This is a genomic window from Paraclostridium dentum (genome assembly GCF_012922555.1).
Classification (GTDB): domain Bacteria; phylum Bacillota; class Clostridia; order Peptostreptococcales; family Peptostreptococcaceae; genus Paraclostridium; species Paraclostridium dentum.
The window spans coordinates 1-57,671 of the sequence record NZ_WIPK01000014.1 but is presented as its reverse complement, the minus strand read 5'-3'; the positions used below and the strand labels follow the sequence as shown (position 1 = coordinate 57,671).

Genomic DNA, 57,671 nt, shown 5'->3' with positions numbered 1-57,671 from the left:
GGCAGCTAATGAAGCTGCTAGAAATTCAATTTTAGTTATATTTTTTTCTCAATTATCTAAAATTATTTCAATTGCAGCAACTACAGGGTTTTCAAGTTACAATTTGGACATGTTACCATATATGCTTGTAGGAGGAGTATTTGGAGGCATTATTGGATATAAAATAAATAAAGCTGTTTCTGAAAAATCTATAATTAAAATTTTTAATAGTGTAACTTTATCTATAATTTTATTAAATTTCTATAATATCTTTAAATAGATTTGTATATTTAGAAATATAATGAATTTATGAGTTAAATAACCGAATATATCGTTTTTTAAGGTCAAATTGGATGAAAATTTGTAAATATGATAAGACTATGATATTATATATACCTATGAATGATTAGGAATAAAATTGTGAACGGAGGAATAAATATGGAAAATTTACCAAATTGCCCAAAATGTAATTCAGAATATACTTATCAAGATGGAAGTCTTTTAGTTTGTCCAGAATGTGCGCATGAATGGAATCCAGAAGATTCTGCTGAAAAAGAAGTTGTTATAAAAGATGTAAACGGAAATGTATTAAACGATGGAGATGCTGTAACAGTAGTTAAAGATCTTAAAGTAAAAGGAAGTTCATCTTCTATAAAAATAGGAACAAAGGTAAAGAGTATACGTTTAGTTCCAGATGCAGCAGATGGACATGATATAGAATGTAAAATAGATGGTTTCGGAGCTATGAAATTAAAATCTAGCGTTGTTAAAAAAGCATAGTTAAAATTAAAAAGCACTAATCTTTTAAGATTAGTGCTTTTTAATGTATAAATATAATAATAAAAATATCACGCTAAGAATTAACTTATAACGCTATTTATATCATTAATATTATATTTTTAGTATAATATAAGAATAAATAAGAATCAATAAAAAATAATAATAAATAATATAAAATAATAACAAGTAAAATAAAGAGGTGAAAACATTTGTTTCTAGAGGAAAGATATGAAAATATTGTAAATATAATAAAAAAGAATGGAAGGGTAAAGGTTAAAGAGTTATCGAAATTATTCGAGGTTACAGAAGATTGTATAAGAAAAGATTTAAAAGAATTAGAATCTAGAGGTTATTTAATAAGAGTATATGGAGGGGCAATTGCTCAAAAAAACCATATAGATATCAAGAATATTGATGAAAGAAAAAATATAAATACTCAAGAGAAAAAATTAATTGCATTAAAGGCAATTGATTTAATAGAAAATAAAGATATAGTTTTTTTGGATGTTTCAACAATTAACTTAGAAATTGCAAAAGAGTTAAACAATACTAATAAAACAATTACTGTTGTAACAAACATGATAGAAATTGTGCTAGAACTAAGAATGAATAATAATATAAAAGTTATTTGTATTGGAGGAGAATTTAATAAAGAAATAGGAGCTATAGTAGGGGCGGCAGCGGATAGATATATTAGAAAATTTGCATACGATAAAGCTTTTATAGGATTAGGTGGAATTAATAAAGAAACTGGGTATGTAAGTACAATATATTTAGAAGATGGAGATACAAAGAAAACAATAATAGAATGTTCAACGAAGATATATTTAGTTATGGAAAAAGAAAAATTTAACTATGATGAGTTTTATAAATTTGCAACTTTAGAAGAAATAACAGCTATAATTACAGAAGATAGAGTTATAGATTAATTAAAGGGGTGTTAAATTTGGTAAGTATAAAAATTGACGATATATTAAAAAATAAGTGTGAGTCAGTATCTATTGGGAGCATAGAAGCAATTATTGAGGTTGGAGATGGAAATGAAGAACTATGGAAAGAGATTAATTTAAAATGCAATGAAATAAGAAATATATATAAGCAAGGAGATATTGTTAGTATAAAAAACATAGCAGATTCTAGACAAGCATATAAAAAATTAGGTAAAGATCCAAGCAGGTATAGGTTGTCATCAGAAGCTTTGTTAAAAAGAATAGTAAAAGGAAATGATTTGTATAAGGTAAACAATATTGTAGATATTAATAATTTAGTTTCGTTATATAGTTGCTACTCAGTAGGGTCATATGATGTGAACAATATAGATGAATGTATAAACTTTACATTTGGAGCACCAGGGGAAAAATATAATGGAATAGGAAAAGGGGACGTTAATTTAGAAAATCTACCTGTATTTGAAGATAGTAGAGGTAAGTTTGGGAGTACAACATCAGACTCTACAAGAGCTATGATAACTAAAGATACAAAGCATATTATAATGAATATAATCTCTTTTAATGGAGATGAAGATTTAGATATGTATATAAATTATGCTTCTAGTTTATTAAAAAATTATGCGAATGCAGATATATTAAGTACTAATGTATTTAAATAATATATTAGTAGATTAGGCCTAAGGAGGATTAAGTTATGGAAATTTTTGCGATTGGGCATTCAAACTATCCTTATGTAAAATTTATTGAGATGATTAAAAAGTATAATATTAACTGTATTGTTGATATAAGAGAAACACCATATTCTAAATATAATGTACAGTACAACAAAGAATATTTTAGAGAAACCTTAAAAAAAGATGGATATACATATATTTATATGGGGGAAGAATTTGGAGCCAAAAGGGGAAGAAAAGAATCATATAATAATGAAGGATATGCAGATTTTGATAAGGTTGTAAAAGAGGATATATTTTTGAGCGGAGTAAAACGAATCAAAAACGGAATAGATATGGGATATAGAATAGTATTGTTAGGAGCAATGCAAGAACCTATAAGATGTCATAGAAGTATTATGATAGGTAGATTTTTAAAAAATGAGGGCTTAGATGTTAAGTACATATTACATGAAGGCACTTTAGCTACTCAAGATGATATAGAGGAAGATTTACTTAATAAGTATTTTGAAGATAGAAATCAAATTAGCATAGATAGTTTAATAGGAAAAGGACAAAGCAAACAAGATATGATAGAACAAGGGTACAAGTTAGCTAATAAGGATATTGGATATAGAACGGAAAATATTAAGTAAATAAAATATAAGCTGCCTCATCATATGTAATATTGATTATAAAAATTTAAAGGCAGCTTATTTAATTATATTCTAAACGTTATGAACCCTTTCTTTACCGATACCTTTTTCACTTAATTTTTCTAGCATATCTATAGTCATTTTTCTTAAATCATATTCAAATTTGAAGCCCCATTCATTAACTGCACAAGATGGGTCTATAGAATTAGGCCAAGATTCAGCTATAGATTGGCGAACTGGATCAACATTATAGCTAAATTCAAACTCAGGCATATTCTTTTTAATCTCAGCTGCTATCTCTTCAGGAGAGAAGTTCATAGCTGTTATATTGAATGCATTTCTATGAATCAATTTGGAACTATCAGCTTCAAGAAGGTCAACAACAGCTTGAAGAGCATCTGGCATATACATCATATCCATTTTAGTACCCTCAGCTATAAATGATTCATATTTCTTATTTTTTAAAGCCTCGTAGTATATATCAACAGCGTAATCAGTTGTTCCACCACCAGGAGGAGTTACATATGATATAAGTCCAGGGAATCTTACACTTCTTGTGTCTACTCCAAATTTATGGAAGTAATAATCAGATAATAATTCTCCTGAAACCTTAGTTACTCCATACATAGTATTTGGTCTTTGTATAGTATCTTGAGGAGTAAAATTTTTTGGAGAATTAGGGCCAAATGCAGCTATAGAGCTAGGTGCGAATAGTGTAGCACTAGTTTCTTTAGAAACTTCTAAAGCATTTACTAAACCACCCATATTTAATTTCCATGCAAATTGAGGTTTTTGTTCTCCTACTGCAGATAATAAAGATGCAAGATGTATTATAGTATCTGCATTGTGTTTTTTAGCTAGTTTTCCCATAGCTTCAACATCCATAACATCTAAAGTTTCAAATAAACCATTATTCACAACTTCACTTTCTTCTATTGAACGTACATCAGTAGCTAAAACATTGCTTACTCCATATTCCTTTCGAAGTTTTGATGTTAACTCAGAACCTATTTGACCAAGAGCTCCAGTAATAAGAATTTTTTTCATATAATTACCCCCTACAAAATTAAAAAATTTATTTAATAACTCCTAATTCTTTTCCTACTTTTTCATAAATACTTAAAGCACTATCTAACATTTCTTTTGTATGAGCAGCTGTTGGCATATTTCTAACCCTTCCTGTGCCTTTAGGAACAGTAGGGAATACTATTGATTTAGCATAAACACCTTCTTCTAGGAGCCTTTTACTAAATAATTGAGTTTTGGCTTCATCCCCGATAATACATGGAGTTATAGGTGTTTGACTATTTCCTATATTAAATCCTAAAGATTTTAATCCATCTTTAAGGTAATTTCCATTTTCCCAAACTTTTTGAACTAAAGTATCATCGTTCATAAGTATATTTATAGATTCGGTACAAGCGGCAGCAGCACCAGGAGTAAGAGATGTTGAGAATAAGAAAGGTCTACCTCTCACCTTTAACCAATCTATTAAATCTTTAGAACCTGCAACATATCCACCGACAACACCTATAGCTTTAGATAGTGTTCCTATTTGGAAGTCAACTTTATCTGATAGACCAAAGTGTTTGCAAGTTCCAGCTCCTTTTCCTGTAACTCCAGAACCGTGAGCATCATCAACATAAGTAATTAAGTCAAATTCTTCAGCTATTTCAACTATTTCAGGAAGTTTAGCTATATCTCCATCCATAGAAAAAACTCCATCAGTTATAACCATTATCTTTTTATATAATCCACTTTCCTGAGCTTGTTTAGCTTTTTCTCTCAAATCATTCATATCTGAGTGTTTAAATCTTATTATTTTAGATCCAGAAAGTTTGCATCCATCTATTATTGATGCATGGTTAAGTTCATCTGATAAAATTGCATCGTTTTTGTCCATGACAGCTTGAATAGCTCCCATATTGCAGTTAAATCCAGATTGGAATGCTATAGCTGATTCTGTACCCTTGAATTTAGCTATAGTATTTTCCAAAACATCATGGATTTCTAAAGTACCATTTATTGTTCTTACTGCTCCGGCACCAGCTCCATATTTTTCTGTAGCTTCAACGGTAGCATTTATCAATTTTTTATTTGTAGCTAGTCCAAGATAATTGTTAGATGAAAGGTTAATTAGATGTTTTCCATTTATTTGAATGATAGGACCATTAGAACTTTGAAGAGAGTCGATTTTGTTATATAGACCCTTAGATTTTAAATCGTTAAGATTTTCATTAAGAAAAGTGGATAGTGCCTTACTTTTTGAACTTATATCTAAACTCATAATTTATCCCCCTAATATAAATTTGTACTAATATAATTTTAAGTTTCAATATTAAAGATTGTAAATGATAATCGAAAATCAAATTTTCTAAAAAAATAACAAAAATAAACAGCATGCATTATAAATGGGAGTTTTTTTATAAAATATAAAAAAATATACAAAAATGCTAAGACTTTTACTACCAAAAACATTAAAAATTTGATATTCTAATAATTGCGTTTAAAAACATTGACAACGAAGGAAGGTCTTAAACATGAAAAAATCAGATTTTATTAAAGGATTACAAGAATATATTGTTGTAACGATAGGAGTAATCTTAGTTGCTATTGGGATACAGTACTTTTTTGCACCTAATGATATAGCTGGAGGAGGACTTAGTGGTTTAGCTCTTATAATAAATCATTACGTACCTAGTGTATCTATGGGGATTATAATATTTATAGGTAACTTAATACTGTTTGCAATATCATTTATTTTAATAGGTGGAGATTTTGGATTAAAAACAATATATGCAAGTTTTATGTTGTCTGTAGTAATAGATTTTATGGATAAAATTTTAAACTCAACAGCTTTAACTACAAATTTACTAGCGGCTGTAATAGTAGGGACAATAGTAACAGCTATAGGTCTAGCCATGGTTTTTGCAACGAACGCATCTACTGGAGGTACAGACATTTTAGCTAAGATATTAAATAAATATACTACATTTAATATAGGAATATCACTTTTAATAGTAGATTTATTTGTTGCTATAATGGGAGGATTCACTTTTGGACTTCAAAAAGGAATATATTCTATGTTAGTTATAGTTTTAAATGGATTATTGATAGATAGAGTAATAGAAAAAATAGAGAAAAAGAAAAATATTAAAGAACAAGAGAATGAAGAAAAATTAGAAGAAGTAGCATAATTAATGCTACTTCTTTTTTATTTAGATAAATAGTTTTTATTTGCTTGTTCCCAATTAACTACATTCCACCAATTTTCTATATACTTATTACGCTCATTTTTATATTTAAGATAATATGAATGCTCCCAAAGATCTATAGCTATTATAGGTTTTATTCCTGATGTAATTGGAGAATCTTGGTTTGAAGTAGACATTATAGCTAACTCACCCTCATCATTAGAAACTAACCAAGTCCATCCAGACCCAAATGTACTTAATGCTGATTTATTAAATTTTTCTTTGAAAGATTGAAAAGAACCAAAATCTTTCTCTATAGCTTTTAATAGTTCATCTTTAGCTTGCCCACCTTTATTCGGACTCATTATACTCCAAAAAAAGTTGTGATTATAAACTCCACCAGCGTTATTAAGTATACTTTGTCTTACATCGCGTGGAAGTATAGTTGGATTAGATAAAAGCTGTTCTAAGTTTTTATATTCAATTTCTGGATGAGTGGAAAGTATTTTGTTTAAGTTATCAACATATGCTTGATGATGTTTGTCATGGTGCAAAATCATAGTATCCTTGTCTATATAAGGTTCAAGTGAATCATAGGCATAAGGTAGTGGCTCTAATTTAAATTCTTTATTATCGGGCATATTAGCATATGAGTTAATGTATAAAAACATAAAAAAAACTAAAAAGCTAAAAAGAATTTTTTTAATTTTAATGAAAATCACCTCCTAATTGATATTATGCTCATTAGAAAAAAATAAATTTAAATTTTCCTGGGAAATATGAATTTATATATGAATGTGTAATCATAAAGTTGAATTTAATGGAAATAATATTTAATAAAGGAAGGAGGGAAAATATGAAGGAAATTATAGTAATTGGAGCAGGAATAGGTGGGATAACAACAGGAATAAGATTATTACAAAATGGGTATAGAGTTACTATTTTAGAAAAACAAAGTACAGTAGGAGGAAAAATAAATCAAATTAAAAATAAAGGAGATAAATTTGATTTAACAGCTAGCATACTCATGACGCCTCAAAATTATACTGAGATATTTAATTATGTAAATAAAGATTATTCAAAGTATATAGATTTAGTAAAATTAGATACTATGTACAAAGTTTTCTATCAAGACAATACTAATTATGAATTTTATAGTGATATTTCTAAAACTATAAAATTTTTAGAATCTATAGATTGTAACTTAGGAGTAGATTATTTAAAGTACATATCAAATTCATATAGTAAATATGTTTTATCAAATGAAAATTTTTTAAATAAACCTATGGAAAATTTAAAAGAGATTTTAACCTTTGAATCTGTAAAAACTGCAATTAAATTAAATCCAATTCCAAGTTCATATAAGTATACGTCTAGATATATAAAAGATAATAAAATAAGAGATTTTTTATTGTTTCAATGTATGTATATAGGAATAGACCCATATGAAAATTCTAATTTATATACTTTAATCCCAGCTATATCACAACTATATGGACTTTGGTATATTAAGGGGGGAATGTATTCGTATATAAAATCTTTAGAGAAATTATTTTGTGAAATGGGTGGGAAAATATATATAAATAAAGAGGTAAATGAAATTTTAATAGATAAAGGAATAGTAAAAGGTGTAAGTACTAGTGATAGAAAGTATTCATCAGATATCGTAGTATGTAATGCAGATTTTCCATATGCAATAAAAAAATTAATAAAGGAAGATTTTAATAAAGATAAATATAAAGATAAAAAAATTGAAAAACTTAGACTTTCATGTTCCACGTTAATCATATATTTAGGATTAAATAAAAAATATAAAAATTTAAAAGTTAATAATATATATATTGGAGAAAACTTTAAAGAAAATATACAAGCTCCCTTTAAAGGCAATTTGCCTAATAAACCTTCTTTTTATATGTATTGCCCTAGTAAAATAGATCATAGTGTATGTGGAGATTCTAAGGAGATTTTAAACATAATGATTAGAGTTCCTAACTTAGAGCATGAGAATATTGAATGGAATGAAAGACTAGTAAAAAGTTTTAGAGATAAGGTTATACAATCGATAACTAAAATTAAGGGTATGGAGGATATAGAAGAAAATATTATTTATGAAAAATATTTAACGCCTAAGGATATAGAAACTAATTTTAATGCCTATAAAGGATGTGCATTTGGTATAGCCCATAACATTAGTCAAATAGGATATTTAAGACCACATATAAAATCAAAGAGTGTTAAAAATTTATATTTTATAGGGTCTTCAACACATCCAGGTAATGGAGCCTCTGTAATAATAAAAGGAACTAAATTAATTGCAGATGAGATAATAAAAAATAGTTAGTTATATTAATATGACTAACTATTTTTTATTAAATTTTTAAAATTAGAATATAATATGTTCTAATTTTATAACTTCGTATGAGATAATCGCTGAATTCAATTAAGATAAATTTTTTCTTAAGATACTCATTTATTATCTCACTTTTTAACGATAGTATGTTTGCTAAAAGTAAGATTAAAAATCTACACAAAAAAAGTAATTTCAATTTAAGGGTAATGCTAATTTGAATAAATTAGCATATAAGCGGCACTGCTATTTAAGAACGTTAAATAATATACCTTAGAAATTAGAATTACTTTACATGAATGCTAACATAAAAGTATATACAAAAGTAAAAAGTGGACTAACATTACGGTTTAGTGGAGTGAAATAACAAAAATATACATTTTACTCCATTAAAACCATGTTTTAGTCCATTTTTGATTTTTATAAAAATGTATATGGTAGTATGAAATTTAAAGATTTATGTAGATTTAAAAAATGGGGATTTAAATTGTAAAGTTAATAGTAGGAGGGAAAAATGAAAAAAAAGTACATAGCTATAGGATTAGCACTAGTAGTTATTTGGGGAGGAGCCATAGGTTTCTTAGCTTATAAAAGCAAAGATAAAAAAGTTAAGGAAGATCAAGCCATTAAAAGGTATATAATTCCTGAAAATAAAAAAACTTTTTTCAGTGGAGTTGTAGAACCGTCAAAATCTAAAATTTTCTATAAAGACATAAGTAAGGGATCAGATTATGAAATAAATAAGAAAAATGGTGAAATTGTAAGTAAAGGAAGTTTACTTATAACATATAAAAATGAAGAAATAGCAAATCAAATATCAGATTTAGAAGATCAAATATCAGACTTAAAAAAAGAAAAAAATAAAAGTAGTGAACCTAAAAATAATGAAATTCAAAACAATACAGATGCTATGAATCCGAATGTAGGAGTATCAATAGAAGATCAAATAAAAAGCAATAAAAAACAAATAGAGAAACTTAAGAAAAAAGAATATACACATGAATATGCTCCATTTGCAGGAAAAGTTAGTGTTCCAAGTAAAGCAGCAGAGGGTGAAAACCAAGTTTTATTAAAGTTAAAAAGTAATGATTTATATGTAAAAGCACAAGTATCAGAGAGAGATTTAGAAAAAACAAAATTAAATCAAGATGTAGATATACTAGTATTAGCAAATGACAAAAATGTAAAAGGTGAAATACTTGATATTTCCTACGATCCTGAAGAGCAAGTTATTCCAACAGAGGGAGCAGTATCAACATCTCAAGTTGCTAATTATCCAGTGACAATAAGTTTAGATTCAAAAGAAAATGTAGTAAATGGATATCATGTTCAAGTTAAATTAAAAGATACTGAAAAATTGATAGAGATACCTACTTCAGCTGTTAAGACAGAAGGAAGTAAAAAATATGTTTATTTAATAAAAGATAATAAACTTGTTAAGCAAGATATAAAAACAAAAGGAGAGAAAGGGAAATCAACAATAGTATCATCAGGCTTAAAAGAAAAAGATGAAATTGTAGAAGTTATAAATAGTGAGATGAAAGAAGGTCAGGAAATTGAATAGCTTTATCGAACTTAACAATATACAAAAATACTATGGACTAGGAAAAAATAGATTGCATGTTTTAAAGTCGTTAAGCCTGGAAATTAAGCATGGAGATTTTGTAATGATAATGGGTAAGTCAGGGAGTGGAAAGACAACTCTGTTAAATATTTTAGGGTTTTTAGATAAGTTTGATGAAGGAGAATATATTTTCGATGGAAAAGATGTTACAAATTTAACGGAAGTTGAAAGATCTCATTTTCGTAACAAAAATATAGGGTTTATATTTCAACAATTTCACTTGATAAATAATTTGAATATCTGTCAGAATATAGAACTTCCTCTTCTTTATGATAATAAATTGGGAAAGAAAGAAAGATTAAAAAGAGTTGAAAATAATTTAAAAATGGTTGGATTATTAGATAAAATAAAGCAATTTCCAAATGAGTTATCTGGAGGTCAGCAACAACGTATTTCTATTGCACGAGCGCTTATTAATGATCCTCAATTAATATTTGCTGATGAGCCTACAGGTGCATTGGATACTAATACAAGTAATGAAATCATGAACATATTAAGTTCACTAAATAAACAAGGAAAAACTATTGTTATGGTTACTCATGATCCAGACCTAAAAAAATATGCAACAAAAGTGGTATACCTTAAAGACGGTGTTTTTATTGAGGAGGGATAGATATGAGTATAGAAAATTTAATCAAAAGTTCTCTGCTAAGCTTAAAAGCTAATAAATTAAGGGTTTTCTTAACTATGATAGGAATTATTATAGGTATAAGTTCTGTTGTAGTTGTATTATCTATTGGGGATGGACTTAAAGAGCAAGTTTCTAAAACAACAGGAAAAGTAAATGCAAATAAAGTTACTGTAAGTTTTTACTCTGAAAACCCTGAAGCAGATTTATCGTCTGTTGAACCGTTTATAGAAAATGATATTTATGATTTAAAACATATAGATGGGGTTGAAAAGGTTGAAAAACCAAAGGAACAGGAAAGCTTTGGGTTTGGAAATGGATTATATGGAGAGGTTAATTTTTTAGATCGACATACAACTATAGGAGCTACTCCATATGATGACGACAGTGATAGTATGAGCTTAATTCCGACTCAAAAATCAGATAAAGTTGAATATGGAAGATACTTTGAGAAAAGTGACATTAAAAATGATGTAATAGTATTAACATATCAAAATGCAAAAAAACTATTTGATGATCCTAAGTTAGCCGTAGGAAAGGCTATAAACTTAAATGGAACTATGTTTGAAGTTATTGGAGTCCAAGAAAAAGGGGAGAGTTTATTTTCAGCTAATGAAGATTTAATACAAAAAGCGTCTATTGATAGAATAAATGAATTACAAAATAAGAATAAGGGAAATGAAATAACTTCTTTAGATGTTTTCATATCACCTGGATATGATTTTGATGCTGTTTCAGAGCAAGTTAAGGAAATGTTACAAGAAAATCATCCAGAAATACATGGAACATATGATGTTTTCAATCCAGGAAGTATAACGGAGGCATTTACTAAAATAATTTCAAGTATAACTATGTTTATTACTCTTATAACAGCTATTTCACTATTTGTTGGAGGTATAGGTGTTATGAATATAATGTATGTTTCAGTTACAGAAAGAAAAAGAGAAATAGGAATAAGAAGAGCAATAGGAGCTACTCCTAATTCTATAATGTTGCAATTTTTATTTGAAGCTATGTTTGTAACTTTAATAGGGGGGTTATTAGGAATTTTAATAGGATTTGTTTTATCACAAATTGCAGGTATGTTCATGCCATTTAAGCCTGTGGTTACTATAAAAACATTTATAGGTGCATCAGCTACATCTGTAATAGTTGGTATTATATTTGGAATAATACCTGCATATAAAGCATCTAGACTGGATCCTATAAAGGCTATATATAATTAAAAATTAAAAAGGAGAGTATATATGAGGGATTTAAAAACATTAATAATACAACCAAAAGAATATTTCAAAGATTTTACAAAGGAAGAATATGAAAGTAAAGAACCTATAAAATTAAGATACTGGTTTATAGCTCTTGTAGTAGTAAGTATTTTAAGTGGGGTAGTAATAAATTTAATGATGCCTGACTTAGTAGGGGAGTTAGGACTTGAAGGCATGGGTAAAACTGGATTTATGGCATTTCAATGGGCGTCATATATTGCAGGGCCATTAATATCTGCTTTGATATGTGTTAATATATTATATTTTGTAAGTAAAATATTTATGGGATTTGTTGAAAATGAAGAAATAAAAGATAAAAAATACTTTAAAAGTTTGTTATATCTTAGATTTATAGTATTCTCTATAGTTTTAGCCATTGTATCTTTAATAACAACAGTAGTTGTGAGTGATATACAAGCACAAACAATAGCTAGTCAGTTAAATAATATATTTATAAAATTATGGGCTACATATTTCTTATATGGAATATTTAAATATTACTTACAAACTAAAAAGTTACATAAAATACTTCCAACGATTTTATATATTTTAACATTGATATTTGCAATAGTGTCTATCGTAAATGTTATAATAGCTACTTCTATATAAAATATTAAAAATAAAAGCTACTCATTTTGAGTAGCTTTTTTGATTTCTATATATTCTTTATTTTATCTTTATCCCATATAAACAACTGATCGGAGTTATTTAGAGAGTTAAATAAATTTCTTTTAACATTAGGAATATCTAAGTTAAGTTTTTGTATTAGTTCTTTAATATTTTGTCTATTTGTGTGACCATCAGCTGGACATGGATTTTTAATTACAGGATAATTGAAATCCTTAGTGGCTTTTTTAGTCATATATTCTTCAATATAGACCATAGGTCTTATTATAGTTAAATCTTGTCTATCTAAATAAGTTTTCGGAGAAAAGCAACTAATTCTTCCTTCAAAGAACATAGACATTACAAAAGTTTCAACAGCATCATCTTTATGATGGCCTAAAGCAACTTTATTACATCCAAGTTTTTTTGCTGTATCATTTAAGGCACCACGTCTTAAATTTGCGCATAAAGAACATGGATTTTTTTCTTTTCTTATGTCAAATATAATTTCTTTTATATTTGTTTGAACTTCATGAAATTCAATACCTAAATTTGAACATAAATCATATAAAGGTGAATTATCAACACCACCTGGGTTTAATGTTATAGCTATAAGTTCGAATTTTTGAGGTGAAAAATTTTTATAATTATTTAAAATATGAAGAAGAGTTAAACTATCTTTACCTCCAGATAATCCAACTGCAATTTTATCTCCATCTTGTATCATATCAAAATCATTTATAGCTTGTCTTGCTTTACTTAATAACTTTTTCATAATATGGATGCCTCCTAAAAGCATAATAGTACTTAAGAATTTATTATATCAAACTAGAATTTTTATAACAATTGTAATAATTTGCATTAAATAAAAAGTATTTTTTTAGTAACAAAACTAGATAATAAAATATATAAGAGAACTGATAAAATTGAAAAAATAAATAAACTAAGAAAACGATATTAATATATTTTATTTGAAAAAATTTTTAGAAAATATTGCAAAAGGTCAAAATATGTGCTTTTTTGTCTAGAAAAGGCATATATTTTTATGTTAAAATATGAAAGTGATTCTTATGGGAGGTCGAAGATAAAAATGGCAAATAATAAACAACCATACGCTTTAGTTTTTGGAGTATCAATATTTGATATAATCGGATTTACAAATGATAATTATAGATGTAACGACTCAAATCCAGGAAAAGTTAAAACTTCTTTTGGTGGAGTATGTAGAAACATAGCAGAGAATATGGCTAGAGTAGGAATAAATACAAGGTTCATATCAATATTAGGTGATGATGAAACAGGAAGAAGAATGATGGAACATTCTAAAGTTATGAACTACGATATGGAAGACTCTTTAATAATTAAAGGTGGAAGTACACCTACATACATGGCTGTTTTAAATCATGAAGGAGAACTTGAATCAGCAGTAGTTGATATGAAAGTAACTGACATGTTTACAACAGAGTTTATAGATTCAAAAGCAGAAATAATAAAAAATGCTGAATATATGTTTTTAGACTCAGATAAACCTGAAATTGTTGAATATATATTAAAAACTTTTGAAGGGCAAACTAAATTTATTTTAGACCCTGTGTCTGCTTGTAAAGCTAAGCATATAAAACATTTAATAAAATATTTCCATACAATAAAACCTAATAGATATGAAGCAGAAATAATGTGCGGTTTTGAAATAAAATCAGAAGATGATTTAAGAAAAGCTGGTAAACACTTTATAGACTTAGGAATAGAAAATGTATTTATAAGTTTAGATGAAGATGGCATATATTATAATAATGGAACTGAAGAAGGAACTATAAAGGCAAACAATGTTCCTGTTGTAAATGTTACAGGAGCTGGAGATTCATTTGTAGCTGGGTTAGGATATGGTTACATGAGAAACGTAAGTTTAAAAGATACAGTTAAATATGCAGTAGCTATGTCTGTTTTAACTATAGCTCATGAAGATACTATACACCCAGAAATGAGCGATGATGTTGTTTTAGAACATATAGAGAAGCTTAATTGGACGGAAAAAACATATTAGAATTATAAAAGGACTATCTAAAATAGATAGCCCTTTTTTTGTGCATTAACTAGAATGCCCAGTTTCCATCTTGGAATATTTGAACTTTTTCACCATTAGATTTTTCACCAACTATATTCATATCAGCAGAACCTATCATGAAGTCAACATGAGTTATACTGAAGTTTATACCATGTTTATCTAAATCTTCTTGTGGTATGTTAACTCCGTTTTCAACACAACTCTTATAAGCTGTACCTATAGCGAAGTGACAAGAAGCATTTTCATCATATAAAGTATTATAGAATACTATGTTTGTATCTGATATAGGAGATTTAAATGGAACTAACGCAACTTCTCCAAGGTAGTGAGAACCTTCATCTGTATCTATTAATTTAGCTAAAGTGTCATAACCTTCTTCAGCAGTAAAGTCTACTATTTTTCCATCTTTAAATGTTAATGTAAAGTTGTTTATAACATTTCCACCGTAAACAAGAGGTTTAGTACTTGCAACTATACCATTAACACCAAATTTATGAGGTAAAGTAAATACTTCTTCTGTTGGTATATTTGGGTTGAAGTTTACTCCGTTTGGATCTTTTGAAGCTCCACTTGCCCATATATGACCTTCAGGTAATTCCATAGTTATATCTGTTTTACCAGATTTGAAGTATAAAGTTTTGAATTTGCTATCATTTAAGAAGCTCATTCTAACTTTTAAGTTTTTATTGTGTTGATTCCAAGCTTCTATTGGATCTTCTTGGTCAACTCTTGTACAATGGAATATTGCTTCCCACATTTTATCTATTGCTTCTTCTGCAGAGACTCCTGGGAATACTTTTTTAGACCAGTTTGCTGTAGGAACAGAAACTATACTCCATTTTGATTTATCAGATAAAGTATAAGATCTCCACTCTTGTAAAGCTTCAGCAGATGCCTTTTGGAAGTTTGCAACTTTTTGAGGATCTACATCTTTTAATAAATCTGGATCTTGAGCATAAACAGTTAAGAACGCTCCACCTTCTTTAGCTATTTTTACATATTGATCAGAAACCCAAGTTGGGAACTCGTTAAAAGTTTCATCTGGAGCATTTAAATATTTTATAAGAGTACACTCTTCATCTGACCATTCTATATGTACATCCTTTGCTCCTAGGTCATAAGCTTGTTTTACAACTTTTCTTACAAATGGAGCACACTCAATAGGAGATCTAACTAATAACGTTTGTCCAGGTTGTATATTAACTCCTACCTTAACAGATAGCTCAGCATATTTTTCTAAGTTTTTTTCTAAATTCATAAAGGCACATCCTTTCAAAATAATTGTATTTAAAATAAGAATAAGTCTTTCTTAGCCTAAGTATAACATCATTTTGGCAATAGATTTATAGTTTTTTTTTCGATTTAAAAAAGTTGTACTATTCTAAAATAAAAGACTATTCAAACTTATCATTTTAACAATATTATTTTTAAATACCCATAAATTTAAATTTTAAAAACGGGTTGATTTTAAAAAATAAAGTAAATAATGTAACTATTTTGAGAACAATGAAAGATAGTATAAAACTATATATTTTGATATAATAATATTTATTATATTTGTAGACAGGAGGAATTAGATTGCAGTTATATGATGCTATTTTTTATAGAAAATCTATAAAAAAATACTCTACAAAAAGATTAAGCATAAATATGTTTGAAGAAGTTCGAAATTTATGTGAAGATATGGATAGTTTAAATAAAGAAATAAAGATTAAGGCCCATCCTATTTTAAAAGGGGACAGCTTGAAATTTATAATAAAAAAGAGACATAGGCTAGTTGCTCCTCACTATATAGTTTTAACAGTTCAATTTCCTGAAGTAGAAGAAACAGAAGATGGTGAAGGTGAAAAACCAGCTCCAATAAAATATTTAGATAGTGTGGGATTTGCTGGAGAAGAGTTAATCTTAAAATTAACAGAAATGGGATTGGCAACGAGTTGGTTAGATGATAATTTTAATAAAGAGTCTATATTAGACTTTGTACACTTAGAAGAAAATGAAAAGCCAGTAATGTTAATAGCTATAGGATTTCCAGATGGAAATGAATTGTTTAGAAAAGAAAATGAAAATATAGATAGAAAACCAATGAAAAAGATTGCTAAGAATGTAGATGAAAAATGGACTAATATAATTGAATGTGTAAGAATAGCGCCATCATACAAAAATTCGCAACCATGGAGATTTTATCAAAATAATGGATCTCTTGATATATATATGAAAAAAGATTCTGATGAGAACATGAATCAAGTTAATATGGGGATAGCTTTAAAGCATTTTGAAATTGGATGTAAATATCATAATATAGATTTTGAATATGTAAAATTAGACGTTAAAGACAAATTAAGAAAAGAATATTATATAAGTGTCGTATAATTAATGAGTAACTCTATTTTTATATAGGGTTACTCTTTAATTTTGTAAAATTTAATAGAAAGGTATATGGGGATATGTTTCATTTTTATATGCTTTTGACAAGTATAGGGGTCTATTTAAGTTTCACAAATCTTTACGATTTCAAGAGAAATAAAATAAAATTAACTGCTTATTTTATTGTTTTATATATAGGATTGTCTGTAACCGCTAGGTATTTAAAAATCTCACCATTATATGGATTAAATATTATAAATGCTATTGTAGTTTATAAAATAACGAAAAAAACATTGTTAACTATAGCAATACCTCTTATGTCGACGGTTCTATACATAACTGTTAATATATTTTGTTATAATATGATTGCCTTTTTAACTGGGGTAAATATATATAAATTAGGAAACTACATTTATTTAATTTGTTATTATATTATTACATATATAATAATTGTAATGGTTTCTAGATTTTTAAATAATACATTTATAAATAATATAGAAGAATTTAGTATATTAGATAGATTTAAACTTCAAGTATTAATTATATTAACGAGTATATTATCTATTTGCATATACTTTGAAGCAAATAGACAAACAAATGTAGTTTGTACTTTGGGATTGGAAATGGATAGAAACGGTGTACTACCATTTCTATATTTTATAACTTTTTTATGTACTATATTTCTAATTATGTTAATAAATAATCAAAAAAGAATTAAAGAAATTGATGAATATAATAAAAAGTTAGAATATGCAACTAACGAAATGAAAAAATTTAGACATGATTATAAAAATATAATGTTATCTATGTGTGGACATATAGAATCTAATGATTTAGATGGATTGAAAAAGTTTTTTTATTCACATATTGAATGCTTAAGTAAGGAATTAGATTTATTTAATTTAACATGGTCATCAATAGGTAATATAGAGTGTATAGAAGTTAAAGGGGTAGTAGCTTCTAAGTTAATACAAGCTGAAAAAAACAAAATAAAAACAAACTTACATATTCCACAGGTCATATCAGAAGTCAATTTTAATATATTGGATTTATGTAGGATATTAGGAATCCTTTTAGATAATAGTATAGAGGCTTGCTTGGAGTCTCAAGACCCATCTCTAAATATTTTAATTTTAGAAAAAACAAATCTTACATCTATAATTATTTCAAATACATATAAGCAAAAGGTTGAAAATATATCGTTATTATTTGAAAAAGGATTTTCATCAAAGGGAGAAGAAAGAGGAATGGGTTTAAGCAATCTAAAAGATATATTAAAAAATTATGAGAATGCATTTTTTAATATAAAAATTGAAGATGAGTTTATTCAACAGTTAGATATATATAAATAAGGAGGAGTTAGGATGAGGATATTTATATGTGAGGATGATAAAGAGCAAAGGCGTAAGCTAGAAGAATCTATATTATCTATTTTAGAAATTGAAGATATAGGTGGAGAAATAACATTATCTACTGATTCGTCACAAGAAATTTTAAATCATATATCAGAGTTTAAGGATAGAGGAATCTATTTCTTAGATATTAATATTGGTGGAGATGTGAATGGAATTCAACTAGCTAAACAAATAAATGAAATAGATACAAAAGCGATTATAGTTATAATTACATCACATAAAGATATGAGTCATCTTACTTTTAAATATCATATAGGGGCTATAGACTATATAGTTAAAGAAAATTTTGAAGAAGTAAGTAAAAGAGTCAAGGAATGTATATTAGTTGCAAATGAAAAGATAAAGAATGAATTAGAAGAAGATTGTTTTTTTATTGATAAAGTAGATAAAATAGAAAAAGTTAAATATGATGATATTTTATATTTTGAAACGTGTAAAAAAAGATTTATAGCTCTTAGAACAGAGAATAGTTATATAGAGTTTAGTGGCACTTTAAAAGAGCTAGAATCTCAGTTAGATAATAGATTTATCAGATGTCATAAATCTTATATAATAAACAAATTAAAAGTTAAAAGTATAGATAAGAAACAGAGAATTATCACTATGGAAGGTGGTAATAAATGCTACGTATCTTTATTACTGTTGAAAAAAACTATAGATAGTATCTTAGTTTAGTTTATTATGTAAAGGTTTAAAAATAGTTGACATGACTATAAATAAATGTAATAATTATAAAAAAGAGAAAGCTTTAAATTATCCCGAGAGGATATTAAGCGAGTTTGATAAAAAATGAAAATAAAACTTCCTTGAAAGTAGTCCAGAGAGGCTAGTAAGGTTATATATGAAGATATGTTTAATTTGCGTACATATAACCTCTAACTGGATTAGTTAGAGGTTTTTTTAATATAAAAATCAAATAATAAAGTCTTTTAAACTAGTCCAGAGAGGCTGGGAAAGATATCGTCATAACAAAAAATCGTTATGAAATATTGAATCCTTACACCTCTATAGGTGTAAGGATTTTTCTGATATTAGGGGCTTTATGTAAAAAGGAGAGAGTAAAATGATAAATGGAAAAGATAAGCTGATTGTAGCTATAGATACTAACGACTTTGATAAAGCTAAGGAATTAATAGATAAGCTAGAGGATAGTGTTGATATATTTAAGGTTGGGTTAGAACAATATGTAGCAACAAGAGGGAAAACTGTAGATTATTTAAAAGAAAAAGGGAAAAAAATATTTTTAGATTTAAAGTTTCATGATATTCCAAACACAATGCAAAGTGCAGTAAGAGCAGCAGTAAGAGATAACGTATGGTTAATGACAATCCATGTTTCAGACATTGAAGGAATGAGACAGTGTGCATTAGCTGCAAAAGAAGAAGCTGAAAAGTTAGGAATAGAAAAACCAATAATAGTAGGAGTTACAGTATTAACTTCTTTAAGCGATAAAGATTTACAAGACATAGGATGTAATATGACAACTCAAGAGTTAGCAATAAAAAGAGCTAAGCTAGCTAAAGAAGCTGGCATAGATGGAATAGTTTGTTCTGCTAAAGAGGTTGATAGAATAGTAGAGGCTTGTGGAAGTGAGTTTGTTACAGTATGTCCAGGAATAAGACCTAATACAGCTGATGCTGGAGATCAAAAAAGAGTTGTTACACCAGAAGATGCTATAAATAAAGGAGCTCACTATTTAGTTGTTGGAAGACCTATAACTAAGGCAGAAAATCCAAGTGAAGCTGCTGAAAAAATAATAAATGAAATAGAAAATGCTTAAAGGGAGGTAAGTTATGAAAGCTAGATTAATATTAGAAGATGGAACTATATTTGAAGGTAAAGCTTTTGGATATTTAAAGGATAGTGTAGGAGAGGTAGTTTTTAACACTTCAATGACAGGATATGGAGAAGTTTTAACAGACCCATCATACTATGGTCAAATAGTAACAATGACTTACCCGCTAATAGGAAACTATGGAATAAATTTAGAGGATGTAGAATCATCAGGAGTTCATGTGAAGGGGTTCATAGTAAGAGAGAAATCAGATAATCCAAATAACTTTAGATGTGAAATGGATATAGACACTTATTTGAAACAAAATAAAATTATAGGACTTGAAGGAATAGATACAAGAGCATTAACTAAGATTTTAAGAAATAATGGAACTATGAGAGGAATAATAACTTTAGAAAACTTTACATTAGAAGATGTTGTTTCTAAAATAGGAAAATTCTCAAATACAGAAGCTGTTAAAACAGTTACTAGAAAAGAGAAAGAATATATAAAAGGAAATGGACCTAAAGTAGCAGTTATGGACTTTGGGGTTAAACAAAATATATTAAGATCATTTAAAGCAAGAGGATGCGATTTAGTTGTATTCCCAGCAACAACAAGTGCTGATGAAATACTTAAGGAAAATCCCGATTTAATATTCTTATCTAATGGACCTGGAGATCCAGAAGATTTAGAAGATGTTATAAAAAATATAAAAGAATTAATAGGTAAAAAACCTATAGCAGGTATATGCTTAGGACATCAATTACTAGCTTTAACACTTGGAGGTCAAACAGGAAAACTTAAGTTTGGACATAGAGGTGGAAATCATCCAGTTAAAGATTTAGAAGACCAGAAAGTATATATAACATCTCAAAATCATGGATATTATGTATCTAGAATGCCAGAAAACATGGAAGTAACACATATAAATTTAAATGATAATACTGTTGAAGGTATGAGACACAAAGAACTACCAATATATAGTGTTCAGTACCACCCAGAGGCTTGTCCAGGGCCAAAAGACAATGATTATATATTTGATAAGTTTTTAGCACTAATATAAGCGATTGTTTAAATTAACTTAGATAAGGAGAAATAAATTATGCCTAAAATAGATAATATAAAAAAGACATTAGTACTAGGTTCAGGACCGATAATAATAGGACAAGCAGCTGAGTTTGACTATTCAGGAACACAAGCTTGCCAAGCGTTAAAAGAAGAGGGAATAGAAGTTGTTTTAATAAATAGTAACCCAGCTACAATAATGACTGATGGAGAAGTAGCAGATAAGATATATATAGAACCATTAACAATAGAATTTATAGAAAAAATAATAGAAAAAGAAAGACCAGATAGTATATTAGCTGGAATGGGAGGTCAAACAGGACTTAATTTAGCTGTCGAACTTCATGATGCAGGAATACTTGATAAATATAATGTAAGAGTTTTAGGAACTTCTATAGATTCTATAAAAAAAGGTGAAGATAGAGATTTATTTAGAGAAGTAATGAAAGAAATAAACCAACCAGTAGTTATTAGTGATATAGTAACTAACTTAGATGATGGATTAGCATTTGCGGAGAAAATAGGATATCCGGTAGTAGTAAGACCTGCATATACTCTAGGAGGAACTGGAGGAGGTATAGCTGATAATGAGGAAGAGCTAACAGAAATACTTTCTCAAGGATTACAGTTAAGTCCAGTAAGCCAAGTACTACTTGAAAAAAGTATAAAAGGTTGGAAAGAAATAGAGTATGAAGTAATGAGAGACTCTAATGGTAACTGTATAACAGTATGTAATATGGAAAATATAGATCCAGTTGGAGTTCATACAGGAGACAGTATAGTAGTAGCACCGAGCCAAACTTTAAGTGATAAAGAATATCAAATGCTTAGAAAAGCATCAATAGATATAATAAATGCTATAGAAGTTCAAGGTGGATGTAATGTTCAAATAGCTTTAAATCCTCACAGTTTAGAATATGCAATAATAGAAATAAACCCAAGAGTAAGTAGATCTTCTGCACTTGCATCAAAAGCTACAGGATATCCAATAGCTAAGGTTGCAGCTAAAATTGCATTAGGATATACATTGGATGAAATACAAAATGCTGTTACTAAAAAGACTTATGCATGTTTTGAACCTACACTAGATTATGTAGTTGTAAAAATACCTAAATGGCCATTCGATAAATTTAAGCAAGCTAACAGAAAGTTAGGAACAAAGATGATGGCTACAGGAGAAATAATGAGTATAGGAAGCAATTTTGAAGCAGCTATACTTAAAGGAATAAGATCTCTTGAAATAGGAAAATACTCATTAGTTCATAAGGCATCTGAAGATAGAAGTATAGAAGAACTAAAAGCAAGAGTAGTAGTTCCTGATGATGAAAGACTATTCGATTTAGCTGAAATGATAAGAAGAGGCTATAAGATAGAAATGATAGAACAAATCACCGGGGTTGATAAGTGGTTTATAAATAAATTTAAGTGGATAGTAGAACAAGAAGAAAAGTTAAGAGGAATGCATATTGAAGATTTAAATAAAGAATATTTACTAGAGTTAAAGAAAAAAGGATTCTCAGATAAAGGAATAGCTGATTTAATGAAAATAAGTCCAGCTAAAGTTTATGAGTTAAGAAGCTTATACAATATAAACCCATCGTATAAAATGGTTGATACTTGTGGAGGAGAATTCGATGCTTTATCTCCATATTACTACTCAACTTACGAACAATACGATGAGGTAGTAGTAAGTGATAAGAAAAAAGTAATAGTTTTAGGGTCTGGACCAATAAGAATAGGTCAAGGTATAGAATTTGATTATTGCTCAGTTCATTGTGTAAAATCTTTAAGAGCACAAGGAATAGAAACTATAATAGTAAATAACAATCCAGAAACAGTAAGTACAGACTTCGATACTTCTGATAAATTATACTTTGAACCACTAACAGAAGAAGAAGTTTTAAATATAATAGAAAAAGAAAATCCAGATGGAGTTATACTTCAATTTGGAGGACAGACAGCTATAAAATTAGCTAAATTCCTAGATGAAAAGAAAATAAAGATATTAGGAACTAGTTGCAAGGATATAGATGCAGCTGAAGATAGAGAGAAGTTTGATGAGTTATTAGAAAAACTAGATATAAATAGACCAAAAGGAAAAGCTATATGGTCAGTGAATGAAGGTATCGAAGAAGCTAAAAAGTTAGGATATCCAGTACTTGTTAGACCTTCATATGTTCTAGGTGGTCAAGGAATGGAAATAACTTATGATGAAAACAAGTTAGCTCAATATTTAAAAGATGCATTTTTAAGAGATACTAAAAATCCTGTGCTTATAGATAAATACTTAACTGGTAGAGAAATAGAAGTAGATGCTATATGTGATGGAGAAGAAATATTAATACCAGGTATAATGGAACATTTAGAGAGAGCTGGAGTTCACTCTGGAGATAGTATAACAATGTATCCAAGCCAAAACATAAGTGACGAAATAAAAGCAAAAATATTAGATTATACGAAAAAAATTGCTTTAGAGTTAAATGTATTAGGAATGGTTAATATCCAGTTTATAGAGTTCCATGGAGAACTGTATATAATAGAAGTTAACCCAAGAGCTAGTAGAACAGTTCCATATATAAGTAAGGTTAGTAAGGTGCCTATAGTGGATTTAGCTACGAAATGTATGTTAGGGTCTAAGTTAAAAGATTTAGGATATGGAACAGGAGTTTATAAAGAGCCTAAGTTAATATCTGTAAAAGTTCCAGTATTCTCAATGTCAAAGCTTGCTAAGGTAGATGTAAGCTTAGGGCCTGAAATGAAATCTACAGGAGAAGTTTTAGGAGTAGGAGAAACTTTAGAAGAAGCTTTATACAAAGGATTCTTAGGTGCTGGTAAAAAGATGTCTAATAAAAGAGGTGTTGTTTTAGCAACTATAAATAATTATGATAAAGATGAGTTTATAGAAATAGCTAAAGACATGAATGAGTTAGGATATACATTTGTAGCAACAGAAGGAACGGCTGAATCTTTAAGAGAAAATGGAATAGAAGCTACAATAGTAAATAGAGTAGAAGAAGCTAGACCTAACATATTAGATGTTATAAGAAATAAGCAAGTAGATATAGTAATAAATACACCTACTAAAGGAAATGACTCAACTAGAGATGGGTTCAAGATAAGAAGAACAGCTACGGAGTTTTCAACAGAAGTAATGACTTCGTTAGATACATTAAAAGCTTTAGTAGAAGTTAAGAAAAAAGAAATAAATAGAGATGGATTAGCAGTTTACAATATAGCAGATTAAGAGATTATGGAGTTGTTTTTAGATAATTAAAACAACTCCATATTTTTTTAAAATTCTAATTTTACTCCCTTATATCGATGTTTTAGTCCAAAAACATTGTTAAAAAAATAAAAAATGATAATATTTGACATGAAAGAAATGTAATACAAGAGGATATTAGGGAGGTCAATACATGAAAGCTTTAAAAAAAGTATCGAATATACTGTGCATATTAGGGTTATGTACTCTTATGGGTGGGACTTCTTATGCATGGGATGGTAAAAAAGATGGAACAGGTACACATTCATTAATAGCAGAACATGGGTTAAGTATGCTAAACAATGATTTAAGTGGAAATGAATCTCAGAAAATTAAGGATAATATTAAAATTTTAAATGAACACTTAGGTGATTTAAAGTTAGGGTCTACATATCCAGATTACGATCCTAATGCATATGATCTATATCAAGATCATTTCTATGATCCTGACACTGGAAACAACTTTACTATCGATAATAGTTGGTATGCATCATATCCTATATATGATACTGCAGAAACTCAAGTTAGAAAGTTTACTACATTAGCTAAAAATGAATGGGAAAAGGGGAACTTCAAAGAAGCTACATTCCTTTTAGGACAAGGATTACATTATTTAGGGGATTTAAATACTCCATATCATGCTTCAAATGTAACTGCAGTAGATAGTCCTGGGCATGTTAAATATGAAACATTTGTAGAAGAAAGAAAAGATAACTATGCTTTAAATACTTCAGGAAATGATACTACATCAGGGGTATATAAAGAAGCTATGGAAAATCCAAGTTTTAATAAATGGATGACACAAAACTCTATCAAATATGCTAAGATAGCTAAAGATTTATATTATAGTCATTCAACTATGAGTCATAGTTGGGATGATTGGGATTATTCTGGAAGAGAAGCTATAAAAAATTCTCAAGTATGTACTGCTGGATTTTTATATAGATTCATGAATGAAGTTTCTAATGAAAATACAGGAGATAATGATTCATTAACTAATGAATTTAATATAGTATTAAAGACTGCAGATAATAAATATGCAGGAACTGATGATAATGTATATTTCGGATTTGAAACAAATGAAGGTAAGAAATTTGAATGGAAATTAGATAATGCAGGGAATGACTTTGAAAGAAATCAAGTAGATAATTATATATTAAAAACAAAAGATGGAGAAGAAGTAGATATAAATAATATATCTAACTATTGGATAAGAAAAGAAAAATTGACATCTATAAGTGATGATTGGGAGTTAAGCAACTTCAAATTAATAGCAAATGGAAAAGTAATACAACAACAAGATGTGAATAAAGTGTTTACAGGTAACGAAACTTACTATATAAATAAATAATAAAAAAGCTGTTTAATAAATTTATTAAACAGCTTTTTTTATTGTTTAATAATAGGAATTTATACAAATTAAACTTAAGTAGTATAAGGTGTAGTATACCAATGGAGAAAAGAGAGAGGTAGAAACAAAGATAAGTATATATGTAGAAAAGTAGAGTCAAAAATGGGAATAGAGGTCAATATATTTTACTTGCAATTGAATATAAAATAAATTATGTAATAATTAAAATTCTTTATAGGGGGAAATTTTCGGATGAAAAAAAATAAAACAGTAGCATATGCTTTAGCAGCTACATTATTAGTTGGGGGAACTTTTTTAGGAACAAAGGCTTTATTTACAGATAAGGTTGATACAGTTGGAGAGTTATCAATAAGTACAGGGGATGTAGACATAGAAGCTACAACTGCACAAGATTGGAAATTAGCTCGTAATGGAGAAGATGATAGTAAAGGAACAACTGGGCCAGCACAATTCGATAACTTAAAATTTGGAGATGTTCTTACAAAAAAAGTAACTATAACAAATGAAGGAACATTAAAAGCAATATTAACATTAGATGAAAATAAAGATAAAACTAGCAAATTACCTGATGGAATAGAATTTAATGCTACATTTAAAGATGGAGATAATGATTTAAGTGGTAAAGTATTTGAACCAGGACAAACTGCAACTGTTGAATTAAAGTTAGAAGTTACAAAAGGTTCAGAACATAGCAAAACTGAAAAGCTTATAAATAGTGATGCTCAAGAAGAGCAAATTATAGATCTAGAAGATGGATTTATTATAAATGCTCAACAAATAACAAAAGATACTGCTGTAAATTAATAAAAAGATAAAGGCACTCTAGAAATAGAGTGCTTTTTTAGAAGTAGGTGATTATTATGAAACTAAACAAAAGAATTATACAAATATTAACTATGACATTTATGATATCATTATTTCCTATAAAAAGTTATGCTGATAGTGATATAACGATAGATCAAATATTTACAGAAGAACAAGGTCTTTGGTATCCAGGAAGGTTAGAATCAAAAGATTTCTATATAAATAATAATAAAGAAAATGACATACAAATAGATAGATTATATATGAGTTTAAAATCATCTAAAGTCTGGAAGACAGGTGAAGAATTAGATATAAATAGTAAACAGTTTAAAGAATTAGCTAAGAATAGTACGGTTACTTTAATTCATAATGGAGAGATATTATTTAAAGATAGACTTAACGATTTATTGTCAGAGGACGGTATACTCTTATCAAATGAAATAGATATAAAAGCGAACGATAGAGAGTTATTAAATATGTCAATAGATATGGATTTAGAAATGGATAATGATGCACAAGCTCTTGATAATGTATTTAATATAGGTGTTGCATATAAAATGGATGAAAATATAGTTCCACCTATTAATCCAGACGAACCATCAAACCCAGATGCAGATAATCCAACTAAGCCAGATAAACCAGTTAATCCAGGAACTGATGTTGATGGAAGTCAATCAGGTAAATTACCACAAACAGGTGGAATTATAAATGGAGCTAGTTTAGTAGTTCTCGGGAGTGTTGCAATAGGTACAGGATTTATATTGAATAAAAAATCATCAAAAGAAAAAGGAGGTAAACACCATGAGTAGATTAAAAGATAAAATAAGAAAAAGTACGATAAAAACTACTATGGCTAGTTTAGCTCTTGCCTTAGCTATAGTATGTACTCAAACTGTGGGAATTTATGCTTTATTTAAAGATACTGAAGATGTTACTGATAATTTAACTATAAGTACTGGAGATGTAGATGTAGAAGTTAGTGAAGGTTTAGATTTTACAGATGTTCAACCAGGTGATGTGATAAAAATACCTGTTAAAATAACCAATAAGGGTACCCTAAATCAAAATATAAGCTTAGATTTATCTATACCTGATGAAATCAAATCATATTTAAGACCTAAATTTGGATTTGGCGATATTACTATTAAAGATGGAGTTATGTACAATGATACAAAATTATTTGTATTAGATCCAGGAAGTAGTATAACTGGGAGTATAGATATAACTGTAGCTGAGATGGACAAAGGAGTACAAAATAGCTTAGCTGGTAAAGTGCAAAATGTAAATTTATCTGTAAAATCTACACAAACAAATAAAGCTAATGATTTGTCTAATAATGGATTCTATGATGTAGCTATACAGAAAAATACTATAAGAGTAGCTCAAAGGGAAATAATAACCATAAATACAGGGGAAAAAGCATATTTTACAGGTGGTAAAGGTAATTCATTTGAAAAACTATATGTTCCAGTTAATGTAAAGGGGACAAATAATGAATTTGAATTATCAGCTACAGTATCTAGTGTAACTGGGACGGTAAAGTATGAAGCAAAATATTATAAATATGGGGATAAAGATTATATTTTAATACAACCAACAGGTAATAACTCAATGGAATTTAAAGGAGTTGTGAATATAACTATTAAAGTTGATGTGAAAAAGGACGGGAATTTAATAGAAAGTTATGAGCTAAAATGTAATGCAACTTTAAAAAATGCAGGTAACGATTGTGATGATGCAAATCATCCGGATCATGGTGTAAATGGTAAGTGTCATGGTGAAGTGGTGTATGATGGACATAAAACTATATTGTATCTATTAGAAGAAACTAAACCAGAGTCTATGGAGATATTAGATCAACGAAATGAAGAAATAGAAATGAAAACTGAAACAGATACGATAAAACCATCGAGTGAAGAAACAGAAAAAACAAGTGAACTAGAGATTATTGAATGTCCAAAAGTTGAGCCTATTCAACCAGATATGATAGAACCATCAAAAGAAGAAATAGAAACACAAGAATAATTTAAGAAGTGGTATCTCTATAGATACCACTTTTATTTTACAAGGAGAATGAAAATGGGAGAAGAAAAAGTAGAAGTTAAGAAATTCGATAAATCTAAAATATTAAACATATTAGTTGTATGTTTAATTACAATATTAACATTAAATTTAATTACTACCAAATCAGATAAAATGTTTAAATTAATTGGGTTTAGAAGTTATACAGTATTATCTGGAAGTATGGAGCCTAAGTTTTATCCAGGAGATATGGTTATAACTCAGCATAAAGACAAATCTGATATAAAAGTAAATGATATCGTAACGTACAAAGACAGCGAAGGAGTAATAATAACTCATAGAATAATAGAAGAAACAAATGAAGGATATATAACAAAAGGTGATAACAATAATATAAATGATGCAGATATTTTAAAAGAAGAAAATATAATAGGAGAAGTTAAATTTAGCATTCCTAAAGTAGGATATGTAATGAACTTACTATCTAATCCAAAAGCAATAGCTATTGAAATGATTCTTTTAGCAGTATTTATATTCTTTTATTATAAAGATTAAAAAGAGGATGTGATAATATGAAGCGTATTTTTGGAAAGTTACTCATAGCTTTTGGGGCATGTGTAATATGTGGAGTTTTATATTTAAATTACACAACATCTAAAATAAATAATAAGATGGTAGAAGATTATAAAGAAACCATAATCACTAGTGATATTCAAAATGATGAATATAATTTAGGAGATGTAATAGGAGTTTTAAATATACCTAAGATAGATTTAGAAGTAGCAATTAAAAGAGGTATAGACAACGAGATATTAAAAGATGCAGTAGGACATTTTGAAAATACATCTATGCCAGGAGAATATGGAAATTTTGCAGTTGCAGGTCATAGGGCATATAAAAGTAACAAGTTTTTTTCAAACTTAGATGAACTACAAGTAGGAGATGAGATAAATGTTTTATCTGGAAACGAAAAATTTAAGTATAAAGTGAATAATATAGAAGTTGTTACACCAGATAAAGTAGATGTAGTAGATTCAACTGATAAAAATAAAAAAGAAATAACTCTAGTCACATGTACGCCTAAATATATAGGAAGTCATAGACTAATAGTTAAAGGAGAGTATATAAAGTAGTATGAAAAAAGTGTAATATACTTAACTATTAATAATAATAAAAAGTATATTACAAGTTCTAGGGGGCAAATATGAATATACTAATTTTATCGAATTCTGCAATTATAAGAGAGATAATAAAGAACTTAATAATAAAAATATATGGAGATATAAATATAGATATATTTGATATCGATGGTTATAAAAAAATAAATGAACATAAAAAATATGATTTATCTATATGTCATATTTATAATGAGAAACTTAATAACATAAAAAATATATTTAAATTAAAAGATTATAGTAGATACTTAATGGTTTTAGATCAGTTAAAAAGCGAGAGTGTTCTTAAATTATGTATGAATAATAATGTAGATGGTTATGTAGTTGACTTTGAAGATGAATATGAATTTAAGTACATAATAAATAAAGTATTAAATGGAAGTAAATTTTATGACTCTCAAGTAGTACATAAACTTATAGGAAAAATGAAAAGTAAAGATTTTAAATACATTATTACTGATAGAGAAAAAGAGGTAATGATAGAGGCTAGCAAGGGGTTATCTAATAGAGAGATATCTAAAAAATTAAATATAACAGAATTCACGGTAAAAAAACATTTAAGTCACGTTATGAGTAAATTGAATTACAAAAGTAGAAAAGAAATTATATTAAATAATGATTTGTATTAATTAAAATATTTAGGATGTTGCAATTTGTTTTATTTTGTAGAAAAAAAAGTTATGATGCAAAAATATATAGAATTTTCAGAAAAAATGTAGGGCGAAATCTATTAATTTACACTAAAGTATATGATATTATATACTCTGAAGGTGTAACAATTTTATTACATTATGAAAGAAACGTAGAAGTATATTCTGTATCTGGGCACTTGGAATATATGGAGTTAGTAGTGCAACCGGCTTCCAATTTTGTATCTTTATAAAATTTATATAGGGGTGATATATGGAAGTGTTAATAATATCAAAATCTTTTATAATTAGAGAAGCATTAGCTATATTTTTTAGTAACAGATTTAAAGATTATAAAGTCAGGTGTGCAAAAGATTTAAATGAAGTTCAACATTATGACTTAATAAATATGAATTTTGTATTTGTGGACATAGAACAAAGCAAAGATTCTATAAGTGACATAAAAGAGGTTTTCGGTAATTCAAAAATAATGGTTTTTAATAAGGATAAAAATAAAGAAATTTTTATAGAATGTTTTAAAAATGGAATTAATAGTTATATAGTAGATATACCAGAAAAAGATGAATTAACTCATATATTAAATACTGTTATCAAGGGTAAAAAATATTATGATGTAGATTTATTAGAAGAAATGATAAATGACAGAACAGTCAATAATGTTGAAGATAGCAACATGTTAACTGATAGAGAAAATCAAGTTTTAGATAAGGTATCTATTGGTTTAACAAACAAAGAGATCGCAAAGGAATTATACGTAAGTGAACATACTATAAAAAAACATGTAACTAATATTCTTTCTAAATTAGATATGCGAAATAGAAGGGACTTAATAATATATAAAAGGTACAACTCTAAAAAAGAAACTTTAAGCATTACATAAATAATAAAAAAGCTGTTTAATAAATTTATTAAACAGCTTTTTTTATTTTAAGCATTTGGAGCAATTGGTACATAAGTTCTTTGAGCTAATTCTTGGTCAATCATTAAAAGACCAGCAGGATCATTTTTTAGTAATCTTAACTTTCTAACTATTTTTTCCATGCTTTCTTCTTCTTCAGATTGCTCATCTATAAACCATCTTAAGAAAGAAGATGTTGTATGATCTTTTTCAGATATTGCTAAATCAGTTAACTCATGAATTGAATTAGTTATAAGTTTTTCGTGGTTTAAAGCTAATTCAAAAACTTCTAAAGGACTTTCAAAGTCACTCTTAGGTTGTTCAATAGCTTGTAAAACTATTTTTCCACCAGCTCTGCTTATGTAATTAAATAACTTATAAGCATGGTCTCTTTCTTCTTTAGCCTGTACATTAAAGAAATTTGCAAAACCATCTAAATTGTTATCCATGAAGTATGCCTCCATAGACATATAAAAATATTCAGAGAAGAACTCCATTTGAAGCTGATTGTTTAATGCATCTAATATTTTTTGACTTGCCATAAAAAACCCCTCCTAAGTAAACATTTAAAATTTTAATACAATACTATTATACAATAGTATTACCAAATTTTAAGAATAAGTATATAAACTCTTTAAAATACTCAAAATATCAAGTAATAATATGATATAATACATAAATTGAGATTAATTTTTTAGGAGGAAATCAATGTTATTATTAGCTGATAAATGGAAAGATTATGAACTTATAGATATGGGTAACGGAGAAAAATTAGAGCGTTGGGGAAATGTTGTTTTGAGAAGACCTGATCCTCAAGTTATGTGGCCAATTGCTGAAGAAAAAGGACTATGGAAAAATCCACATGGACATTACCACAGAAGTAGTAGAGGTGGAGGTCAATGGGAACATAAAAAGAAATATCCAGAAAAGTGGACAATAAGTTATAAAAACCTTAAATTCAATATAAGTCCAACTGGGTTTAAGCATACAGGATTATTCCCAGAGCAAGCTGCTAACTGGGATTGGTCAATGGATATGATAAAAAATGCTGGTAGACCTATAAAAGTTTTAAACTTATTTGCATATACAGGTGGAGCAACTGTTGCTTGTGCAGCTGCTGGAGCGGAAGTATGTCATGTAGATGCATCTAAAGGTATGGTAACTTGGGCAAAGGAAAATTTACAAACTTCTGGATTAGGAGATAGAAAAGTAAGATTTATAGTAGATGATGTTGTTAAGTTTGTAGAAAGAGAAATTAGAAGAGGAAATAAATACGATGCTATAATAATGGATCCACCTTCATATGGAAGAGGTCCTAAAGGTGAAGTATGGCAAATAGAAGAAAAATTATATGGATTAGTTGAACTATGCACAAAAGTTTTATCAGATAAGCCTTTATTCTTCTTAATAAACTCATACACAACAGGATTATCTCCAATTATACTTGAGCATATATTAGATGCAACAGTTGCTAAGCATGCTAAAGGTGGAAATATATATGGTGGAGAAATAGGATTACCTACATCAAAAGATGGTAAAGTTCTTCCTTGTGGTATATTTGGAAGATGGGAGTCTAAATAATGGTAAAAGTATTATATGAAGATAATCATTTATTAGTTGTAGAAAAGCCTGTAAATATATTATCGCAAGGTGATGATACTAATGATAAAGATATGGTTAATCTTTTGAAGAAATATGTAAAAGTTAAATATAATAAACCTGGAAATGTGTTTATAGGACTTGTACATAGACTAGATAGACCTGTAGGTGGAGCAATGGTATTTGCAAAGACATCTAAAGCTGCATCTAGACTATCTGAACAAGTCAGAAATAAAACATTTAAAAAGACATATAGGGCTGTATTAAATGGTAGTATGAAAAAAGATGCAGATACTTTAAAAGATTTTCTTTATAAAAATAAAAAGACTAATATGGTCAGTGTAGTTAATAAAGATCATAAAGATGCTAAAAATGCAGAATTAAGTTATACTACTTTAGGCAAAGAAGATAAATTTAGCATGGTTGAAGTAGATTTAAAAACTGGGAGATCTCATCAAATAAGAGTTCAATTCTCAAGCAGAAAACATCCTCTATTTGGAGACCAGAGATATGGTCAAAATATAAATAAAGTTGGAGATCAAATAGCATTATGGTCTTATAAAATTGAAATAGATCATCCAACTACTAAGGAAAAAATGGAATTTATCTGTGAACCTCCTAATGAATACCCTTGGAATTTATTTGAGGCTTAAATATGGAAAAGTACAATGGATTTTATATAGAGGAGCCTGTTGGAAATAATATATTTTCTTATGATGAAAGAAAAAATAAAAAAATATTTGTTCCTAAGTTAATAGAAGGAGATTTGGATTCTGTAAAGGTTGGAGAAAAAATAGTATTTAGTGAAATTGATTTTGATAAAGAAATGAATGCTATCGGATTAGAGAATATGGTTAAGTTTAACTATAAAAATAAAGATATCTATATTTTTGATAACCACAATCACTCTTTTTACTTTTGGATTAAAAGTTTAAAAAAAGGAATATTTAACAAAGGATGCAAATTAGTTCACATAGACCAGCATAAAGACATGAGAGAGCCGCAAGATTATAACGTTGATATAAATGATATAGATGATGTATTTAGGTACACAAACTATGTTTTAAATGTAGGGAACTTTATAAAACCTGCATTACATCATGATATATTTTCAGAAGCTGTAATAATAGATAGCACTTATGGATTTGACATAGACGTTGAGGGTGAAATAGTATTAGATATAGATTTAGATATATTTTCTAAAGATATGGAATATATATCCTATGGTTTAAGGGTAAATAAGATAAAAGAATATATAGATAGAGCTAAGGTTATAACTATTGCAAGTAGCCCGTTTTTTATAGAACAGGACTATGCTATAAAAGTATTAAAAGAATTATTTAATTATGATATAATATAAGAGTTAGATATTTATAATCAAGCATGATTTATTCATGAACTAGGAGGAAATTAAAATGAGTTTATATACTACATGGAGATCATTAAGTGAAAACCACAATAGCCAAGAAGAAGAAATAAAGTTCTGGGAAGAGTACTTAAAGAAAGAAACAGAAATATACAATGAAATATTAAATAATAAAAAAGATGTTATAGAAGGAAAAGTTAGCGATTTAGCAGCTGCTCACAATACATCTGTTGAATACATGATGGGATTCATAGATGGAATAAGTGAAAGTTTAAAAGAAGAATTTTCAGAAGAAAAATTAGAAACTATAGAAGCTGATACAGAAATAAAATTAGAAATAGACTGGGAAAAGTTATACTACAATATGGTAGCAGTAGAAGCTCACTGGTTATATAACTTAGAAGGATGGAATGGAATATTATCAGAAGATAAGAAAAAAGAATTACAAAAAGCTTTCAAAGCTACAAAAACAGTAGTTAAAGATGACAAGATAGGAAGAAATGAACCTTGTCCATGTGGAAGCGGTAAAAAATTCAAGAAATGTTGTGGAAAATAAGGAGATAAAATGTTTTTACTAAAATTCATTGATGAAGATGATAATCTATCTACAAAAGAATTTACATCATTAAATTCTTTAAAGGATTACGTTAAGGATAACGACATCGATAAGACGTGGCATCAAGTGGAAGAAGTAAAAAAAGTAATTCCTAATTTAAAAGAAGAATAAAAAAAGGAGCTAACGCTCCTTTTTTTATTTTAACTCTGATAAGTCTTTAGCTATTTGAGCTGCAACTTTAGCGTTATTATAAACTAGTTCTATATTGGCATCTAAGCTCTTTCCATCTGTGATAGTCTTTACTCTATCTAATAAGAATGGTGTTACCTTCTTACCAGCTATATTTTTTTCCTCAGATTCTTTTAAAGCTGATTCAATAGCGTTATTTATAGTATCATAATCCATTTCAAATTCTTTAGGTATTGGATTACCTATTACCATACCACCTTTTAAATTTAAATCCCATTTAGCTTTTAATGCTGAAGCTACTTCTAAAGAAGATTCAACTTTATAATCAACTCCAAATCCACTTTTTCTAGTATAGAATGCAGGGAATTCTTCAGTTTGGAAACCTACAACTGGAACGCCGTTAGTTTCTAAATATTCTAAAGTAAGACCTATATCTAGTATAGATTTAGCACCTGCACAAATTACGGCAACATTTGTATTTGCTAATTCTTGTAAATCAGCAGATATATCAAATGTTTCTTGAGCTCCTCTATGTACACCACCTATACCGCCTGTAGCAAATACTTTAACTCCAGCTAAGTTAGCTAATATCATTGTAGTAGCAACTGTAGTAGCTCCATTTAACTTCTTAGATATAATAAAAGGTAAATCTCTTCTACTAGCTTTAACAATATCTTTGCTAGTTCCTAAGAACTCAATTTCTTCGGTCGTAAGACCTACTTTTAACACTCCATCTATTATAGCTATAGTAGCCGGGATAGCTCCATTTTCTCTAATTATTTTACTAACTGTTTTAGCCATCTCTATATTTTTAGGATAAGGCATACCATGAGAAATTATAGTTGATTCTAATGCTACTACTGGAAGACCTTCTGCTAAAGCTTTTTTAACCTCTGGATGTACATTTAAGTATTTTTCTAACATTTTAGATCATCTCCTTTAAAATTTTTTCAACACTATCAACAGACATACTTGGATTAATAGTGTTTTTATGCATTAATGTAAGTATAGAAGCAGCTGTTGCGAATTCAGCTGTGTCTCTTAAATTGAAATTATGAAGGTATCCATATACAAGTGCAGATAAAAATGCATCTCCAGCACCTGTAGCACTAATTGTGTCAACCTTAACTCCTGAAAGTAATAAGTGATTTTCTTTATTAGCACAGAATACTCCATCTTTACCTAATGTTATAAAAACATTTTTAACACCTTTTCCTAGGAAGTATTTGGCACATTCATATAAATCTTCTTCGCTATTTATTTCTATTCCTGATAGTATCTCAGCTTCTAGCTTATTAGGTTTTATAGTATTAAATCTTCCTATAATATCTTTTATCTTCATACTTTTTTGAGTAGAAACTGTGTCTATAAAAATAGGTATATCAGTGTAAGTCTTACTTATATAATCAATAACATCAAAAGATAAATTTGTATCTAAAACAATAGCTAATGAATCTTTTATAGCTGAGTGTTTTGAAATAATATAGTCAACATCAATTTTATTGATTATATCCATATGAGATATAGCTAGCTGCATATCTTGGTCATTGTTTAAAATTGATAAATACATAGATGTTGGAAATGAATCAGATATATAACAATCTGATGCATCTATATTTAGTTTTTTACATTCTGTTAGTATACGACTTCCATAAATATCATTTCCTATAGCAGATATAAGTTTTGTATTTACTCCGAGTTTAGAAATGTTTTCGCAAATATTTCGTGCAACACCTCCTAAAGAAATATCAATCTTTCCAGGGTTTGAATCAAACATTGTAAGAGTATTACTAGGAGAACCCTGTATATCGACGTTAGCGCCGCCTATAACTGTTACAAACTTACTTGCGCTTATGATATAACCTTTTCCTTTTATATAGCCTTTCTTCATCAAATTTGTTATGTGCACAGCAACAGAAGATCTTGTTATATTGAGCATGTCAGCTAATGTTTGCTGTGAAACCATAGGATCATTCTTTAAAATATCTAAAATTTCTTTTTCTCTATCAGTCATTAGTATCACCATATCTAAATATTTGCTTACATAAATAAGCATTTGTTAAGAATATAATATCATTTAAACAAGTTGATTTCAATGATAAATATCACATATTGTAAATTATTTAAATGAGACTTAGTAATATAAAACAAATTAAAGGTACATAGTAACAATATTTGTCGATGGTCATATTATAAAGTAAGAACACAAATTTTATAGGAGGACAACTATATTATGAAGATAGGAGACATCGTTGTAAGAAAGTCTTATGAGAAAGATATTATATTTAGAATAATAGGGTTTGAAATAGATGAAAACAATCAAAAGATAGCTATTTTAAAAGGGGTTGCCTTTAGAATAATTGCAGATTCAGGAATAGATGACTTAGAGAAAGTAAACTTTTACGATATGAAAGATACATTAATAGACAAAGATGTTGAAAATATTTTGCATAAAAGTATAAAAAAAACTAGAGAGAGAAATAGAAGACTAAATAGAGCTATGCAAAAGTCCTCAAATAATAATAAGCAAGCTCAAGGTCAAGGTCAAAATCAAGTTCAAAATTCATATGGAATGCCAGGGAAAGTACTTCATATAGACGGAGATCCTGAATATTTAAAAATTTGCCTAGATGTTTATACTAAATTAGGAATTCCGGCAGTGGGTAAAGCTATACCTGAGAGCCTTCAATATAAAGAAGTTAGAAATTTGTTAGAACAACATAATCCATCCATATTAGTTATAACAGGACACGATGCTATAGTTAATAGTAAAGGAAACCTTAAAGATATTAAAAATTATAGAAATACAGCTAATTTTATAAAAACGGTTAAAGAAGCTAGAAAATATGATCCATCACTAGATAGTTTAGTTATATTTGCAGGAGCATGCCAATCTAATTACGAAGAAATAATAAAATCGGGAGCTAATTTTGCAAGTTCTCCAAGTCGTGTAATGATACATGCGCTAGATCCTTTGTTGGTTGTAGAAAAAATTGCTTGTTCTAGAATAGATAAAGTTGTTCCTTTAGATGAAATATTAAATCATACAGTTACAGGGATTAAAGGTGTCGGAGGTATAGAAACCAGAGGAAAATTTAGATTAACAATGCCTTTATCTATATATAATACTTATTGATTTTGTGTATAAAAAAATATATAAATTATAATCCAAATTTAGAAAAAAAAACAGTATTGACTTTTTATCAAAAAATATATAAAATATTTAGTTTAGGTTTGACAAAAAAGTTTGATTGTGGTAATATTATAATTACGAACATATAATGTTAAAGAAGGTGATGTAATGGCCACTGTTCAAACTTTGAATAAAATAAGACAGACTTTAGAGAAGCACCTGGGAAGAAAGATTTTATTAAAAGCTAATAAAGGAAGAAAACAAATAGTTACTAAAAAAGGCGTACTAGAAAAAGTATATCCTAGTATATTTGTTGTTAAGCTAGATGATGAGGATAATGGATATTCTAGAGTATCATATAGCTATTCAGACCTATTAACTGATAACGTTAAATTGAAAGTAATTAAAGAACCAAATAAATTAAATGTAAGTTAAAAAATTATACCTATTAAAAATAGGTGTAATTTTTTTTTTACTTTCTAAATATAAATATAGTGTGATAGTTATATTTAATTTAGGAGGGTAACATATGAATCTTATAAAAGATATTTTACAAGTTGACAACAGAATTGATTTTGGAAGGTTTCAAACTTTTATAGAAACAGAAGCTGTTGTATCAGATAAAAAGGACGACGTATATGAAATAATAAAAACAGAGGGGTACATAGCTTTAAAGAAACAAGAGATATTAGATGGTAAAATAATATTTAGAGGGAATTTTAATTATAATGTTATTTATCTAACTGAAGATAAAAACACTGTATCAAATGTAGAGGGAAGAATAGAAATAAATGAAGTGGTAGAAAAAGATAATATAGTAGCTGATATGGAAAATATGCTTTTCTACGATGTAGAACATATAGATTGTACAGTTATAAATGAAAGAAAGATAAGAGTAGGAGCACTTTTAAATATAAGAGGTAGTTTATTTGAAAAAAATACTATAGATATAGTAAAAGATGTTTCTCAAATAGAAAATGTTCAAAAACATAGAAAAGAAGTTCAGTTCGAAGATATAGTTGGAATAGAAAAATCTGAAAGTGTAGTTAGAGATACTATAAATATAAGCACTGAAGATATAGATAATATAGTTTCTATAGGGCCTAGAATGAAATTAAAAGAAACTAGGGTGTCTGACAATAAGGTTATAGTTGGTGGAGTTTTAGAATTGAATCCAGTAGCTTACACTTATGAAGGTGAACTAGTAGAATTAGATAGAGTTGGGTTAGATTTCACTCAATTTATAGAAGTTCCAGGTGCATGCGAAGGTATGAAAGAAGAGGCTATGGTAGAAATAGTTGACTTAAACTATATATTCAAGAGAAATGAAGAAACAAATACAGGCGCTTTAGAAGTAGATTGTACAGCAAGAGCTAAAGTTAAAGTATCAGAAGATGTTACGAGAGAGGTATTACAAGACGCATATTCACCTGATAGAACTCTTAAGTTTGAAAGCAGAAATGTTGAGCTTAATAAAGTTGTAAGTAGTGGAAGTGAATTTTTCAATATAAGAGATACTATAAAAAATAATAGTGATGATATACAAATAAAAGATATAGTAAGTGTAGATTCAAATATAATAGTTGAAAATTCATTATTTGAAGGTGGAAAGAGCATAGTAGAAGGTGTAGTTTTAATTGATGTTTTATATACTCCTGTAGAAGGTTTAAGACCGGTATATAGACTAACAGAAGAAATACCATTTACTCATGATGTTGAAATTGGAAATGTGAAAGATAGTGCGAATGCATTTAATCATGTAAATATAGATAGGGTAGAGTTTGATTTAAATAGAGATCAAATAGATGTAACTGTTAAAGTTAGAAGATACTGCGAAGTTTTAGATAAGAAAAAAGATAGCTTCATTGTTAAGGGCGAAGATCAAGGACCTATAGACTTATCTCAAAGACCTAGCATAACGATATATGTTGCTAAAGAAGGCGATAAATTATGGAATATAGCTAAGAAATATAATACAACAATAGATGATATAGCTGAGATAAATGAAATAAAAACAGATGATCAATTAGATGTAGGGCAATGTTTAATAATTGAGAAAAAAACTCCGGTAGAAGTATAAAATTATTTACAAAATAAGATAATAGGGAATTATAGTTCCCTATTATTTTATTTTTTGTAGTATAATGTATACTATAAATATTTATGGTCGTTATAGCACAATAAGGAGGAAAGCATGAACTCTATAGATTTAAAGAGCAGAGCTAAGGTTAACTTATCAATAGATGTGCTTGGAAAAAGAGAAGATGGTTATCACCTTGTAGAGATGATAATGCAAACAATAGATCTATATGATAAGTTGAAAATAACTGAAATAGAAGAAAACTCAATATTAATAAAAAGTAATAGTTTAGATATACCTTTAAATGAAGATAATATTATGTATAAAGCTGTAAATTTATTAAAAAATCAGTTTAATATAGAAAAGGGAATAGAAATTTCTATAGAAAAAAATATACCTGTAGCAGCAGGAATGGCAGGAGGAAGCTCTAATGCAGCTGCAGTTTTAGTAGGTTTAAATAAATTATGGAACTTGGGGTTAAGTGAAAATGAATTAAAGGATATTGGGTTGAAGTTAGGAGCGGATGTTCCGTTTTGTATAACTGGAGGAAGTGCATTAGCAGAAGGTATAGGGGAAGAATTAACTAATATAAAAGGTTTACCTGAAGATTTAAATATTTTGGTATGTAAACCTAATATATTTGTATCAACAAAGGAAGTTTACCAATCTTTGAATATGGACAAAGTTAAAAGAAGACCTCAAAATAAAAAACTTATAGATGCTTTACAAAAAGAAGATGTTAAATTTATTTCTGAGAATATGGTGAATGTATTGGAAGAAGTTACTTCTTTGAAATATTCAGAAATAGGACAAATAGAAGATATAATGATCAAAAATAAAGCATTAGGATCTATGATGAGTGGAAGTGGCCCTACAGTTTTTGGGTTATTTGACAATAAAGATTGTGCAATTAAAGCCAAAGAAGATTTACAGGTTAAGTACAATCAGGTTTATCTAGTTAAAAGCAGCAATAAAGGAGTTGAAATTTATGGATAGCTTAACAAAATTAAATTTAGACAATTATAAACCGTTAAGAGATGTAGTTTTTGAAAACTTAAGAGAAGCTATTTTAGAGGGGCAATTAAAACCAGGACAAAGACTTATGGAGGTTCAATTAGCTGAACAATTAGGTGTAAGTAGAACTCCTATAAGAGAGGCTATTAGAAAACTAGAACTAGAAGGGCTTGTAGTTATGTTACCGAGGAAAGGTGCATATGTAGCTAATATGTCATTAAAGGATATAATAGATGTATTAGAGATAAGATCGAGCTTAGAAGGTTTAGCTGCATATTTAGCGGCAGAGAGAATACATGAAGAAGATGCTAAAAAATTACAAGATATAGCAGAAGATTTTAAACGTAGCATCGAAAGAAAAGATGAAATTGATGTACTATTAAAAAAAGATGTTGAGTTTCATGAATGTATATTCAACGCGACTAAAAATAAAAAGTTAAGTCAAATAATAAATTCACTTTGGGAACAAGTTCATAGATTCAGAGCAACATATATATCTGATTTTGACACATCGTATAATTTAGTAGAAGAACATGAGAGAATTTTAAAAGCTATAATATCTGGTAATAATGAAGATGCTAAAAAATATGCTATAGAGCATATAGAAAAAGCTGAACAATTTATAATAGAGAGAGCTATGAATAATAAAAATATATAAAAAAATAGACTGTTTAAATTAACAGTCTATTTTTTTATGTTTTTTTAAAACTTTAAGAATAAAAAATCCATATTAGGAGATAATCAAGATATTAAAATATATTAGGGGGATATATATTATGAAAAGGATAAAGTTAAGAATATTGGGGTTAAGTTTTTTATTAATAACTATGATTATAATGAGTACTATATATATTTTTGGGGAAGTAAATAAAGTTGAAAGAGTTTCAAGCAATTATAAAGATAAATTAATAAGATTTCATGTTTTAGCAAATAGTGATAGCGATGAAGATCAGGCATTAAAGTTGAAAGTAAGAGATGAAGTTATTAAGTATTTACAACCGATGTTAAAAAAATCTAATAGTATTGAGGAAAGTGAAAAAATAATTTTATCTCAGAAAAAAAACTTAGAAAAAATATCTAAAAATATTATTGAGGAAAATGGGTATACTTATGAAGTGAAGGTTAATCTTGAATATACTAATTTTCCTGCAAAACAATATTCAAATATAGTTTTACCAGCAGGAGAGTATAAAGCTTTAAGAATCATTATAGGTGAAGGACAAGGTAGAAATTGGTGGTGTGTAATGTTTCCTCCGCTATGCTTTGTTGACGAAAATAATGGTGTTATAGATAAAGAGACAGATGAAAAATTAAAAAAGGTATTAACAGATGAAGAATATAAGTTGATATCAGGAGAAAATATTGAAAAGGCATCTAATAAAAAAATCAAATTTAAAATATTAGAAATACTAGAGGATTTAAAGTCTAATAAGAAATAATATATTTTAAAGGAGTGGATTTTACGACATGAAGTATCACACCAAATTCTTTTTAGCGATGTGTACTCTGCTAATTTTAACATTTAATAGTAATAGTGTATTTGCTGATAGCAATACACAAAATAGCTATAGAATTGAAAGTAATAAGTTCGTTAGCAATAATAAAGAAGATAAATCAGAACCAAAAGAAGTTATAAGTATTACAAATGATGAACTGTATTTATTATCCAAATTAGTATCTAGTGAAGCTAGAGGAGAAGAATATGAAGGACAAGTTGCCGTAGCGGCGGTTGTAATAAATAGAGTTTTAGATCCTAGATTTCCAGATAATATAAAAGATGTTATTTATCAAAGAAATGCATTTTCAGTAGTAGATAATGGGGAAATTTATAAGGATCCAACAGATAGTGCCTATAAAGCAGCTAGAGAAGCTTTGTATGGAAGTGATCCTACGAGTGGAGCAATATATTTTTGGAATCCGGAAATTTCAACTTGCAACTGGATTAAAAAACTAGATCCATATAAAAGAATAGGAAATCATGTATTTGCGAAATAGATAAATATTAAAAATAAAGGAGTAACTACTCCTTTATTTTTTTTGTTAAATGAACTATAATAATCACTTAGATAATAAAAACGCATATAATTATAAAAATACAAATTAAATTAGAAGGGTGAAATAAGATGAGAAAATTAAGTGTAGCATTAATTTTCGGTGGAAAATCCGGTGAACATGATGTTTCAAGAATTTCAGCTTCATCTATATTTAAGAATATAAATAAAGAAAAATATGATATACACACAATAGGAATAAATAAAGACGGAAAATGGATGTATTATAGTGGTTCTGCAGAAAATATATCTAATGGAAAATGGGAAGAGTTAGCGGATGAAACTGTTAAAATTAATTTAATACCTAATGGAAATTCTAAAGTAGGTATAGAATTTAATGATGGAACCTTTAAGCATTTTGATGTTTTATTCCCTGTACTTCATGGACCTTATGGAGAAGATGGAAAGATACAAGGACTATTTGAGATAAGTAATATTCCATATGTTGGATGCGGTGTTTTAGCATCTAGTGTGGGTATGGATAAACTTATATGTAAAAAAGTATTTACTCAAATTGGCTTACCTCAAGTAGATTATACTTATACAACTAAATGGCAATTTGATATAAGTAAAAATGATGAGCTTGATAGAATAGAGCAAACTTTAAATTATCCTATATTTGTTAAACCAGCTAACATGGGCTCTAGTGTAGGTATATCAAAGGTATCTAATAGAAATGAACTTTTAAGTGGAATAAATGAAGCTTTAAAGTATGATAGAAGAATAGTATTAGAACAAGGTATAGATGCAAGAGAAATTGAAGTTGCTGTTTTAGGAAATGATGAAGTAAAATCATCAATAGCTGGAGAAATAATACCTGCAAAAGATTTTTATGATTATGAAGATAAATATATAAATGGAGTATCTAAGCTAGAAATACCTGCTAGTATTGATGCAGAAACTATGATGAAAATAAGACAAATGGCTATAGATGCTTTTAAAGCTATAGATGGTAAAGGTCTTTCTAGAGTAGATTTTTTTGTTGATAAAAAAGATGGAGAAATTTATATAAATGAAATAAATACTTTACCAGGATTTACGAATATAAGTATGTATCCAAAACTTTGGGATGCAACAGGAATACAATACACTGACCTTATAGACAATTTAATAAAATTAGCTATAGAGGATAGACAATAGAAGAAGGTGCATGTTAGATGAATAATAATTCAATTGGAGTTTTTGATTCGGGATTAGGAGGACTTACAGTTTTAAAAGAAATAACTAGTATACTTCCTAGTGAAAATATAGTGTATTTTGGAGATACGGCTAGGGTTCCTTATGGATCAAGATCTAAAGAAACAGTTATTAAATACACTTTTCAAGCTATTAACTTTTTAATATCTAAAGGTGTTAAGGCAATAGTAATAGCTTGTAATACAGCAACAGCTAGAAGTTTAGAACTAGCACAAGCAAAATATGATATACCAATAATAGGTGTTATAGAAGCTGGAGCTAGAACGGCGGCCTATACTACTAAAAACAAAGTTGTAGGAGTTATAGGAACAGAGGGAACTATAAATTCAAAAGCTTATGAGGGCGAAATTCATAAGTTAGACGATAAAATAAAAATAATTGGGAAAGCATGCCCATTATTTGTTCCTATAGTTGAAGAAGGATGGGCAAATACGGAAGTTGCAGAATTAACAGCTAAAAAATACTTAGAAGAGTTACAGGCTTCAAATATAGATTCGTTAGTTTTAGGATGCACTCATTACCCGCTTTTAAAGAGAACTATAAATAAAGTATTAGAAGGAAAAATATCTTTGGTAAATCCTGCTAGAGAAACAGCTAAAGATTTAAAAGATGTTTTAACTAAAAATAATTTGTTAAATACTAATGTAGATAAAGAAGGATACTATAAATATTATGTATCTGATATACCTGAAAGATTTGCATCTATAGGTAAAGAGTTTCTTAATCGAGAAATAACGGATATAGAACAAGTTGAAATTCAAAAATATTAGTTAAAGTATAAACTTTAGGTGGATTTCACCTAAGGTTTATATTGCTATGGAGGTTAAATATGATAGATGTAAATATATCTATGCATACAAAACAATATGATAATTTAGGTAATGAAGATTTAATAGAAGTTACATCTAAAGGAAGTATGTATGAGAAAAATAATGATATATATATAGTGTATAAAGAAGAATTAGAAGAGGGGTCTCTTCATGTAACAACTACGATAAAAATTTCAGAAAATGAAGTTTTTATAAAAAGATTTGGAGCTGTTAAATCAGATATGAAGTTTGTTCAAGGATCAGAGACAATAACTAAATATAGAACTCCTCAAGGATTATTTGATATAAAAATAAATACTCAAAAACTAGAAATAAACAAATTAAATAAATCTATACAGTTAAATATAGAGTATAATATGTGTATAGATGGATTGTTTGAAGGAATAAATAAAGTGAGTATAAACGCGGAAGAGCTTAATTAAAAGCTGACTAATAATTAGTCAGCTTTTAAAATTAATAGAAATTTCTATTCCACCAATTCATTGGGGTTTGATTTTGGTCTATGACTTTAATTTCATAATTATTATTTTTTAAATACTCTAATACACTAGGTAAAGCTTTTACAGTTGTTTGTTTGTCATGAAACAAGATGACTGAATTTCCAGATTCACTTAAGGAATTCTTAGTGTTAGAAACTATAGATGATACAGTTGCATTTTTATGTGTATCTGTGCTATCTATACTCCAATCCCAAAGATTATAACCAGAGTTAACTAAACTATCGTATTGATTTTTTGTTAGGTAGGGCTTGCTACCATAAGGGACTCTGACTAGTTTAGTATCATAACCTGTTAAATCTTTCAGTGTATGTCTTGTATTATTAATTTCGTTTAAAGCAGATGAACCAGAAGAATAAAATACTGCTTTTTCATGGCTTTGACCATGCAAGCCTATTGAATGACCTTCTTTAAGCATCCTATTGACGATGTCGGGATATAAGGTTATTCTATCTTCTAAGACAAAAAAAGTTGCTTTCATATTATACTTGCTTAATAAATCTAATATTTCAGGAGTATTTTTATTTGGACCATCGTCAAATGTAATATAAGCGGTCTTTTTATCGACCTGTGTGTTTTCTAAACAATGGGAATTAATTGAAATAAAAGATACAAATACAAATGATGTAATTAAAACTGATAAAATTTTTTTCATTTTGATTACTCCTTACTTATAAAAAATTAATTTTGTAAAATGGTATTTTATACTCTTATTGTATGATATTATTTTAATTATATTTAAGTAATGTGAATTTTGTATTGATGGAATTAAATGTATGTAAAAAAACTACCCCTGGATTAATTTATTTGGTATTATATTATTTAACAAGGTTTTAAAATAAAATAATTTATACAAGGATTTAAGAAGTTTTTATAGAAAGTATACTTGAGTCAAAAAACTAAGTATAAGAGGTATGATTTATGATAGTAGATAGAGTACGAAGTACTATAAATAAATATAATTTATTACAAAAGGGTGATAAAATAGTATTAGGTCTATCAGGAGGACCAGACTCTGTGTGTTTATTGCATATATTAAAGCAACTAGAGGAAGAATACGATATTTCCATATATGCAGCACACTTAAATCACCAAATAAGAGGTATAGAAGCACAAAAGGATGTTATGTATATATCTCAACTATGTGATAGTTTAGGTGTTAAATTTTTTGTTAAATCAATAAATGTGCCTGAATATTGCAAAAAAAATGGATTATCAATAGAAGAAGGTGCTAGAAAGTTAAGATATGAAATGTTTTATGAGATAAAACAAAAAACTAAATCAAATAAAATAGCAATAGGACATAACTTAAACGATCAAGCTGAAACCATTCTTATGAGAATGATGAGAGGCACTGGATTACAAGGATTAAAAGGTATTGAATATAAGAGAGATGAAACTATAATTAGACCTATTCTTGATATAGAAAGAAGTAGTATAGAAGCATATTGTGAAGAATATAATTTAAATCCGAGAATAGATAGTACAAATTTAGAAAACATATATACTAGAAATAAAATAAGATTAGATTTAATTCCGTATATGCAAGAAAATTTTAATACTAATGTGATTGAATCTATATGTAGGATGGGTAATAACTTAAAGCTAGATAATGATTATATTGAAGCAGAAGGAAATAAAAAGTTTAAAGAGGTTTCAAAATTAAATAATAATACAAGTGTTGAAATCATATTAGATAAATATATGGATTTACACAAAGCAATAAAAAGTAGAATAATTAGAAATTCTATTAAGTATATTTTAGGAGATACTAATTTTGTAGATCAAAAGCATATAGAAGATGTATTTGATTTAGAGAATGAAGATAAAATAAATAAAAAATTAGTTTTACCTAGAGGTTTGTTTGTATATAGAAACAATGATAGTATATTATTTACAAATGAAGAAATAACATATGAAGATTTCGAATTTAATTATAACGTTCCTAAAGATGGAGTTATAAAAATAAAAGAAACTGGAGTCTTTATAGAAACTAAAACAATGAGTGTTGAAAGATTTAAAAGTATGAAAGCTGATAAATCCTCTAAAGGATTTGACTTAGATAAATTTAAAGGAGGGATAGTAGTAAGAAATAGAGAATCTGGGGATAAAATAAAACTTGCTGGAGGAAGCAAGAAATTAAAAAGTTTATTCATAGATTTGAAGATACCTAGGGAAGAAAGAAGTAAAATTCCTGTGTTGGTAGATGATGAAGAAGTAGTTTGTGTTGGAGATTATAAGATTAGTGAAAATTATAAAATTGATGCAAATACAAAAGAAGTCTTAAAGATTACCTTTAAGAAACTATAAATTAAAACAACTTACGAAAGGAGGGCTTCTTTTGAATAAGATTTTAAAGGGAGCAGGTTTCTATCTACTTATATTTATAATTATCGTGGGGATAGTACAGTTCTCAGGTAGTCCAACAGAGAAAGTAGAAGAAATGAAGTTTTCAAGTGTCTACAGAGAACTTATGAAAGAAAACATATCTAGTATAAAGATTGTAGAAGACACGGTTATAGAGGGAACTATAAAGAGTACGAATAAAAAGTTTAAAACATACATACCACAAGAGATTCAATCAGAAAAGCTTGCAGATCAATTATTAAAACAGGCTAACGAAGGTAAATTACAATTAATTGGGGCACCAAAACCAACAACTCCTTGGTTCTTTGATATAATACCATCGCTACTTATGCTTTTCTTTGTATTAATACTATGGTTTGTATTTATGAATCAGTCTCAAGGTGGAGGCGGAAAAGTTATGAACTTTGGAAAATCAAAAGCGAAAGTTCATAAGGATGATGATAAAACAAGAGTTACATTTAAAGACGTAGCAGGACTTAATGAAGAAAAAGAAGACTTACAAGAAGTTGTTGATTTCTTGAAAAACCCTAAAAAATATATTGATTTAGGAGCTAGAATACCTAAAGGTATATTAATGGTTGGACCTCCAGGGACTGGTAAAACATATTTATCAAGAGCAGTTGCAGGAGAAGCGGGAGTTCCATTCTTTAGTATAAGTGGATCAGATTTCGTTGAAATGTTTGTTGGGGTAGGAGCTTCAAGGGTTAGATCTTTATTTGAAGACGCAAAGAAAAATGCTCCAGCTATAATATTTATAGATGAGATTGATGCGGTTGGTAGAAAAAGAGGTGCAGGTCTTGGTGGAGGCCATGATGAAAGAGAGCAAACTCTTAACCAATTACTAGTTGAAATGGATGGATTTGGTGTTAACCAAGGTATAATAATAATGGCTGCAACAAATAGACCTGATATATTAGACCCAGCACTTTTAAGACCTGGTAGATTTGATAGACAAGTGGTTGTAGGAGCACCGGATGTAAAAGGTAGAGAAGCTATATTTAAGGTTCATTCTAAGAACAAACCTTTAGCTGAGGATGTTAAGATTGAAGTTCTTGCAAGAAGAACTCCAGGATTCACACCTGCGGATATAGAAAACTTAATGAATGAGGCTGCTATACTTACAGCTAGAAAAAGAGAAAAGAAAATCCATATGGAAACTATAGAGGAAGCTATAACTAAGGTAATAGCAGGTGTTGCTAAAAAATCTAGAGTTATAAGTGAACCAGAAAGAAAGTTAACAGCGTATCATGAAGCAGGTCATGCTGTATGTGCACACGTTCTTAAACATGTAAGTCCTGTCCATCAAGTGACAATTGTTCCTAGAGGAAGAGCTGGTGGATTTACAATGCAACTTCCAGTTGAAGATAAATTCTATGCTACTAAGAATGAAATGAAAGAAAACATAATTGTTTTACTTGGTGGTAGAGTTGCAGAAGAGTTAACTTTAGATGATATATCTACAGGAGCTTCAAACGATTTAGAAAGAGTTTCAGCAACTGCTAGACAAATGGTTACAAAATATGGAATGAGTTCTAAACTAGGACCTATGACATTTGGAGATGGAGAAGAAGAAGTATTCTTAGGAAATAGTATAGGTAGCAAGAGAAACTATTCTGAAGAAGTTGCATTTGAAATAGATAAAGAAATAAAAGACATCGTTAATGTGGCTTATAAAAACACTAAACAATTATTAACTGATAATATGGATAGATTAGAATATGTAGCTCAAGCATTGTTAATATACGAAACATTAGATGCAGATCAGTTTATAAAAGCATTTAATAAAGAGTTATCATTAGATCCTAAATTAGAAAATGCTGCAACAGAAGAAACTATCAATAAAGAAGATGCTATTGAAGTTGATTTTAAAGAGGCGAAGAAAGATGAAATTCAGGATGTAGATGTTAACAATAACAATAATGTAGATAATGACAAAGATCAAATAGATGAGTAATAAAAAATGAGGCTAGGGTTTTCCCTAGCCTTTACTTTAATTATTAATTAGATAGAGGTGTTATTTTGAGAGAGAAAATTGTTAATTTATTATTAAATAGTGATTTAGAATTTATATCAGGAGAAGAAATTTCAAAGCAATTGGGAATTTCTAGAACAGCTGTATGGAAGCATATTAATGTTTTAAAAGAACAAGGATATGAAATAGAGTCAGTTAATAAAAAAGGATACAGATTAAAAGAATCACCAAATGATATTTTAAGTAAAGAAAATATACTACATAATCTTAAAACTAAGTTTATAGGAAAAGAAATAATACATTTTGATTCTATAGATTCTACAAATAATTATGCTAAGTCAATAGCTAACGAAGCTACAGATGGAACTGTGATTTTAAGTGAAGAACAAGTGAGTGGAAGAGGTAGATTAGGAAAGTGCTGGCACTCTGAAAAGCATGAAGGAATATGGATGAGTATAATTCTAAAGCCAAATATACTTCCTATGGATGCTCCTTTTATAACTTTAGTTGCTGGAGCGAGTATAGTTAAAGTATTAAGAAACTTAGGGGTAGAAGCTACTATAAAATGGCCTAATGATATTATATTAAATGGAAAGAAAACTTGTGGGATACTAACAGAGCTTTCAGCGGAGATAGAGAGAGTTAATTATATTGTGGTAGGTATTGGAATAAATGTAAAAACTATTAATTTTCCTGAAGAGATAGGAAATATCGCAACATCAATAGTAAGAGAAGGATATGAAATATCAAGAGTTGATATTGTTAGAAATATACTTAGTGAATTTGAATTAAAGTATAATTCGTATATAAATGAAAATGATAAAAGTTCTACTCTAGATGTGTGTAAAAATTATTCTGCGATTATAGATAAAGAAATATATACCATAAAAAATAATGTTAAAGAACAAGTTATTTGCATAGATATAAATGAAAGTGGAGATTTAGTAGTTAAAGATAAAAATGGAAAATTAAAAGAAATTATATCTGGAGAAGTTTCTATAAGAGGAGAGCATGGATATGTTTAATAATATTTTAGACGTAAAAGGTATAAAAGTTGGACAGGTAGAGGATAAAGAAGGATTAACAGGGTGTACCGTTATTATATGTGAAGATGGAGGGGTTTGTGGAGTTGATGTTAGAGGTTCAGCTCCAGGAACTAGAGAAACTGATTTATTAGACCCTATAAATATGGTTCAGAAAGTTCATGCTATTGTGTTATCAGGAGGTTCTGCATTTGGACTGGAATCTACATGTGGGGTTAGTAGATATCTAGAGGAAAAAGGAATAGGGTTTGATGTTGGAGTAGCGAAAGTTCCTATAGTTACTGGTGCTGTTTTATTTGATTTAGGAGTAGGAGATCCTAAATGTAGACCAAATATAGAAATGGGGTATAAAGCTTGCCAAATAGCTAATAACATTGAACTTAAGCAAGGAAATTATGGTGCTGGATGTGGAGCTACAGTTGGAAAGATAAGAGGAAGTGAGTTTTGTACAAAGGGAGGTATAGGGAGTTATTCAATTAAATTAGACAATGGATTGGTTGTTTCTGCGATTATAGCTGTGAATGCATTTGGTGATGTATATGAAAATGGACAAGTTATAGCTGGTGTTTTAAATGATGATAAAAATGATTTTTTAAATACGTATGATTTAATGAAAAAAGGTGTTAATAAGGGTGGTTTTAATATAGATAATACTACTATAGGTGCGGTTGTAACAAATGCTAAATTATCAAAAGCTGGATGTAAAAAAATATCACAAATGGCTCATAATGGATTTGCTAAATCTATATTTCCTATACATACCCCTCATGATGGAGATACGATATTTACATTAGCAACGGGAGAAGTTGAAACAGATATAACATTATTAGGTTCGATTGCAAGTGAAGTAGTGGAAAAAAGTGTAATAAGCGCAATAAAAAATGCCTCAAAAACTAATGACATACTATCGTATAATGAAATTAATTTGAAATAAGAATTATTGACAATGTTATTTCATATTGATAAAATTGTTTTGTTGCAGCTGGCATCCATAAAAAAATAGGAGCCTGACTGATTTATTGTATAGATAATTGATTAGTTAAAAACAAAAAGTCCGGCATCTATAAGAGCTGGAACGGAGGTATATTTTATGATGAAAACACAGGTTCAAACAAGAAAGAAAATAAATGTTAGACAAATGGCGATAATAGGTATGTTATCTGCCATATCGATAATGCTATCAATGACACCTTTAGGATTTATACCAATTGGACCCATTGATGCAACTATAATGCATATACCTGTAATAATAGGTTCTATAATAGAAGGGCCTGTGGTAGGTGGAATAATAGGATTTATTTTTGGATTTACAAGCTTTATAAGAGCTATCACAATGCCAAAACCAACTTCGTTTGTATTTATGAATCCTTTTATATCTATACTACCTAGAGTTATAATGGGAATTGTGTCATTCTATGTATACAAAGGTGTGTTTAAAATAATGAAAAAAACATCAGTTGCAGGTGCTTTTTCAGGACTGATAGGTTCTCTTATAAATACATTTGGTGTTTTAGGAATGGTATATTTCTTATATGCACAAAGATACGTAGAAGCTATAGGAGGAGACACATCCACGGCTGGAGCTGTAATATTAGGTATTGCTACTACTAATGGAATCCCCGAAGCTATAATTGGAGCTTTAGTAGTATCAGGAGTTGTAGCTATACTAAAGAAAAGCAAAAAATAGAAAGAAGGTTAGAGTAGATGCTTTTAGTATTTGACGTTGGTAATACAAACATGGTCTTAGGTATATATGAGGGAACAGAGTTAAAAAATTATTGGAGAATTAGTACGGATAAAGCAAAAACATCTGATGAATATGGGATGTTAATAAATAATTTATTTCAATATGATAATGTAGACAAAAATTCAATAAAAGATATAATAATATCATCAGTTGTACCTAATGTTATGCATTCACTTGAAAATTTCTGTGTGAAATATTTCAATAAACAACCTTTAATAGTTGGACCTGGTATAAAAACAGGATTAAATATTAAATATGATAACCCTAAACAAGTAGGAGCGGATAGGATAGTAAATGCTGTAGCTGCTATAGAAAAATATAAATCACCGATGATAATAATAGATTTTGGAACAGCTACAACATTTTGTGCAATATCAGAAAAGGGAGAATACTTAGGTGGAACTATAGCGCCGGGTATAAAGATATCAAGTGAAGCTTTATTCCAAAGAGCATCAAAACTTCCTAGAGTTGAACTGTTAAAACCTGGAATGACAATTTGTAAAAATACAGTTTCGGCTATGCAATCGGGGATAATATATGGATATGTAGGATTGGTAGACAAGATTATAGCTATGATGAAAAAGGAATTAGGACATGACCATATAAAAGTAATAGCTACTGGAGGACTTTCATCATTGATAGCATCAGAAACTGATAGTATAGATTGTGTAGATAAAAATTTAACCCTAGAGGGATTAAAAATTATTTACAATAAAAATAAAGAATAGTAACAGGGAATTGGATTTTACATCCAGTTCCTTTTTTATGATAAGATTATTAAATAAATTGGGTATATTTATAATAAAATATATTAATAAAGGAGACCGTATATGAAAATAGGAAATGTTACGTTAGACAATAAAGTATTTTTATCTCCGATGGCAGGAGTAACAGATTTACCTTTTAGACTTATATGTAAAGAGCAAGACTGTGGAATGTTATACACAGAGATGATAAATGCAAAAGCGCTTTGTTATGATGATCAAAACACGAAAAAAATGCTTAAGATAGAAGAGGAAGAACATCCGGTAGCAGTGCAAATTTTTGGTTCTGATCCAGCTTTTATGGGAGGAGCAGCAGAAATATTAAATGAATACCCTAATGAAATACTAGATATAAATATGGGATGTCCAGCTCCTAAGGTTATAAAAAATGGAGATGGATCAGCTCTTATGAAAAATCCTAAGTTAGCTGAAGAAGTTTTAAAGTCTGTTGTAAAGAACTCTAAAAAACCTGTTACTTTAAAGATTAGAAAAGGCTGGGATGACAATAATATAAATGCAGTTGAAATAGCTAAAATCGCAGAAGCTTCTGGGATAAGTGCGTTAGCTATACATGGAAGAACTAGAGAACAGTATTACTCAGGAAAAGCAGACTGGGATATAATAGCTAAAATAAAAGAAAGTATAAACATACCTGTAATAGGTAATGGAGACGTTTTTGAAGTTGAAGATGCTATAAATATGATAAATAAGACCAATTGTGATGCTATAATGATAGGTAGAGGAGCTCAAGGTAACCCATGGATATTCAAAAGAATAAACCATTATATGAAAACAGGAGAAATTTTACCGGAGCCTACAGGTGAAGAAAAAATAAATACAGCTTTAAAACATCTTAAATTGGCAATAGATGAACACGGAGAATATGTAGCGGTAAGAGAAATGAGAAAGCATATTGCATGGTACTTAAAAGGGCTTAGAGGTTCAGCTAGATTAAGAGATGAAATTAACAAGATAGAAAGCTATGAAGAAGTAGTAAACAAGCTACGTGACTACTTATCGCACTCCTTGACATAAGGGTGATAGTAATTTATAATATAGCGCATAAATGGTTACGATATAAAATTAATTTTGTTTAATGTTAAATAAAAATCAAAGAGAAGGAGCTGTAGGGGTTATGGAAGATAATAAAGAAATATTATTAACTCAAGAAGGATATCAAAAATTAGAAGATGAGGTTGAGCATCTGAAATCAGTAAGAAGAAGAGAAGTTGCAGAGAGAATAAAGGTAGCTATATCTTTCGGAGATATATCAGAGAATGCTGAGTATGATGAAGCTAAAAATGAGCAAGCACAAGTTGAAGAAAGAATAATGAAGCTTGAAAATATGCTTAGAAAAGCAGTTATAATAGATGAATCTAAAATAGATTCAAATATAGTTACTATAGGATCTATAGTAAAAGTTAATGATATGGAGTTTGAAGAAGAAGTAGAATACACAATAGTTGGTTCTGCAGAAGCTGATCCATATGAAGGTAAGATATCTAACGAATCACCTGTAGGAAAAGCTCTTTTAGGTAGAGCTAAAGGAGAAGTTGTAGATGTTCAAGTTCCTGATGGTATTGCTAAATTCGAGATATTAGAAATAAGAAGATAATCTGGAGGTATACAAATGAATAATGATCAACAAAACGTTAATGATCAAGCTAAAGAAGAACTTACAGAAGTACTTAAAGTAAGAAGAGAAAAATTAGCTAAATTACAAGAGATGGGTAGAAATCCATTCCATATAAGTAGATATGATAGAACTAACTGTTCTACAGATATAAAGAATGACTTTGAAGCTTTTGAAGGTAAGGTTGTTAAACTAGCTGGACGTATAATGAGTAAGAGAATACAAGGTAAAGCTGGATTTATAGACATACAAGATCAAGAAGGAAGAATACAGTGTTATGTAAGATTAGATAGAATAGGTGAAGAAGAATATGCTGTGTTCTCTACATATGATATAGGTGACATAATAGGTATCGAAGGAGAAGTATTTAAAACTAAGAAAGAAGAGATATCTATAAAAGCTAATGATGTAAAATTATTAACTAAGTCTCTTCAAGTTCTTCCAGAAAAATACCATGGATTAAAAGATCAAGATTTAAGATACAGACAAAGATATGTTGATTTAATTGTTAACCCAGAAGTTAAAGATGCTTTCGTTACAAGAACTAAAGCTATGAAAGCTTTAAGATCTTATTTAGATGAAAGAGGATTCTTAGAAGTTGAGACTCCTATATTAAACACTATAGCTGGTGGAGCGAATGCTAGACCGTTTATAACTCATCACAACACATTAGATATACCAATGTATTTAAGAATAGCTAACGAGTTATACTTAAAGAGACTTATAGTTGGTGGATTTGATAAGGTGTATGAAATGGGAAGAATGTTTAGAAATGAAGGTATGTCAATTAAACATAATCCTGAGTATACTGCTATAGAATTATACCAAGCATATGCAGATTATACAGATATGATGGAAATAGCTGAAAATGTAATAGCTCATATGGCTGAAGCTGCAACTGGAAGCATGAAAATAGATTATCAAGGAACAGAAATAGACTTTACACCTCCATGGAGAAGAATGACTATGGAAGAATGTGTAAAAGAGTATGCTGGAGTAGACTTCTCTACTATAGATACTGATGAAGAAGCATTAGAAGTAGCTAAAGAAAAAGGTATAGAAATAACTCCTGGTATGAGAAGAGGAGAAGTTATCAACGCTTTATTTGAAGAGTTTGGTGAAGATAAGTTAGTTCAACCTACATTTATAACTCATCATCCAGTAGAAGTTTCTCCGCTTGCTAAGAGAAACGTAGAGGATCCTAGAAGAACAGATAGATTTGAAGCTTTCGCTAATAAGTGGGAGTTAGCAAATGCTTTCTCTGAACTTAATGACCCTATAGATCAAAAAGGAAGATTTATGGATCAATTAAGAAAGAAAGAATTAGGGGACGATGAAGCTTGTGATATGGATGAAGACTTTGTAAATGCACTAGAAGTAGGTCTACCTCCAACAGGTGGTCTAGGAATAGGAATAGATAGAGTTATTATGTTATTAACAAATGCTCCGTCTATAAGAGATGTTATATTATTCCCTACAATGAAACCTATAAAAGAAAACTCTGCAGATGAAATAGAAGAGTAAATAATAGATTAGAACCTTTCTAAATAATATTTTAGAAAGGTTTTTTTATGTTTAATTCAACAGTAAAAAATTAATAGTGATATATAATTTTGAGAACAAATATTAAATGCTGAAAAAAACTGAAAGATAATATTAGAAAATGAGAAGTAATGATGAAAAGTATATAAAGGAAAATGGAATAAAAATTTAGAAGTAAGTATTAATAAAAAATTAGGGGGAATTGATATGAAAAATTTAATTAATTGGATGTGCCTTTTATCTGTTATGGGATTGGTTGTACAAGTTATGATTCATATAAGCTCAGAAATTATAAGAGATTTTAATAGTATTAAATCTAAAAAAATTAATGCGAATACTAAAGGTAAGAGGGTTGCAAATACTAGGGTTAAAAGAAATAGAGAATATTACCAAGAAAAAATTGCAAAATAATTTAAAAAAAATTATAAAAAGTGTTGACGGTGTTTAATAAAGGTGATATAGTATTACTTGTCCTTAAGAAACGGACGAAACACAAAAGAAAAAATGAACTTTGAAAATTAAACAGTAGGTTAATTA

At 28.5% G+C, this 57,671-nt stretch carries 60 protein-coding genes and 1 riboswitch (1 of these 61 running past the window's edge); of the genes, 51 read left to right on the top strand and 9 right to left on the bottom strand.

The genetic code is table 11. The features are described from left to right. From GFJ41_RS15495 to GFJ41_RS15475, 5 genes are all read left to right on the top strand, one after another. Window positions 1-259, top strand: partial view of a sulfite exporter TauE/SafE family protein gene (locus tag GFJ41_RS15495; RefSeq protein WP_170075800.1) — the 3' portion only. The gene continues 515 nt to the left of window position 1, outside the view; the window shows 259 of its 774 coding nt (coding positions 516-774); its start codon lies beyond the left edge, outside the window; its stop codon occupies window positions 257-259. 158 nt (window positions 260-417) lie between these two features. Next, window positions 418-759 carry a zinc ribbon domain-containing protein YjdM gene (locus tag GFJ41_RS15490; protein WP_021428057.1) on the top strand — a complete coding sequence of 114 codons (342 nt, stop codon included), beginning with the start codon at window positions 418-420 and terminating at the stop codon, window positions 757-759. Between the two features lie 209 nt (window positions 760-968). Beyond that, window positions 969-1,688, top strand: coding sequence for a DeoR/GlpR family DNA-binding transcription regulator (locus tag GFJ41_RS15485; protein ID WP_035118598.1), 720 nt, complete (start codon window positions 969-971; stop codon window positions 1,686-1,688). A 17-nt stretch (window positions 1,689-1,705) separates the two neighbouring features. Further along, the gene (locus GFJ41_RS15480) at window positions 1,706-2,368 is read left to right on the top strand and encodes a B3/B4 domain-containing protein (protein ID WP_150886727.1); all 663 of its coding nucleotides are present in this window, start codon (window positions 1,706-1,708) and stop codon (window positions 2,366-2,368) included. A 35-nt stretch (window positions 2,369-2,403) separates the two neighbouring features. Then, entirely contained in the window at window positions 2,404-3,018 is a 615-nt protein-coding gene (locus GFJ41_RS15475) for a DUF488 domain-containing protein (RefSeq protein ID WP_170075799.1), read from the top strand. 72 nt (window positions 3,019-3,090) lie between these two features. Here the strand turns inward: GFJ41_RS15475 and GFJ41_RS15470 are convergent, their stop codons facing one another. Next, window positions 3,091-4,065 (bottom strand): L-threonine 3-dehydrogenase, encoded by a 975-nt coding sequence (locus tag GFJ41_RS15470; RefSeq protein ID WP_035118596.1) that lies wholly within the window; start codon window positions 4,063-4,065, stop codon window positions 3,091-3,093. A gap of 28 nt (window positions 4,066-4,093) precedes the next feature. Beyond that, window positions 4,094-5,305: a glycine C-acetyltransferase gene (locus GFJ41_RS15465; RefSeq protein ID WP_150841708.1), complete on the bottom strand. Its 1,212-nt coding sequence runs from the start codon at window positions 5,303-5,305 to the stop codon at window positions 4,094-4,096. A gap of 253 nt (window positions 5,306-5,558) precedes the next feature. On the opposite strand from GFJ41_RS15465, the gene GFJ41_RS15460 reads away from it, so the two are divergent. Further along, entirely contained in the window at window positions 5,559-6,215 is a 657-nt protein-coding gene (locus GFJ41_RS15460) for a YitT family protein (RefSeq protein ID WP_035118594.1), read from the top strand. A 17-nt stretch (window positions 6,216-6,232) separates the two neighbouring features. Here GFJ41_RS15460 and GFJ41_RS15455 read toward each other — a convergent pair whose 3' ends face one another. Further along, a complete protein-coding gene (locus GFJ41_RS15455; RefSeq protein WP_035118617.1) occupies window positions 6,233-6,853 on the bottom strand; it encodes a superoxide dismutase in 621 nt (206 codons plus the stop codon). 215 nt (window positions 6,854-7,068) lie between these two features. Here GFJ41_RS15455 and GFJ41_RS15450 point away from each other — a divergent pair, with 215 nt between their 5' ends. The 5 genes from GFJ41_RS15450 to GFJ41_RS15430 all read left to right on the top strand — a co-directional run bounded on the left by GFJ41_RS15450 (window position 7,069) and on the right by GFJ41_RS15430 (window position 12,685). After that, complete coding sequence (locus tag GFJ41_RS15450) at window positions 7,069-8,553, top strand: phytoene desaturase family protein (RefSeq protein WP_170075798.1); 1,485 nt, start codon at window positions 7,069-7,071, stop codon at window positions 8,551-8,553. 520 nt (window positions 8,554-9,073) lie between these two features. After that, window positions 9,074-10,123, top strand: coding sequence for an efflux RND transporter periplasmic adaptor subunit (locus GFJ41_RS15445; RefSeq protein WP_035118591.1), 1,050 nt, complete (start codon window positions 9,074-9,076; stop codon window positions 10,121-10,123). Further along, on the top strand, window positions 10,116-10,796 hold the full coding sequence (locus GFJ41_RS15440) for an ABC transporter ATP-binding protein (RefSeq protein WP_035118588.1): 681 nt from the start codon (window positions 10,116-10,118) through the stop codon (window positions 10,794-10,796). Before GFJ41_RS15445 ends, GFJ41_RS15440 begins: the two co-directional genes overlap by 8 nt. A gap of 2 nt (window positions 10,797-10,798) precedes the next feature. Further along, window positions 10,799-12,037: an ABC transporter permease gene (locus GFJ41_RS15435; RefSeq protein WP_035118586.1), complete on the top strand. Its 1,239-nt coding sequence runs from the start codon at window positions 10,799-10,801 to the stop codon at window positions 12,035-12,037. Between the two features lie 21 nt (window positions 12,038-12,058). Then, window positions 12,059-12,685: a YIP1 family protein gene (locus GFJ41_RS15430; RefSeq protein WP_170075797.1), complete on the top strand. Its 627-nt coding sequence runs from the start codon at window positions 12,059-12,061 to the stop codon at window positions 12,683-12,685. A gap of 46 nt (window positions 12,686-12,731) precedes the next feature. Here GFJ41_RS15430 and GFJ41_RS15425 read toward each other — a convergent pair whose 3' ends face one another. Further along, entirely contained in the window at window positions 12,732-13,457 is a 726-nt protein-coding gene (locus GFJ41_RS15425) for a tRNA 2-thiocytidine biosynthesis TtcA family protein (RefSeq protein ID WP_170075796.1), read from the bottom strand. 315 nt (window positions 13,458-13,772) lie between these two features. Between GFJ41_RS15425 and GFJ41_RS15420 the strand changes: the two genes are divergently transcribed. Continuing rightward, window positions 13,773-14,726 (top strand): carbohydrate kinase family protein, encoded by a 954-nt coding sequence (locus tag GFJ41_RS15420; protein ID WP_035118578.1) that lies wholly within the window; start codon window positions 13,773-13,775, stop codon window positions 14,724-14,726. Between the two features lie 49 nt (window positions 14,727-14,775). Here GFJ41_RS15420 and GFJ41_RS15415 read toward each other — a convergent pair whose 3' ends face one another. Then, on the bottom strand, window positions 14,776-16,005 hold the full coding sequence (locus GFJ41_RS15415) for an aminopeptidase (protein ID WP_170075795.1): 1,230 nt from the start codon (window positions 16,003-16,005) through the stop codon (window positions 14,776-14,778). A 320-nt stretch (window positions 16,006-16,325) separates the two neighbouring features. On the opposite strand from GFJ41_RS15415, the gene GFJ41_RS15410 reads away from it, so the two are divergent. From GFJ41_RS15410 to GFJ41_RS15345, 14 genes are all read left to right on the top strand, one after another. Further along, window positions 16,326-17,120: a nitroreductase family protein gene (locus tag GFJ41_RS15410; RefSeq protein WP_167402728.1), complete on the top strand. Its 795-nt coding sequence runs from the start codon at window positions 16,326-16,328 to the stop codon at window positions 17,118-17,120. A gap of 95 nt (window positions 17,121-17,215) precedes the next feature. Next, the gene (locus GFJ41_RS15405) at window positions 17,216-18,466 is read left to right on the top strand and encodes a sensor histidine kinase (protein WP_170075794.1); all 1,251 of its coding nucleotides are present in this window, start codon (window positions 17,216-17,218) and stop codon (window positions 18,464-18,466) included. Window positions 18,467-18,478: 12 nt separating this feature from the next. Further along, window positions 18,479-19,204 (top strand): LytR/AlgR family response regulator transcription factor, encoded by a 726-nt coding sequence (locus GFJ41_RS15400; RefSeq protein ID WP_035118569.1) that lies wholly within the window; start codon window positions 18,479-18,481, stop codon window positions 19,202-19,204. Window positions 19,205-19,592: 388 nt separating this feature from the next. After that, window positions 19,593-20,309, top strand: coding sequence for an orotidine-5'-phosphate decarboxylase (pyrF, locus tag GFJ41_RS15395; RefSeq protein ID WP_170075793.1), 717 nt, complete (start codon window positions 19,593-19,595; stop codon window positions 20,307-20,309). Window positions 20,310-20,322: 13 nt separating this feature from the next. Next, the gene (carA, locus tag GFJ41_RS15390; RefSeq protein WP_021428028.1) at window positions 20,323-21,369 is read left to right on the top strand and encodes a glutamine-hydrolyzing carbamoyl-phosphate synthase small subunit; all 1,047 of its coding nucleotides are present in this window, start codon (window positions 20,323-20,325) and stop codon (window positions 21,367-21,369) included. 39 nt (window positions 21,370-21,408) lie between these two features. After that, complete coding sequence (gene carB, locus GFJ41_RS15385) at window positions 21,409-24,615, top strand: carbamoyl-phosphate synthase large subunit (RefSeq protein ID WP_021428023.1); 3,207 nt, start codon at window positions 21,409-21,411, stop codon at window positions 24,613-24,615. Between the two features lie 172 nt (window positions 24,616-24,787). Then, the gene (locus tag GFJ41_RS15380) at window positions 24,788-25,984 is read left to right on the top strand and encodes a phospholipase C (protein WP_170075792.1); all 1,197 of its coding nucleotides are present in this window, start codon (window positions 24,788-24,790) and stop codon (window positions 25,982-25,984) included. 252 nt (window positions 25,985-26,236) lie between these two features. Then, window positions 26,237-26,809 (top strand): M73 family metallopeptidase, encoded by a 573-nt coding sequence (locus GFJ41_RS15375; RefSeq protein WP_170075791.1) that lies wholly within the window; start codon window positions 26,237-26,239, stop codon window positions 26,807-26,809. Between the two features lie 56 nt (window positions 26,810-26,865). Next, window positions 26,866-27,618, top strand: coding sequence for an LPXTG cell wall anchor domain-containing protein (locus GFJ41_RS15370; RefSeq protein ID WP_170075790.1), 753 nt, complete (start codon window positions 26,866-26,868; stop codon window positions 27,616-27,618). Then, window positions 27,611-28,834 carry a TasA family protein gene (locus GFJ41_RS15365; RefSeq protein ID WP_170075789.1) on the top strand — a complete coding sequence of 408 codons (1,224 nt, stop codon included), beginning with the start codon at window positions 27,611-27,613 and terminating at the stop codon, window positions 28,832-28,834. Before GFJ41_RS15370 ends, GFJ41_RS15365 begins: the two co-directional genes overlap by 8 nt. Window positions 28,835-28,888: 54 nt before the next feature. Continuing rightward, on the top strand, window positions 28,889-29,386 hold the full coding sequence (locus GFJ41_RS15360) for a signal peptidase I (protein WP_170075788.1): 498 nt from the start codon (window positions 28,889-28,891) through the stop codon (window positions 29,384-29,386). Window positions 29,387-29,403: 17 nt separating this feature from the next. Beyond that, window positions 29,404-29,964 carry a class D sortase gene (locus GFJ41_RS15355; protein WP_170075787.1) on the top strand — a complete coding sequence of 187 codons (561 nt, stop codon included), beginning with the start codon at window positions 29,404-29,406 and terminating at the stop codon, window positions 29,962-29,964. Between the two features lie 71 nt (window positions 29,965-30,035). Continuing rightward, window positions 30,036-30,635, top strand: a complete 600-nt coding sequence (locus tag GFJ41_RS15350; RefSeq protein ID WP_052169311.1) for a response regulator transcription factor — start codon at window positions 30,036-30,038, stop codon at window positions 30,633-30,635. 158 nt (window positions 30,636-30,793) lie between these two features. Continuing rightward, window positions 30,794-30,877: riboswitch (cyclic di-GMP riboswitch) on the top strand. A gap of 32 nt (window positions 30,878-30,909) precedes the next feature. Next, window positions 30,910-31,536 (top strand): response regulator transcription factor, encoded by a 627-nt coding sequence (locus GFJ41_RS15345; protein ID WP_170075786.1) that lies wholly within the window; start codon window positions 30,910-30,912, stop codon window positions 31,534-31,536. Window positions 31,537-31,583: 47 nt separating this feature from the next. On the opposite strand, the gene GFJ41_RS15340 is transcribed toward GFJ41_RS15345, so the two are convergent. Continuing rightward, window positions 31,584-32,096, bottom strand: coding sequence for a ferritin (locus GFJ41_RS15340; RefSeq protein WP_021428066.1), 513 nt, complete (start codon window positions 32,094-32,096; stop codon window positions 31,584-31,586). 166 nt (window positions 32,097-32,262) lie between these two features. On the opposite strand from GFJ41_RS15340, the gene GFJ41_RS15335 reads away from it, so the two are divergent. Genes GFJ41_RS15335 through GFJ41_RS15315 form a run of 5 tightly spaced genes read left to right on the top strand, consistent with a single transcriptional unit; the run spans window position 32,263 to window position 35,246 of the window. Further along, the gene (locus GFJ41_RS15335; RefSeq protein WP_021428001.1) at window positions 32,263-33,135 is read left to right on the top strand and encodes a class I SAM-dependent methyltransferase; all 873 of its coding nucleotides are present in this window, start codon (window positions 32,263-32,265) and stop codon (window positions 33,133-33,135) included. Beyond that, window positions 33,135-33,806 (top strand): RluA family pseudouridine synthase, encoded by a 672-nt coding sequence (locus tag GFJ41_RS15330; RefSeq protein WP_170075785.1) that lies wholly within the window; start codon window positions 33,135-33,137, stop codon window positions 33,804-33,806. Before GFJ41_RS15335 ends, GFJ41_RS15330 begins: the two co-directional genes overlap by 1 nt. A 2-nt stretch (window positions 33,807-33,808) precedes the next feature. Next, window positions 33,809-34,513, top strand: a complete 705-nt coding sequence (locus GFJ41_RS15325; RefSeq protein WP_170075784.1) for a peptide arginase family protein — start codon at window positions 33,809-33,811, stop codon at window positions 34,511-34,513. A gap of 55 nt (window positions 34,514-34,568) precedes the next feature. Then, the gene (locus GFJ41_RS15320) at window positions 34,569-35,075 is read left to right on the top strand and encodes an SEC-C metal-binding domain-containing protein (protein WP_021428058.1); all 507 of its coding nucleotides are present in this window, start codon (window positions 34,569-34,571) and stop codon (window positions 35,073-35,075) included. Window positions 35,076-35,084: 9 nt separating this feature from the next. Continuing rightward, complete coding sequence (locus tag GFJ41_RS15315; protein ID WP_021428093.1) at window positions 35,085-35,246, top strand: hypothetical protein; 162 nt, start codon at window positions 35,085-35,087, stop codon at window positions 35,244-35,246. 24 nt (window positions 35,247-35,270) lie between these two features. On the opposite strand, the gene GFJ41_RS15310 is transcribed toward GFJ41_RS15315, so the two are convergent. Both GFJ41_RS15310 and GFJ41_RS15305 read right to left on the bottom strand, forming a co-directional pair. Then, window positions 35,271-36,188, bottom strand: a complete 918-nt coding sequence (locus GFJ41_RS15310) for a pseudouridine-5'-phosphate glycosidase (RefSeq protein ID WP_170075783.1) — start codon at window positions 36,186-36,188, stop codon at window positions 35,271-35,273. A 1-nt stretch (window position 36,189) separates the two neighbouring features. Beyond that, on the bottom strand, window positions 36,190-37,278 hold the full coding sequence (locus GFJ41_RS15305; protein ID WP_053832377.1) for a PfkB family carbohydrate kinase: 1,089 nt from the start codon (window positions 37,276-37,278) through the stop codon (window positions 36,190-36,192). Between the two features lie 219 nt (window positions 37,279-37,497). Here GFJ41_RS15305 and yabG point away from each other — a divergent pair, with 219 nt between their 5' ends. The 10 genes from yabG to GFJ41_RS15255 all read left to right on the top strand — a co-directional run bounded on the left by yabG (window position 37,498) and on the right by GFJ41_RS15255 (window position 45,991). Continuing rightward, complete coding sequence (gene yabG / locus GFJ41_RS15300; protein WP_170075782.1) at window positions 37,498-38,400, top strand: sporulation peptidase YabG; 903 nt, start codon at window positions 37,498-37,500, stop codon at window positions 38,398-38,400. A 165-nt stretch (window positions 38,401-38,565) separates the two neighbouring features. Next, a complete protein-coding gene (locus tag GFJ41_RS15295) occupies window positions 38,566-38,832 on the top strand; it encodes a Veg family protein (RefSeq protein WP_021428036.1) in 267 nt (88 codons plus the stop codon). Window positions 38,833-38,926: 94 nt separating this feature from the next. After that, window positions 38,927-40,477, top strand: a complete 1,551-nt coding sequence (locus GFJ41_RS15290) for a DUF3794 and LysM peptidoglycan-binding domain-containing protein (protein WP_170075781.1) — start codon at window positions 38,927-38,929, stop codon at window positions 40,475-40,477. 114 nt (window positions 40,478-40,591) lie between these two features. Then, the gene (gene ispE, locus GFJ41_RS15285; RefSeq protein WP_170075780.1) at window positions 40,592-41,473 is read left to right on the top strand and encodes a 4-(cytidine 5'-diphospho)-2-C-methyl-D-erythritol kinase; all 882 of its coding nucleotides are present in this window, start codon (window positions 40,592-40,594) and stop codon (window positions 41,471-41,473) included. Then, window positions 41,466-42,149 (top strand): GntR family transcriptional regulator, encoded by a 684-nt coding sequence (locus tag GFJ41_RS15280; RefSeq protein ID WP_021428109.1) that lies wholly within the window; start codon window positions 41,466-41,468, stop codon window positions 42,147-42,149. The genes ispE and GFJ41_RS15280 overlap by 8 nt, the downstream gene beginning before the upstream one ends. Window positions 42,150-42,267: 118 nt before the next feature. Next, window positions 42,268-42,930 (top strand): stage II sporulation protein R, encoded by a 663-nt coding sequence (gene spoIIR / locus GFJ41_RS15275; protein WP_170075779.1) that lies wholly within the window; start codon window positions 42,268-42,270, stop codon window positions 42,928-42,930. A gap of 28 nt (window positions 42,931-42,958) precedes the next feature. Continuing rightward, window positions 42,959-43,486: a cell wall hydrolase gene (locus tag GFJ41_RS15270; RefSeq protein ID WP_029878062.1), complete on the top strand. Its 528-nt coding sequence runs from the start codon at window positions 42,959-42,961 to the stop codon at window positions 43,484-43,486. 128 nt (window positions 43,487-43,614) lie between these two features. After that, window positions 43,615-44,682, top strand: coding sequence for a D-alanine--D-alanine ligase (locus tag GFJ41_RS15265; RefSeq protein ID WP_170075778.1), 1,068 nt, complete (start codon window positions 43,615-43,617; stop codon window positions 44,680-44,682). A 17-nt stretch (window positions 44,683-44,699) separates the two neighbouring features. Further along, window positions 44,700-45,509 carry a glutamate racemase gene (gene murI / locus GFJ41_RS15260; RefSeq protein WP_021429466.1) on the top strand — a complete coding sequence of 270 codons (810 nt, stop codon included), beginning with the start codon at window positions 44,700-44,702 and terminating at the stop codon, window positions 45,507-45,509. A gap of 59 nt (window positions 45,510-45,568) precedes the next feature. Then, complete coding sequence (locus tag GFJ41_RS15255; protein WP_021429472.1) at window positions 45,569-45,991, top strand: YwiB family protein; 423 nt, start codon at window positions 45,569-45,571, stop codon at window positions 45,989-45,991. Between the two features lie 31 nt (window positions 45,992-46,022). Here the strand turns inward: GFJ41_RS15255 and GFJ41_RS15250 are convergent, their stop codons facing one another. Beyond that, window positions 46,023-46,721, bottom strand: a complete 699-nt coding sequence (locus GFJ41_RS15250) for a polysaccharide deacetylase family protein (RefSeq protein WP_170075777.1) — start codon at window positions 46,719-46,721, stop codon at window positions 46,023-46,025. Window positions 46,722-46,987: 266 nt separating this feature from the next. On the opposite strand from GFJ41_RS15250, the gene tilS reads away from it, so the two are divergent. From tilS to GFJ41_RS15200, 10 genes are all read left to right on the top strand, one after another. After that, complete coding sequence (gene tilS, locus GFJ41_RS15245; RefSeq protein WP_170075776.1) at window positions 46,988-48,376, top strand: tRNA lysidine(34) synthetase TilS; 1,389 nt, start codon at window positions 46,988-46,990, stop codon at window positions 48,374-48,376. Window positions 48,377-48,407: 31 nt separating this feature from the next. Beyond that, complete coding sequence (gene ftsH, locus GFJ41_RS15240; protein WP_021429502.1) at window positions 48,408-50,387, top strand: ATP-dependent zinc metalloprotease FtsH; 1,980 nt, start codon at window positions 48,408-48,410, stop codon at window positions 50,385-50,387. Between the two features lie 65 nt (window positions 50,388-50,452). Beyond that, on the top strand, window positions 50,453-51,430 hold the full coding sequence (locus GFJ41_RS15235) for a biotin--[acetyl-CoA-carboxylase] ligase (RefSeq protein WP_170075775.1): 978 nt from the start codon (window positions 50,453-50,455) through the stop codon (window positions 51,428-51,430). Beyond that, entirely contained in the window at window positions 51,423-52,382 is a 960-nt protein-coding gene (locus GFJ41_RS15230; RefSeq protein WP_170075774.1) for a P1 family peptidase, read from the top strand. The genes GFJ41_RS15235 and GFJ41_RS15230 overlap by 8 nt, the downstream gene beginning before the upstream one ends. 156 nt (window positions 52,383-52,538) lie before the next feature. After that, on the top strand, window positions 52,539-53,135 hold the full coding sequence (locus tag GFJ41_RS15225; RefSeq protein WP_021429522.1) for an ECF transporter S component: 597 nt from the start codon (window positions 52,539-52,541) through the stop codon (window positions 53,133-53,135). 17 nt (window positions 53,136-53,152) lie between these two features. Next, window positions 53,153-53,923, top strand: coding sequence for a type III pantothenate kinase (locus GFJ41_RS15220; RefSeq protein WP_170075773.1), 771 nt, complete (start codon window positions 53,153-53,155; stop codon window positions 53,921-53,923). Between the two features lie 102 nt (window positions 53,924-54,025). After that, window positions 54,026-54,994, top strand: coding sequence for a tRNA dihydrouridine synthase DusB (gene dusB, locus GFJ41_RS15215; protein WP_021429462.1), 969 nt, complete (start codon window positions 54,026-54,028; stop codon window positions 54,992-54,994). A gap of 100 nt (window positions 54,995-55,094) precedes the next feature. Then, window positions 55,095-55,574, top strand: a complete 480-nt coding sequence (gene greA / locus GFJ41_RS15210; protein ID WP_021429468.1) for a transcription elongation factor GreA — start codon at window positions 55,095-55,097, stop codon at window positions 55,572-55,574. A 15-nt stretch (window positions 55,575-55,589) separates the two neighbouring features. Beyond that, a complete protein-coding gene (lysS, locus tag GFJ41_RS15205) occupies window positions 55,590-57,116 on the top strand; it encodes a lysine--tRNA ligase (protein ID WP_021429433.1) in 1,527 nt (508 codons plus the stop codon). Window positions 57,117-57,341: 225 nt separating this feature from the next. Beyond that, a complete protein-coding gene (locus tag GFJ41_RS15200) occupies window positions 57,342-57,545 on the top strand; it encodes a hypothetical protein (RefSeq protein ID WP_021429479.1) in 204 nt (67 codons plus the stop codon). Window positions 57,546-57,671: the final 126 nt, after the last annotated feature.

Excerpts from the sequence above, each read along its gene's own strand:
- greA (WP_021429468.1), top strand. The coding sequence starts at position 55,095 with ATGGAAGATAATAAAGAAATATTATTAACTCAAGAAGGATATCAAAAA.
- murI (WP_021429466.1), top strand. The coding sequence starts at position 44,700 with ATGAATAATAATTCAATTGGAGTTTTTGATTCGGGATTAGGAGGACTT.
- GFJ41_RS15230 (WP_170075774.1), top strand. The coding sequence starts at position 51,423 with ATGTTTAATAATATTTTAGACGTAAAAGGTATAAAAGTTGGACAGGTA.
- dusB (WP_021429462.1), top strand. The coding sequence starts at position 54,026 with ATGAAAATAGGAAATGTTACGTTAGACAATAAAGTATTTTTATCTCCG.
- yabG (WP_170075782.1), top strand. The coding sequence starts at position 37,498 with ATGAAGATAGGAGACATCGTTGTAAGAAAGTCTTATGAGAAAGATATT.
- GFJ41_RS15330 (WP_170075785.1), top strand. The coding sequence starts at position 33,135 with ATGGTAAAAGTATTATATGAAGATAATCATTTATTAGTTGTAGAAAAG.
- GFJ41_RS15200 (WP_021429479.1), top strand. The coding sequence starts at position 57,342 with ATGAAAAATTTAATTAATTGGATGTGCCTTTTATCTGTTATGGGATTG.
- carA (WP_021428028.1), top strand. The coding sequence starts at position 20,323 with ATGAAAGCTAGATTAATATTAGAAGATGGAACTATATTTGAAGGTAAA.
- GFJ41_RS15325 (WP_170075784.1), top strand. The coding sequence starts at position 33,809 with ATGGAAAAGTACAATGGATTTTATATAGAGGAGCCTGTTGGAAATAAT.
- GFJ41_RS15265 (WP_170075778.1), top strand. The coding sequence starts at position 43,615 with ATGAGAAAATTAAGTGTAGCATTAATTTTCGGTGGAAAATCCGGTGAA.
- GFJ41_RS15290 (WP_170075781.1), top strand. The coding sequence starts at position 38,927 with ATGAATCTTATAAAAGATATTTTACAAGTTGACAACAGAATTGATTTT.
- GFJ41_RS15450 (WP_170075798.1), top strand. The coding sequence starts at position 7,069 with ATGAAGGAAATTATAGTAATTGGAGCAGGAATAGGTGGGATAACAACA.
- GFJ41_RS15380 (WP_170075792.1), top strand. The coding sequence starts at position 24,788 with ATGAAAGCTTTAAAAAAAGTATCGAATATACTGTGCATATTAGGGTTA.
- GFJ41_RS15425 (WP_170075796.1), bottom strand. The coding sequence starts at position 13,457 with ATGAAAAAGTTATTAAGTAAAGCAAGACAAGCTATAAATGATTTTGAT.
- GFJ41_RS15420 (WP_035118578.1), top strand. The coding sequence starts at position 13,773 with ATGGCAAATAATAAACAACCATACGCTTTAGTTTTTGGAGTATCAATA.
- GFJ41_RS15355 (WP_170075787.1), top strand. The coding sequence starts at position 29,404 with ATGAAGCGTATTTTTGGAAAGTTACTCATAGCTTTTGGGGCATGTGTA.
- GFJ41_RS15295 (WP_021428036.1), top strand. The coding sequence starts at position 38,566 with ATGGCCACTGTTCAAACTTTGAATAAAATAAGACAGACTTTAGAGAAG.
- GFJ41_RS15255 (WP_021429472.1), top strand. The coding sequence starts at position 45,569 with ATGATAGATGTAAATATATCTATGCATACAAAACAATATGATAATTTA.
- GFJ41_RS15365 (WP_170075789.1), top strand. The coding sequence starts at position 27,611 with ATGAGTAGATTAAAAGATAAAATAAGAAAAAGTACGATAAAAACTACT.
- GFJ41_RS15225 (WP_021429522.1), top strand. The coding sequence starts at position 52,539 with ATGATGAAAACACAGGTTCAAACAAGAAAGAAAATAAATGTTAGACAA.
- GFJ41_RS15415 (WP_170075795.1), bottom strand. The coding sequence starts at position 16,005 with ATGAATTTAGAAAAAAACTTAGAAAAATATGCTGAGCTATCTGTTAAG.
- GFJ41_RS15310 (WP_170075783.1), bottom strand. The coding sequence starts at position 36,188 with ATGTTAGAAAAATACTTAAATGTACATCCAGAGGTTAAAAAAGCTTTA.
- GFJ41_RS15345 (WP_170075786.1), top strand. The coding sequence starts at position 30,910 with ATGGAAGTGTTAATAATATCAAAATCTTTTATAATTAGAGAAGCATTA.
- GFJ41_RS15270 (WP_029878062.1), top strand. The coding sequence starts at position 42,959 with ATGAAGTATCACACCAAATTCTTTTTAGCGATGTGTACTCTGCTAATT.
- GFJ41_RS15465 (WP_150841708.1), bottom strand. The coding sequence starts at position 5,305 with ATGAGTTTAGATATAAGTTCAAAAAGTAAGGCACTATCCACTTTTCTT.
- GFJ41_RS15315 (WP_021428093.1), top strand. The coding sequence starts at position 35,085 with ATGTTTTTACTAAAATTCATTGATGAAGATGATAATCTATCTACAAAA.
- GFJ41_RS15320 (WP_021428058.1), top strand. The coding sequence starts at position 34,569 with ATGAGTTTATATACTACATGGAGATCATTAAGTGAAAACCACAATAGC.
- GFJ41_RS15305 (WP_053832377.1), bottom strand. The coding sequence starts at position 37,278 with ATGACTGATAGAGAAAAAGAAATTTTAGATATTTTAAAGAATGATCCT.
- GFJ41_RS15475 (WP_170075799.1), top strand. The coding sequence starts at position 2,404 with ATGGAAATTTTTGCGATTGGGCATTCAAACTATCCTTATGTAAAATTT.
- carB (WP_021428023.1), top strand. The coding sequence starts at position 21,409 with ATGCCTAAAATAGATAATATAAAAAAGACATTAGTACTAGGTTCAGGA.
- GFJ41_RS15280 (WP_021428109.1), top strand. The coding sequence starts at position 41,466 with ATGGATAGCTTAACAAAATTAAATTTAGACAATTATAAACCGTTAAGA.
- GFJ41_RS15370 (WP_170075790.1), top strand. The coding sequence starts at position 26,866 with ATGAAACTAAACAAAAGAATTATACAAATATTAACTATGACATTTATG.
- GFJ41_RS15455 (WP_035118617.1), bottom strand. The coding sequence starts at position 6,853 with ATGCCCGATAATAAAGAATTTAAATTAGAGCCACTACCTTATGCCTAT.
- GFJ41_RS15445 (WP_035118591.1), top strand. The coding sequence starts at position 9,074 with ATGAAAAAAAAGTACATAGCTATAGGATTAGCACTAGTAGTTATTTGG.
- GFJ41_RS15460 (WP_035118594.1), top strand. The coding sequence starts at position 5,559 with ATGAAAAAATCAGATTTTATTAAAGGATTACAAGAATATATTGTTGTA.
- pyrF (WP_170075793.1), top strand. The coding sequence starts at position 19,593 with ATGATAAATGGAAAAGATAAGCTGATTGTAGCTATAGATACTAACGAC.
- GFJ41_RS15360 (WP_170075788.1), top strand. The coding sequence starts at position 28,889 with ATGGGAGAAGAAAAAGTAGAAGTTAAGAAATTCGATAAATCTAAAATA.
- GFJ41_RS15335 (WP_021428001.1), top strand. The coding sequence starts at position 32,263 with ATGTTATTATTAGCTGATAAATGGAAAGATTATGAACTTATAGATATG.
- GFJ41_RS15340 (WP_021428066.1), bottom strand. The coding sequence starts at position 32,096 with ATGGCAAGTCAAAAAATATTAGATGCATTAAACAATCAGCTTCAAATG.
- GFJ41_RS15430 (WP_170075797.1), top strand. The coding sequence starts at position 12,059 with ATGAGGGATTTAAAAACATTAATAATACAACCAAAAGAATATTTCAAA.
- ispE (WP_170075780.1), top strand. The coding sequence starts at position 40,592 with ATGAACTCTATAGATTTAAAGAGCAGAGCTAAGGTTAACTTATCAATA.
- spoIIR (WP_170075779.1), top strand. The coding sequence starts at position 42,268 with ATGAAAAGGATAAAGTTAAGAATATTGGGGTTAAGTTTTTTATTAATA.
- GFJ41_RS15490 (WP_021428057.1), top strand. The coding sequence starts at position 418 with ATGGAAAATTTACCAAATTGCCCAAAATGTAATTCAGAATATACTTAT.
- GFJ41_RS15350 (WP_052169311.1), top strand. The coding sequence starts at position 30,036 with ATGAATATACTAATTTTATCGAATTCTGCAATTATAAGAGAGATAATA.
- GFJ41_RS15400 (WP_035118569.1), top strand. The coding sequence starts at position 18,479 with ATGAGGATATTTATATGTGAGGATGATAAAGAGCAAAGGCGTAAGCTA.
- GFJ41_RS15470 (WP_035118596.1), bottom strand. The coding sequence starts at position 4,065 with ATGAAAAAAATTCTTATTACTGGAGCTCTTGGTCAAATAGGTTCTGAG.
- GFJ41_RS15220 (WP_170075773.1), top strand. The coding sequence starts at position 53,153 with ATGCTTTTAGTATTTGACGTTGGTAATACAAACATGGTCTTAGGTATA.
- GFJ41_RS15375 (WP_170075791.1), top strand. The coding sequence starts at position 26,237 with ATGAAAAAAAATAAAACAGTAGCATATGCTTTAGCAGCTACATTATTA.
- lysS (WP_021429433.1), top strand. The coding sequence starts at position 55,590 with ATGAATAATGATCAACAAAACGTTAATGATCAAGCTAAAGAAGAACTT.
- GFJ41_RS15435 (WP_035118586.1), top strand. The coding sequence starts at position 10,799 with ATGAGTATAGAAAATTTAATCAAAAGTTCTCTGCTAAGCTTAAAAGCT.
- tilS (WP_170075776.1), top strand. The coding sequence starts at position 46,988 with ATGATAGTAGATAGAGTACGAAGTACTATAAATAAATATAATTTATTA.
- GFJ41_RS15250 (WP_170075777.1), bottom strand. The coding sequence starts at position 46,721 with ATGAAAAAAATTTTATCAGTTTTAATTACATCATTTGTATTTGTATCT.